The sequence below is a fragment of the Natronolimnobius sp. AArcel1 genome (assembly GCF_011043775.1).
Taxonomy (GTDB): Archaea; Halobacteriota; Halobacteria; order Halobacteriales; family Natrialbaceae; genus Natronolimnobius.
The window spans coordinates 672,956-729,106 of the sequence record NZ_JAAKXY010000002.1 but is presented as its reverse complement, the minus strand read 5'-3'; the positions used below and the strand labels follow the sequence as shown (position 1 = coordinate 729,106).

The window sequence follows — 56,151 nt, the reverse complement described above, 5'->3', positions numbered from 1 at the left end:
GAAACAGGACCGATGGCCCGTGTGGCAGGCGCCGGCCTCCTGCTCGACGACGTACAGCAGCGTGTCGGCGTCACAGTCGACTCGAATCTCCTCGACGGCCTGTGTATGGCCGCTGGTTGCGCCTTTCTCCCAGAGTTCGTCACGGCTTCGGGAGTAGTAGTGAGCGCGCCCGGTGTCGCGGGTCCGTTCTAAGGCCTCCGGTGAGACGTACGCGAGCATAAGGATGTCACCCGTCTGGGCGTCCTGTGCAACGGCGGGAACGAGTCCGTCCTCGCCGAAATCGACTGCAACGGCGTCGTCCATACCTGTGTGGTTGTCCGTCGGAGCGATAGGTCTTTTGCCGCAGTGTTGACGCAGCAATCGTCGACAACTCAACGTGGCCACATAATTGGATATCTGAGAAGAAATTGCACGAATGACAATCAACTTTTATTTAATTGTCGACGGAAAGTCGGAACTTCTATACAGAAACGGTGTCTGTCTTCGTTTGTGTCAGATGACGAGCCGGGGCGACCGTCGGAGTCGGGAGACGGCGACGGAGACACTGCCGACGAACTCGCTGGCGACGAGGTCGCCTCCCCGCTCGAGCCCCACGACAACGACGGGTTCTTTCGACGGCTTGTCGCAAACACCTCCGAGGGCGTGCTGACGATCGACGAAAACAGCACAATTGTCTTTGCGAACCCGGCGATCGAAGAACTGCTTGGCTACGCACCCGAAGAGTTGATTGGCAGTTCGAAACTCAGCCTGATCCCAAAGCGGCTCCGGCCAGCCCACGCTGCCGGCCTCGAGAAGTACCTTCGAACGGGAAACAAACACATCAACTGGGATGGGATCGAACTCCCCGCACTACACAAAGACGGCCACGAGGTTCCCGTGCTGGTCAGTCTCAGAGAACACCCAGATACAGCGGACAAACGACTGTTTACCGGGCTCTTTCGAGACATTTCTGAACAGAAACTCCGTGAACGGCGCTTCGAGGCCGTTTTCAACAACACCTACCAGTTCACCAGCCTCCTCGAGCCAGATGGCACGCTGATCGAGGCCAACGAAACGGCGCTGTCGTTTGCCGGCCTCGAGCGCGACGAAATTGTCGGCACGCCACTGTGGGAGGCGGTGTGGTTCCAGTCGAACGAGCGAGCGCAACAAATCGTTCAGGAGGGCGTCAAACGAGCCGCAAACGGTGGCTCGATTCGCGATGAAATCCGCGTGCAGGGCAACGATCGGACCGCAATTATCGACTTTTCGATTCGGCCAGTGACGGACCACCACGGCGACATCCGCTGGCTGCTCCCGGAGGGACGCGACATTACCGGGCTCAAGAACCGCGAGCAACACCTGCAGGTTCTCCACCGTATCCTTCGGCACAATCTCCGCAATGATCTCACTGTAATCGGCGGCTTCGCCGAAACCCTCGAGCGCGAACTCGAGGGCGAACACCTCGAGTACGCAGCCCATATCGTCGCGACCGTCGAGGAGTTAGCCGAACTCAACGAACGCGCGAAGGAGCTTGCTGATGCGACACTGCAAAACGAAGCCACCACGCGGCCGGTCGCGCTCTGGCCCGCCCTCGCTGCCGTTGCCGAGGACCTCCAAGCTGCGCACCCACAGAGCCAGCTCATCCTTCCCGACGCCGTCGACACGCAGGTTGCTGCTGATGACCGCCTCGAGACGGTCTTTCGCGAGGTTCTCGAGAACGCACTCGAGCACACAGATGCCCCCGAACCGATCGTCAAACTCGAAGTCGATGACTCGGGACCTGTCACCGTCCACGTCGTCGACAACGGCCCGGGAATTCCCGAGACGGAACAGACAGGCGTGTTCAACGAGCGGCCAGTCACGCAGGTCGACCACGGCAGTGGACTTGGCCTCTGGCTCGTCGAACTCATCCTCGAGGATTACGGTGGGAGCCTCGAGTATACTGCCTGTGCCGACCACGGCGGGCGCGTGACGATTTCATTGCCTCGAGCGAGTGAATGAGGAGAAACTGAATCAAGCGCGAGCCGCGAGCATGAGCGCTACCGAATCACTAATCGAAATTGTAACTCGGATTCGTCTCAATTACTCCAAACGTGTGTAGTTTTTGCCAGGCAGGGACACAACGGAAGGGTTTACCTACTCGACCTGATTGACTCGCGCATGAAGGTGCTGGTCACAGACCCAATCGCGGATGCGGGTCTTGACGTACTCAGAGACGCCGGCCACGAAGTCGAAACGGGCTATGAACTCGAGGGCGACGCACTCCTCGAGGCGGTTTCGGACGCGCACGGACTGATCGTCCGTTCGGGAACCGAAGTCACCGAAGAGGTGCTCGCAGCGGCCGAGGAACTGGTGATCGTCGGCCGAGCGGGTATCGGCGTCGACAACATCGATATCGACGCGGCGACCGACGAGGGCGTGATCGTCGCGAACGCACCCGAGGGTAACGTTCGCGCGGCCGCCGAACACACGGTTGCGATGACGTTCGCGACCGCCCGATCGATCCCGCAGGCACACATCCGCCTGAAAGACGGCGAGTGGGCCAAAAGCGAGTATCTCGGCGCAGAACTCAACGGCAAGACGCTTGGCGTCGTCGGCCTCGGCCGGGTCGGCCAGGAGGTCGCCAAGAAACTCGACGCGCTGGGCATGGATATCGTCGCCTACGATCCCTACATCAGCGAGGAGCGCGCCGACCGCCTCGGCGCGGAACTCGTCGAGTTCGAGGACTGTCTCGACGCCGCTGACTTCCTGACGATTCACACGCCACTGACTCCCGAAACCGAGGGCCTGATCGGCGCAGACGAACTCGACCTGCTCGAGGGCGGCTACATCGTCAACGTCGGCCGCGGTGGCATCATCCAAGAAGACGCGCTCGCGGCGAAAGTCGAGGACGGCACCGTCGCCGGCGCTGCACTGGACGTTTTCGCGGAGGAACCACTCGCTGAGGACTCCCCGCTGATCGGCCAAGACGACGTAATCGTCACACCTCACCTCGGCGCATCGACCGAAGCCGCCCAGGAGAACGTCGCGACCTCGACGGCCGAACAGGTCAACGCCGCACTCCTCGAGGAACCCGTCGCGAACGCACTCAACGCGCCGTCGATTGACGAGAGCGCGTTCCCACGTGTCGAACCCTACATCGAAATCGCAGATACCGCTGGCAAGGTCGCTGCCCAACTACTCGAGGGCCGCATCGAAGACGTCGAAGTCACCTATGAAGGTGACATCGTCGACGAGGACATCGAATTCGTCACCGCCTCGGCGCTCAAGGGCGTCTTCGAACCGCTCGAGTGGCAGGTCAACGCCGTCAACGCCCCGCAGATTGCAGAAGACCGCGGCGTCGACGTGACCGAATCGAAGACCCGTCAGGCAGAGGACTTCCAGAGCCTCATCTCGGTCACGGTGAGCAACGACGACGACGCCGTCACTGTCGAAGGAACACTCTTTGCGGGCGACGACCCACGAATCGTCCGCGTCGATGGCTACCGCGTCGATGCGATCCCGCACGGGAAGATGGTCGTCACGCGCAACACGGACGAGCCGGGCGTTATCGGTCTCATCGGGAGCGTCATGGGCAAACACGACGTCAACATCGCAGGGATGTTCAACGCCCGCGAGACCATCGGTGGAGAGGCACTGACCGTCTACAACGTCGACGGATTGGTCCCAGACGGCGCAAAAGCAGAACTCAACGACGACGACCGCATCATCGGCGTCGACTACATCACGCTGAACGGCCAGGACTGAGTCGGGACCGCGAACTGAGCCCGATTACGGAGTCTTTTTTGCCGAACTCGTCACGAGCGGAGATAGTTTCTACGAGCACCCCAGTGCGACCAACTGCAACTCACTCCGAGAGATCCGGCGGTGCGCCCGTCACGCGAACGACCTGCCCGTCGAGTTCGGACTCGGACACGTCACTCGAGATGTCTTCAAACGCCGAAACCATGTCATCGGTGACCTCAACGTCGTCCTCGAAAATGGCGACCCAAGTCATCGAGTCGGCCATCGGCTCTGGACTCGAGACGCCCCAGAGGATGATCTCTTCGGCGGCGATGTCGATGCCCGTTGGACTGCCGTACTGGCCGCTAATCGTATTCTCGTGGGGCAGTTCCGCAAAGAGTTGGGCGACCGTTTCGTCGGCCTCCTCGAGCCGTGCTTCCTCGCCGTAGCGAGCGTCGACGCGCTGTTCGTAGTCGGTGCCGATGACGATGGCGTTCGACCCGACTGCAGCCGATGGGCCGTCGCTCGTTGGCTCGAGGATGCCGTAGCCGCGGTACTCGTCGGTGACAGTGAAGCCATCGGCGGCCGCCGCGTCCTCGATCATCGCATCGACGTCGAACGCGCCGAAGAAGACCTGCGTTGACGATTGGGAGAGGTGGCTGTCGACGGTCGCTGCGGAGACGTCGAAAAACGACGGGAGGTCGTCACCGAATCCATCCGGAATCGTCTCAGTGTAATCGAAGCGCCGGCTGCCGGTTCCAGAATCGTCATCAAGCAGCCACGCGCGGAACTCGGCGTGATCCCACTCCGGCGGCGTCTCGGGGCCGGAAATCTCCGGTATGTCGTCTTCGCTCTGCACGCCTGACTCGCTGTCGTCCGAGTCGTTGGTGTCCGTTTCGCTACTGTTCGTCTCGGTCGATGGGCTCTCCTGGTCGTCACTGCTGCTCGCACAGCCAGCGAGGCCCGCAAGACCGGCCGCCGTCGCCGCCACGGCACCGCGACGTGTCAGGGTCGTCCTCGAGTCTGTCATACACTGGCCCACCACGAACGGATGCATAACTGCTCGTGACTGTCCGCTGTGTGAGAACGTCCGAAAGCAGTGTCGACGCCCGATGCTTCGATGGGCATTGTCCAGTCCGCGCAGGGGCAACACTGCCACACAAAACCTGAACTGGTTTATTGGGGGCCGCACAATCACCGGTCGATGACAGTCGTCGCCTTCGACTTCGATGGAACGCTTTCTGACTCCGAGATGACCGTCCTGCTCGGCGAACGCTGTGGCGTCGCCGACGACATGGCCGAAATTACCGAGGCCTCGATGAACGACGAAATCGACTACGCCGAGAGCCTGCGCAAGCGCGCCGCCCTGCTCGAGGGCCTCCCAGCCGAGGACGCCCAGGCCGCCTTCGAGAAGGTCGAACTCCGCGAGGGTGCAGCGGACCTGATCGCCGAACTGAACGAGGCCGGCGTCACGACCGCGATTCTGACCGGCGGCTTCGAACGCGGCGTCGCAACCGCACTCGAGCGCGAGGGCGTCTCGGTCGATCACATCGTCTCGAACCGACTGCCGATGAACGAGGCAGAGGACGAACTGACCGGCGACGTAACGGGCTCGCTCATCGAGGGCACCAAAGACACCGCCCTCGAGAACCTCGCAAGCGACGTCGACGCGTCCCTCGAGGACTGCGTCGCCATCGGTGACGGCGCGAACGATCTCCCGATGCTCGAGGTTGCCGGTCTCGCAATCGGCTTCGAGCCGAAACCGGCCGTCGAACCCCACTGTGACGTCGTTGTCACCTCGATGAGCGAGGCGCGCGAGGAACTGATCGCAGACGACGTGCTCGCGGCAAACTAACGCGAGCGCGACAACGCAGGAGCGCAGCGAGGCTGGCAGTTGGTATATGCCAACGTGACGTTGATACCGCCGTACCGCGTTGGGGTTTGTATGCGCGAATTCGCCTTTACCATCACCTACGAGCGGGGCGCGGACCACCTGATGGACACCTTCATCGACCATCCGGGGCTCTACGCGCGAACCGTCTCCTGTCACGCCACGTCGGAGACGATGTGGCGACTCGACGAGGTCACGGGGCCACGCGAGGCGCTTGCTGTCTACGACGACCGACTGGCGAATCTCACTCGCTGCTCGAGCGTGCGCGGGATGGGTGGCTGTCCAATCGACTGGACGTACGAAACCCTCGCCGAACGCCCGACGCGCCGACTCATTTACTCTCGCCAATCCGAAGGCGATGGCTGCCGATCAGTACCGTATCTCGCTGCCACGCATCTCGAGGATGGCGTTCTCTGTCGCGCCGAACAGCACGGCCACGAGTACAAGTGGCGGATTCTCGCCGAAGACGACGCGGCCGTGCGACCGATCTATGACGAACTCAAGGGGAACCTCCGCGAGGGACTCAGCCTCGAGTTCGAGCGCGTCAACGGCGCGAGCGAGTGGCCCGACGAGCACGCAACGCAGGCGGAGTTGCCCTACAAACAGCGCGACGCCCTCGAGTTGGCCGTCGAGTACGGCTACTACGACTCGCCGCGGCGTCACTCGATTCAGGAAATCGCCGAAGCAGAGGCAATTCCGACCTCGACGTTGCAGTACCGCCTGACGCAGGCCGAATCCTGGCTCGCGACGACGTTCGTCTCGAGCGAGACGGGCGATCCAGTTGTGCAGGCGCTGCAACTGACGGCTGGCGACTGATCGATGCGAGTGGCCACTGATCCAGCCCACGTACCGTTTTCTCGTCGGGTTCGCTTGTGGTTCGAGACGCCTCCGGCGTCTCGTCATCACGCGAAACCAAACGGTTTCGCGGACATCGCGAATCAGAGATTCGCTCAGTCACGAAAGACGTAAAACGTCTTTCGAACGACGTTGCTCGCTTACTGCTCGTTGGAAATTGATGACTCGATCTGAGATAACACCTTGAGTATCCACGCTAAGAGAATCACAATAACAGCAAGAAGCAGGCTCCCAGAGAGGACTCCATAAGCTAACACAGCCAATGCAAACGTAGGCATCAATACCACCATCCAGTCAGTCCCTTGTTCTCTCATACGATCCTATTACATTCAATCCATCATATATTTCTCTGAAAACCGTTACTGAGTACTGGTTTGACAGAATCAGTACTCAATACTCGAGCAGACAAACGCCGTCCAGGCCAGCGCCAGCACGCCGTAGACCAGATCAGCGCCGTACGCGGACGGGACGAATGTGATCCACAGCGCGCCGCCGGCAAGGATGGCGAGCAGTCCTGCCACGAGGGTGCGTCCGGACAGCCGAGGGTGGACGAATCCCTGGTCGCTGTCGGTCGAAGACCACCAGAACAGTACTCCCAAGCCACAGCCCGCGAGTATGAGGACTGGCGTTACCCACGTCATCGTCGGCACGACGAGTCCGGACTGCGTGCCGCCGACCAGCAATACGGCGGTGAGGATAGCGAGGGCAGCCGCCTCGAGTGCGAATCGAACGGGGGACGAAAGGGCAGCGTAAGCGGTCATCGTCAGTATATGTAACTTTATTGTGTTTTCCAATAATCGTTTTGGTCGGCAGACCACGCAGAATCCGGCCACTCGAGGCATCTGTCACGCGCCAGCGACGAGTTGGAATATACCGAACGAAATTCCAACTCCACTCAGGCGGTACAATTGGATGATGAACGAACCTGACACCGAAACCGACTCGAGCGTCTCGCGGCGGAACTACCTCGGACTCAGCGGCGGCGCACTGGCGGCGCTTTCCTTTGCCGGCATTGGCAGCGCCAACGAGGGCAATCCCGGGCGCGGACGCGGTCGTGGACAGGGATCGGGCCACGGAAACGGACTCGAGCACGGACGCCAGCTGATCGAAAACGGCACAATCGTCACCGTCGACGAGGAGTACGGCATTCTCGAGAACGCGAGCCTGTTGGTCGACAATGGCCGAATCGAGGAGATCGGTCACGATATCGACGCACCAGGCGCGGAGACCATCGACGCGAGCGACTCCATCGTCTTCCCCGGCTTCGTCAACTCCCACCACCACACCTGGCAGGCTGGCGTCCGCGGCGTCGCCGGCGACTGGTCGTTCATGGAGTACCTCGAGACGATGCTCGGCGAGATCAGCAGCCACTACACGCCCAACGACGTCTACCTGGGCAATCTCTTTGGCGCACTCGAGCAGTTGAACGCGGGGACAACGACCGTGATGGACTGGTTCCACGTCGCCAACTCGCCCGGCCACACGAACCGGGCAATCGACGCGCTTGAGGACGCGGGCATCCGTGCCGTCTTCGCCCACGGGACGCCAGGCGACGACAACGAGACGTGGTGGGACGAGAGCACGGAACCGCACCCAGACGATATCCGCCGCGTGCACGACGAGCGATTCGCCGACGCCGATGACGACGACCTGCTCACGCTCGCGATGGGGATTCGTGGCCCCGACTACTCGAGCGACGAGGTCGTCACTCACGATATCGAACTCGCGCGCGAACTCGATATCCCCGCCTCGATGCACATCGGCTCGCTCGGTCCCGGCGGCGTCGAGACGCTCGCGGAACTCGATCTCTTGGGCGACGATCTGAACTACGTCCACGGCAACCGCCTCACTGACGAGGAGTTCGAACTGATCGGCGACTCCGGTGGCTCCGTCTCGATCACGCCCGAAGTCGAGATGCAGATGGGGATGGGCATGCCCCCGCTCCGAGAGACGCTCGAGGGCGGCGCAATCCCGTCGATTGGCGTCGACATCGTCTCGAACGTCAGCGGCGACATGTTCACCCAGACCCGCACGGCGCTCCAGACCCAGCGCGCACTCGACAACCAGCCGACCGTCGAAGCCGGCGAACAGGTCATGGAACTCTCGCTGACCGCTCACGACGCCCTCGAGTTCGCGACGATTGAGGGTGCCCGCGCGCTCGGCCTCGCGGACGAGGTCGGCTCGCTAACGCCCGGAAAGCGTGCGGATATCGCCATGATTCGAACGGACGACATCAACACGGTGCCGTCTCACAACCCAGTCGAGACGATTGTCTTCCAGTCCGGCGTCGAGAACATCGACACCGTGCTGGTCGACGGAGAGATCGTCAAACGCGATGGCGACCTCCACAACCAGACCGGCCGACGACACCAGCACCAACTCATCCAGTCCGGCCGCCGCGTCCTCGAGCAAAGCGGCCTCCTCGAGAACGAATAAGCGACTGAGCGGGACGACCGTGGGCACGACGGCCCGTTCAGTGCGAGTTCGACCGAGCAGTAGTGGTCTTTTTCTGACTATTATCCTGTTGCATCGTCTGCAACGCGTCGGATTTGAAAGTGGTCGTAATCAGTGAGTATACGGCCTCCAAACCGATTTCAACACCGAGAGAGTTATTAACTCGTGATCGAGTAAGTGGTTTTGATGATGTGGCAAGACCTCGTCTTCATGTTCGGAAGTGGCCTCTCGATTGTCTTTCTCGCCCCGACGCTTCGCAACGCGAGTGCGAACGTGCCGTTAGGAACGAGTCTGCCGTCAATGGGGATTGGATTCGTCTATGGGTTTACGTTCTTCACGCTTGGGATGACCCTCTCTGCGGCCGGAGCCATCGCCTCGGGCACGATGTGGTCACTGATCGCACTCTTTCGCTCGCCGGCCTCCCAGCGCGTTCGAACCACCACAACGCTGTTCGCGAACGACCTCTCGCGCTGGTACGACCGTCACCGATCTGAACGCGTCGTTGCTGACCAGTACGTTCTCGAATAACGCCGTCCGCCGCTCCTTTTACCGTCCTTCGCCGTCTTCACCCTCGAGCCACGTCTCAATTTCGTCAGCGAGCGCGCCGCGACGGTGAATCGTCTCGCTCGAGAGGTCGACAACCGTACTCTCAGTACCCGGCGTTTCACCGCCGTCGAGGACGACCGCCTCGTCCCGGACTCGCTCGTCGATTTCGTCGACCGTCCGTGCACTTGGCTGGCCGCTGACGTTGGCGCTCGTCGACGTGATCGGACAGTCTGCGGCCTCGAGCAGAGCAAGTGCTGGCTCGCAGTCCGGCACGCGAATCCCGACTCGCTCTCGGCCGGCGGTCAGCACATCGGGGACGACAGTTGTCCGTTCACAGAGGAGCGTGACTGGACCCGGAAGAAACCGGTCGGCGAAGGCCCGCTCGCGCTCAGTTGCCTCGATATAGCCCGCCTCGAGCGCCGTCTCGAACGTCGGGACGGCGAGCGAGACCGGTTTGTCCCAGTCCCGACCTTTCACCTCGAAGACCCGTTCGACGGCCGCCGACTCGAGTGCGTTCGCGGCGAGGCCGTAGACGGTTTCGGTCGGGTAGACAACGAGGTCGCCATCGTCGAGTGCATCCGCTGCGCGCGCAATCGCGCGGTCGTCACTGGCGTCGTTCGCGTTCATACCTGTCACTCGCGGCGGAATCGGCAAAAGAATACCGTCCTCGAGTCAGTGCGTTAGCTGCGGTCTCGAACCGACTGACGGTTCTCCCTACTCGAGATCGAGATTCAGTTCAGACTCGAGTGCGTCGTAGTCGGGAAACTCCGGCCACTCCTCTGCGGCCCAGGCGTGCTCGACGGTGCCGTCCGAATCGAGCGCGATGATCGCGGGTCGCGGCTCGCTAATTCCCGCCATGCCGTCGACATCGTGTTCGACGCCGTAGGCGCGTGCCACGTCGTTCGCCGGGTCCGCGAAGAGCCGCACCTCGAGGTCATTGTCCTCGAGAAATCGTGTGACGGTGTAGGGGTTCGCAGCCGAGACGCCGACGAGTTGAGTTCCGTCAGCGCCGCTCCAGCCCCGCTCGCGCAGTTCATCCCAAATGTAGGTCGCGAGAAACGAGCCGATCATCGGCGTGAAGACGAGAATTGTCCGCTCAGACTCGGTGACTACCGACGACAGCGAGCGGTCCTCCCAGAACTCGTCGGTCACGAGCGGTCGGGTGAACGCAGGTGCGTCCTCGCCGGGTTCGGGGTGAGACGCCGGCTCGAGGTCGACGACGTCGAATTCCGGCATTAGTCGTCACCTCCGGCGGCTGCCGCCTCGGAGTCGGCGTCCGAATCGCCGCCGTAGGTCGCCTCGAGATAGTCGACGATGTTTCCGCTTTCGGCCATCGTGACGCCGGTGTTCTCGTCGACGATTACCGGCACCGTTCGTACGCCAGCGACGCGCTTGACGGCGTTGCGTTTCGAGTGCAACGGCTCGACGAAACGCGACTGAGAGGCGAGGTCCAACTCGCCGAGCAGGCGGGCAACTCGCTCACAGTACGGACACCCTTGCAGCCGATAGAACGTGATCGAAGTCTCGGCATCTCCCATAGACGTTCGTTCGATAACGACCCGGGTAAACGTGTCGTCAGCGGTGATTTACCCTGAAATGGAAAACGGTTAACCGATACGGGCCCAATCGTCTCCATCAATGGCGTTATCTCTGCTGTTCGAGGCCGTGCTTGCTGCTCCCGAGCTATCAGTAGTCGGGCTCGAACTCGAGGATTCGACGATCACGATCCTCGGCGTAGTCGCAGTTACCGTTCTCATCTTGCTGTCTGGCTTCTTCTCCTCGTCAGAAATTGCGATGTTCAACCTCCCGAAACACCGACTCGAGGGGATGGTCGAGGAGGGACTCAAAGATGCCACCCTCGTCAAGGAACTCAAAGACGACCCACACCGACTGCTTGTGACGATTTTGGTTGGGAATAACATCGTCAATATTGCGATGTCCTCGATTGCAACCGCCCTGCTTGGCCTCTACTTCGGCGGGCTGACGGCCGTCGTGCTGGCAACCTTTGGTATCACTGCCGTTGTCCTCCTGTTCGGTGAAAGCGTCCCAAAATCCTACGCGGTCGAAAACACCGATTCGTGGTCCCGTCGGATTGCAAAGCCGCTGAAAGCGACAGAGTACCTGCTCTACCCGCTGATCGTGCTCTTTGATTATCTTACCAGGCAGGTAAATCGGCTCATCGGGTCCTCGGGGGCGATTGAGTCACCCTACGTCACCCGCGACGAAATTCAGGAGATGATCGAATCCGGGGAGCGAGAGGGCGTCCTCGAGGAAGAAGAACACGAGATGCTGACCCGCATCTTTCGGTTCAACAACACCATCGTCAAGGAGGTCATGACGCCGCGACTCGACATGACCGCGGTGCCAAAAGACGCGAGTATCGACGAGGCCATCGAGACCTGTATCCAGAGCGGCCACGCCCGCATTCCGGTCTACGAGGGCAGCCTCGACAACGTGCAGGGCGTCGTCCATATCCGCGATCTCGTCCGTGATCTCAACTACGGCGAAACCGAAGCCGAAGACCTCGACCTCGCAGATCTCATCCAGCCGACGCTGCACGTCCCCGAATCGAAAAACGTCGACGAACTCCTGACGGAGATGCGCGAAAACCGGATGCACATGGCCATCGTTATCGACGAATTCGGCACCACGGAGGGACTCGTGACGATGGAGGACATGGTCGAAGAGATCATCGGCGAGATCCTCGAGGGCGGCGAGGAACAGCCCATCGAGGAAATCGACGACCGCACCGTCCTCGTCCGCGGCGAGGTCAACATCGAAGACGTCAACGAGGCCATGGAGATCGACCTTCCAGAAGGCGAGGAGTTCGAAACGCTCGCCGGCTTCATCTTCAATCGTGCTGGCCGCCTCGTCGAAGAGGGTGAAGAGATCACCTACGACGGCGTCCGGATCAGCGTCGAAGATGTCGAAAACACGCGAATCATGATGGCCAGATTGCGAAAACTCGAGGACGATCTCACGGCTGAGGCGGACGACACTGATTCGGAAAGTGACGATACTGCGGATCAGACGCGTCGGTAGTCACGAACGGCCGACTACAACGAGCGGAATCGAGACGGGAGTCGGTTACGAATGCGCTGGTCAATTTTCTCCGTCAATCACTGTCGGCGCACGCCGACTGTCGAGTGAACGTCGTCGGCAACCTCGGGCGGGACGACAATCCGCCGGGGGCCGGCAATGTACTGGCCGTCGGGTTGGGCGTACTCGAGCGTGAGTATAGTGGCGTCACCGATCGTCCGAGCCGAGACAGCGTTGATGTTGGAAAGATCGATCGCCTGATCGGGATCGTAGAGATAGATCGTCTTGTCTTTGCGATCGAAAGCACCAACAGAGTGTAAAAATGACGCCAGCGCAAGCCCGACTACTGCGAGCGGAATCGTCGCCGCAGCGATGCCGGTAAAGGGACTCTCACCGCCCTCGCCGAGCAGTTCCGGCTGGGCGGCGATGCGCCCCAGAACCATTAGTGTCGTAATGAATACGCTCATAACCACAGTCCCGAGTGCGGCATCCATCACCCGACCAAGCCCGGTGCGAGACGGCATTGGGATCGGGAGTGGCGCAAGCAATCGCTCGAGTTGACGAGCCGAGTTGCTGCTGAGGGCGACCGCAAGAATAGTAACGATCGTCGCGGCGACGGCTGCAAGGATCACTGTCTGTATGAACTGGCTAGCCTGGCCGGCGATGTCGTACACTCGCCAGACGGCGATGATCAACACCGCAGCGAAGAGGGTACCGACGCCGAGTGACCACAACAATCGAATCGTTCTCGAGGTCGTGGCATCACGTCGCCACTGGACCGTTCCGGGGTCGTCCGGGTCGACGGGCGAATCCGCGTCCATAGGAGAACCTGACTGCCCAGTCGGTAAAGCCCGTTCGGTCTGGGACCATGTTCATGCCCACGTTCACGCCCACACACGTGTACGTTCAATCATCGCTCGAGTGAGGCGTTGAGTGTAAATCCTGCTACAACAAGAGCATATCGAGTCCGTAGAACCCGACGAACGAGATGATGATCGAGCCGGCGAGCGAGCCGATCCACGCGAGGACGGTGTAGCCCATTTTGCGGGCGCTGACGCCGCCACCGGCACCGGCCGCCGCATAGCCGCTGCCGATGATCGAACTGACGATAATCTCGTTAAAGGAGACGGGAATGCCGTAAAGAACGGCCGTCTGGGCGATGAGAAACGACGGAATGAGCGCGGCGATAGAGCGGCGCGGTCCGAGCGAGGAGTAGTCCTGCGAGATTGCCTTGATCATCCGTGGCGCGCCGGTCCACGAACCAAGGAGGAGTCCGAATCCGCCACCAAACAACAGTGCGAGCAGTGGAATCTCGAGGTCACCGGAGAGCGGGATCAGCGGCCCAATCGCCAGTCCGACCTGGCTCCCGCCGGCGGAGAACGCGACCAGTGCGCCGAGAATCAACAGAAAATGTCGCTCGCCGCGTTCAGTACCGACGCGAAGGTCGAGGCCAATCGCCCCGGCCCAGGCAGCGGCCATCACTGCGGTGACGGCGACGATGCCGGCGAGTTCGGGAATCGGGAGGGGCTCGCTGATTGCCTGGGCAATCGACGCGCCCCCGGCATCGGCGGAGCCCAGGATGGCAAACTCGATGTTTGCGATGAGCACACCGACGAAGGCAGCGAGAATCATGATCAGCGCCTCTTCGGAAATTGGTTCCGTTCGTAACAGTCGGGCAATTGCGTAGGCGAGTCCGCCGCCGACAAACGGCGTCAGAATCCATAACGTGGCGATTTCGATGTACTTCGGCCACGCTGGATCACCACCCATTGCGAGGCCAACGCCGATCACTGCACCGGTGACTGTAAACGCCGTTGCGATCGGGTAGCCCGCGAACACCCCAATCGCAACCAGTGCCGCCGCGATGACGAGTGCAATCGTCGCCGCCGGTGCCGACAGCACGACGCCACCGATCAGGTCGTTTCCGACCGCCTCGGAGACGTTCGCACCCTGTAACACTGCCCCCGCAAACCCGAGGAGTCCGACAAGAAAACCGGCTCGCATCACCGAAATCGCATTCGCCCCGACAGCCGGTGCAAACGGAGTCGAGCCACTCGAGCCAGCGCCGATTGCCCAGGCCATAAAGAGGCTGGCGAGCGCGGCTACGAGAAACGTTGCAATCGTCGCGGGATCGACCATCTACACGGCAGTTACTACTGGACCCTACAAGTGTGTGCCGACCTGTGGTTGTCAGAACAGCGCTCGAGGGCGTCGATGTTGGCAACTGACGGCGACTCGAGTCGAATCGCCTCCTCGACGGTCGAGTATCTGCCGATAGACACGCGTCTCGCACTGGTGGATAGTGGGTTCGTCCTCTCGGCAACCTCGCTGATGGACCGCATTGAACAACGCGTCGCCGTGCCTGGTATCGGCGCCGCAGCGGGTCAACAGCAGGGAACAGCGGAATAATCCATCTTAGTTCGTCGTCGACTGCGACTCTTCGTCGGGCTCTGGCGGCGGCTCCGCGCCTTCGATTGCTTCGGCTGCGTCAGTGTCCTTCTCGACGGCAACGTGCCAGCGATCGATCTCGTCGTCGTACTCGCTGAGTCGATCGGAGACGTGGTCTTTCAGTTCGTCGTCGTTGACGTTGACCTCGAAGACAAACTGCTCGCCGTTGTCGAACCCGCGAGCCGATTGCTGGATATTCGCACTGACCAACTCGTTATCGAAATAGTAGGGTGCGAGTTGGGTCATCACGTTCTGATACACCGTGTCCTCGACGCGCCGGAGCGCCTTGCGACTGGCCGAGTCGGCCGCGCGCGCGACGTAATCGATTGACTCTTTCCAGTTATCCATAGCCGCATTCGGGTCGTCCCCCTCGAGTTGTTCGTACGACTCTGAAAGCTTCTCACCAGCTGTCTTGATGTCCTCGTCCGGGTTCTTGCCAGCTTTTTCGCCTTTTCCTTCCTCGACGCTGGCTTGCTCTGACGTCTTCTCGCTGACATCGCTCTCGAGGGTTTCGTGTGCCTTCGGTCGCCATTCGTCCCACTCCTCGTAGGCGTCAACGAGGGACGCATCCTCGAGAGCGGCCTCATCGTGGGTCCCAGCGTCCCGAAGGGCATGTGTGATACGTTCGCCGTGTTCGACGACGTCACCCCAGTCACCGCGGACCTTGAATCCCGAGATACTCTCTTCCATTCGACGTGGCTGTGGTATGGTTCGGACTGTTATAAACCTCTTCGCCGGAGTGCGACTGCCGTGTCCATCACGCCTGAAATTCACACACAAAGCCAGCCAACGCACTGCAATAGCACCAAATCGTGTGGAACGAACCCATCACACATCACCCAGTGGTGATCGATACCGTAAAAGTCCCGGCGCGTGCGAATAGATGTATGACCATCGAAGACCGGGATGACGCGTATCTGGTCACGCACGCGCTCGCAAAACACACGCTCTCGCAGCTTCGCGATGTCGAGACCGAGCAGGTGAGCTTCCGCAAGGGCCTCGTCAAACTCGGGCGCATCTGTGGCTACGAAATCATCGACGGCCGCATGGAAACCGAATACGTCGAGATCGACACCCCACTCGAGCCCACGATGGGCGAGCAGGTCCGCGGACTCGACGACGTCGTAATCATCAATGTCTTGCGCGCGGCGACGCCGTTCGTCGAAGGACTGTTGAAGGCGTTCCCACGCGCCCGCCAGGGTGTCATCAGCGCGAGCCGCAACGAAGAAGCCGGCCGCGAAGAGGATGGCTCGTTCCCGATCACTGTCGACTACGTGAAACTGCCCGAGATCACCGAAGACGACACCGTCATCATCGCCGATCCGATGCTCGCGACCGGCTCAACGATGTGTACCGTCCTCGAGCACGTCATCGAGAACTCGCCCGATCCGGAGAACATGATCGTCCTCTCGGCGGTCTCGGCACCCGAGGGCCTGCTTCGCGTCGACAGCGAGTTCAGCGACGTCGACCTGCTGACGGTCTCGATTGACGACCGACTCGACGACGACGGCTTCATCGTGCCGGGGCTGGGCGACGCTGGCGACCGAGCGTTCCGGACGACCTGAATTCTTTCTCGTTCCCCTCAACCTTCGTCCGATCTGCACACTCTCGTCTGAGACGTGACTGTTGTCTGTTCGTACGCGTTTCAGTCGGACCAGACTGTCTCGAGGCGCTGTTCGATTGCAGTAAGGACTGTCGAGTACACCTCGAGTGGGTGGAGTGACGGAAGGTCGAGATCAGTGACCTGGGTTGCAGTTGGTGGCTGATGGAAATGCAATCGGGAATTGTGCGTGTTGGGGTGGCGATCCCAGCGGCATTCCCACTGGCTTCCATCGTCGTGGGCCTCGATATAGTGGACTGTAAAATCAGCCGTCGTGAACCACCGGATGTCGACTCGAGCCGCTGGTATCGACTCCGGATACCGGTCCCGTTCGAGTGACGCACTGAGGAGCCGTGGTTCGTACGAATCTGGGTCGAAGGCAGTCGTCGAAACAAGTGGGTCTGACGCAAGCTGACGCTCGAGCAATTGCAACGTTTGGCGATCCGGCGGCCCTGTCGAGTCAGGTGGAGACTCCGAGTCGGACGGCGTCATTCAGGCTGGAAGCAAATGCCCGTCGTTCTCTGCGAGCTGTCGAGCGAGTTCGTACAGCCGGATCTCACGAATAATTCCCTGCCACTCGGAGATCGCCGTCATTCGCTCGTGGACGGCGTGGTGATCGTGGTCGTCGTGGTCGTGGTCGTCGTCGTCGAACACGGAGACCGTCGTCGGGTCGGTCGTTCCAAACTGGTCCTCGTACGCCGCACGTTCCGCTTCCAGCGTCGCCACGCGATCAATGATCTCGTCTGTCGTGAGTTCGTCGGCAATCCGGCTGGCATCTTGCCACTCGAGATAGCCGTCATTGCGTTCGTACTGGGCAGGGCGACTGTCGCTATCTGCGCGAACGATCCCCATCTCGGCCAACCGCTCGAGATGCTTCTTGGCAGCGTTTGGAGAGCAGTCTGCGAGAGTGGCGACCTCGGTGTACGCGGTAGGTGAGGTAACGCCGAGCGCGACATTGTAGACCCGACCGAACGTATCCGTGCCCGTTTGCCACCGCTGTGTGGCAGCGTCGGATTCTGGAGCGGGATCGAACCCAGTCATAACTGACTGTACGCAACCGCGCTCAATATATCTTCGCACCTTGCAAATATGTGCAAGTTTGGAGTCGCCACAGCAAAAAGGCGATTAGAGTATTTTCGACACGTGACAGGGTCGAACTGCGCTACTCGAGCAGGCCCTTAATGTACCCAATTGAGAACAGGCGGCCCATGTCGGTGTAGCCGGACATGGCGTCCTCGCGGTCGTCCTCGCCGACCATCCGTGGGACGTGGTCGGGTCGAATCGGGCCGTCGAAGCCAGCGTCCTGATAGGCGTCCATCGCGGCGCGCATGTCCGTTGGGCCGTCGTCGTGCCACGTTTCAACGAACGAGTCGGCGTCGCCTTCGACATCGCGGAAGTGGATGAAGTGGATGCGGTCGCCGAACTCGCGGATCGTCTCGGGGATGTCCGCACCCATCGCGGCGAAGTTACCCTGACAGAAGGTCACGCCGTGGCGTGGGCTGTCGTGGAGGTCGAGAATCCGGCGGTAGTCCTCAACAGATTTGACGATACGCGGGACGCCACGAACCGGCGAGCGTGGCGGGTCGTCAGGGTGCAGCGCGAGGTTAACGCCGTACTCTTCTGCGACGGGCATCACTTCGTTGAGGAAGTACTCGAGGTTGTTCCAGAGTTCTTCTTCGGTGATGTCGGCTGCGGGATGGTCGGGTGCGCGGTCCATCCACTCGTTGTCGTAGCCGATACGCTGGGAGCCGCCGCGGCCGGGCATCGAATCGGAGGTGCGGATGACGCCGACTGGGTTCTCGGTCCAGACCCAGCAGTAGGTGTCGATGCCGAGTCGGCCCATGTTCTCGATGAGCGTTTTGACGGTCTCGATCTCCTCGTCGCGACCCTCCTCACCGAGTACTGTCTTGTTCATCGGCGGGCGATCCTCGACGACATCGAGTGAGAAGCCGTGGTCGGCAAATCGCGTCGTCGTCTGCATGAGTGTCTCGTAGTCCCACCACTCGCCGTCGTGCCCCCAAAAGCGGACGACGGCCGTCTCGAGGCCGAGTTGCTTGGCAATCGTCCAGCGCTCGTCCGGCTTTGGCGGCAGCATTACGGTTGGATCCATAGCCGACTGGTCTTGCGCGGGAGGTATCGGTGTTTCGAAACGGCACTCGAGGCGGTTTCTCGTCTGAACAGGAGGGATACGGGTTCGGTGTTCACCAGAGGGTCTGACACTCGAGGTCAAGAGAGGAAACAACAATCGACACCAGAACAACTATGATTGAGTTCTGATACCATGTGATTGATGAGAATTCAGACAGAACCAGTATTTATTGTACTGCCAATTTTGGCCATGGTGTTTGTTGGTGTGGTTTCTGGCGGGCTTGTCGGTTCAATAGTTGGGATGACGTTCGGACTATTCAGTAGTTTATGTATTATAATATATGAGTTAGGGGAGCGCTTAGAAGCTGTAGAAAGTCAGTTAGATGTACAAAATTCAGACTGACGGACAATCAGCTCCGTTCCGTGTACTGCTTGCCGTAGTTTCAAGTGCACTCTGGAACACAGAAGTCGCGCTACTCTCTACTGCTACTCCTCGCCGCAGGTGTCGATCCCGAACAGCGCGTTCAACGGACACCGCTGGATGATCGCAGTCGCGAAAATGTCGCTCCCGGCGACGAACGCGAGCGTCCCAATCGTCCGATCTCGGTTCTGATAGCCGTACGTAAGCAACGCCGCGCCGAGGAGAAATCGCAGCGGCCGGTCGTAGCCGCCGACGTTTTTGTCCATACCAACAATAGCTGCCTCGAGACCGTAGTTGTTACCCCGTTGTGGATGACTCGGGACGTGGAGAGACGTGGAACTGGACAGCTACTCGCTCGAGTCGCTATCGTCACCCGCATCGCCGCCATCGCTGTCCGCTGCTGAAAGCCCCTCGTCTCGACCACGCTCGAGGGCTGGCGGCGTGTCGCTGTACTCGGAGTAGCCGTCGAACCAGCGGACGATGCGCTCGAGGCGGTCGACGACGTGAGCGGGTTCGCCCGAGCGAGAGAGTTCGTGGCCTTCTCGAGGATACCGGACCATACGGGTGTCGACGCCGTGTTTCTTGAGGCCGAGATAGAACAGTTCGGCCGTGTTGGCGGGCGTGCGGAAATCCTGATCGGAGTGCATCACAAGCGTCGGCGTGTCGACCTCGGGTACATGGGAAACGGGCGAGCGCTCCCAGAGGAAGTCGGGTTCCTCCCAGGGCGTGGTTCCGAAGTCGCCCTCGACCAGTTTGAACGCATCCGTCGAGCCGTAAAAACTGGTCAGATCGTAGACGCCGCGCTGGGAGACAGCAGCGGTAAAGCGGTCGGTGTTGCCAACCGCCCAGGCCGTCATGAACCCGCCGAAGCTACCGCCGGTGACGAACACCTCCTCGTCGTCGACGTACTCTCGTTCGCAGACGACATCAACGCCGGCGAGCACATCCTCGAGCGTGACGTCGCCCCAGTCACGCTCGATTGCCATCGCGTGGTCCTCGCCGTAGCCCGTCGACCCCCGTGGGTTACACCAGAAGACGACGTAGCCCGCTGCTGCGAGGGCTTGGAACTCGTGCCACATCGTCCCCGAGGTTGTCCAGTGAGCGTGAGGACCGCCGTGGATTTCGACCACCAGCGGGTAGGTCTCACCGGGCGAGGCGTCGGCATCGAACGCGGGTGGCGTGAGCACCCAGCCCTGAATTTCGGTGCCATCATCGCTCTCGAACCAGATCTCCTCTGGCTGGCGAACTGCCCGATCTGCAAGATACTCGTCGTTGACCCGGGTCAGCCGGTGGGTTTCTGCACCGGCGCGGGTCGTCACGAACACGTCGCCGGGATGGTCCCACTCGCTCTGGACGAACGCGACCGCGTCGGTTCCGACCGAGAAATCCGTGATAGTGGCGTCGGCGTGGACTTTCGTTGGGTCGTCGCCACCGTCGCCCGCGACCGACCAGAGGGTGAACGTCCCCTCATCAGGCGTCGTAAAATAGAGGCGGTCGCCGTCCGGGGCCCACTCGAAGCCACACCCGTACCCAACGTCCCGATCGAGTGAGTCCGTCAGCGTCGTCTCCGTCCCGTCCACGCGCTTGTGGACTCGAATCTCCGTCTGACGCATCGACGCTTGCTCCTCGGGCGTGAACGCGAACGCGACGCGGCCGTCCTCCGTCGCATCGATCGCTCCGGACCCGAGCCAGCCTGTCGTCTCCGTAAACACCTGTTCGTCCCCGTCCTCGAGGTCGTACTCGAGCAGTGCATAGCGAAGCGAATCATCTGGATCGACAGCGTCGTCTTCGGTGACTTTGCGCGCGTAGTAGACGGTTTTGCCGTCGCCCCACGTCGGCGTGATGTGATCGCGGTCGCCGTGGGTGAGCCGGGTAACGGCGTCGTCGTCGGCGCTCCCCTCGAGTGCGGTCTCGAGGTCCAGTACGTAGACGTGGCTGCGCCGTCCGTCGAAATACTCGGTGCCGGCGCGGTAGATGGGGCGGTCGATCACCCGTGGATCGGATTCCTCGGGCTCGTAGTCGGGATCGACCACTCGGTCGCGGTCGGCCTCGCGATCTGCAGCGGTGACTTGCTGACTGAAGAGCAGTTGAGAGCCGTCCGGACTCCACTCGAGGTCGCCGATACCACCGACGACGCTCGTCACGCGCCGGGCTTCACCGCCGTCTGTGGGCAAGACCCAGAGCTGCTGGCGGTCCCCATCACCGCGGGTGCTGGCAAACGCCAGGTACGAGCCGTCGGGGCTCCAGCGGGGAGAGCTATCGACGCCGTCACTGGCGGTGAACTGGCTCGGATTGTCGCCGCCAATGGGGACCGCAAAAATCGTTGCAGTGTCTGATTCGTCATCGTCAGCTGTTCGACGGACGTAGGCGACACGCTCGCCATCCGGCGACAGTTGCGGTTCTTCGGCGTGGACGAGATCGTGATAATCGGCTGCAGCAATGGCGTTCATACGTGCTGTGAATAGATACCATGAGAAAGACGTTCGGGTCAGCGAACCCCACGCTGGAGACGTCATCCACCGATATTTCAGCTCCATCACAGTTTTGATGCAGGCCAGTGAAACAGGGCCTATGCCTCGTGCTCGGTCTGGTCCCTCCCTCGAGAACGCCACTAACCTGTCGGACGAGACAGTTCGACGCGCCGTCGCCGGCTACGTGGGCGTGGTTGTCGCAGCACTCGCGCTGACAGCAGCCTTCACAGCGGATGCGTCCGGACTCGTTCTTATTGGCGTGACACTCACCGGGTTCGCACTCGGTGCCGCCGCAGGTAGCGTCGCCTCGAGTCGATTTCCCACACTCCCAATTCAGATCGGCCGCACGCGATACCGTCGGGCATCGGTTATCGGCCTCGCAGCACCGTTTATGGCCGTCACGCTCGCTGCGATTTTCGGCACTATCGGCAGTCACCTCGGGCTTGCCGCGCTCGCATCAGCCACCGTCATCATCATCGCTGGCCACTGGCTCTCGAGTGTGTCCCAGACTCGTGTTGTCGCGGCGACCGTGAGCGGTGAGCCGATCTCGACCGCCCGGTGGCAGCCGCCACGTTCGCCAGTAATCGACCGGGTACTGCTCGTTCTGTGGCCACTGATCGCCTTGCTATACGCCTCCGCTGGGGACTGGCTCAGTGCGGTTCTCTGGGGTTCGCTCGCAGCACTGTGGGTCACAAGCGGCCTCATCGAGGGACGATTTCGTCTCAGCGACACCGGCGTCGACCCCGAAATTCGAATTTACGAGGCGGGACTCGTCAAACAGCGACCCTACAGCGCCACCCTCATCTCGTGGGACGAGGTCGATCACGTCCGCCTGCGCGAGGGCGAACTCGTCCTCGAGCGTGGCTTTTTCGACGTGCGATTCGATGAGAATTCCCTCGAGAACCCGAAAAACGTGCTCTCGGTGATCGACGGACAACTCTCTCGAGACGTGCGCGTGGTGTAACACAGTAACTCATCACTCGAGGTCAACGCGCCCGCTCGTGGCGCTTCGGAGCCGATCACGGAGCGTTTCAGCATCGGCAATCGGCACGCGGACGTCGAAGGAAACGTCGGCCTCGTAGGCAGCGTCAAACTCGTAGCCCTCGCTCTCGAGAATCCCGCGAACGGTCCCTGAATCGTCGTACTCGACAGTTGCCTGGATTCGCTCGTGGGGACGTTCCTCGACGACGCCGGCCGCGTCGACCGCATCTTTGACTGCCTGCGAGTACGCCCGGACGAGACCGCCAACGCCGAGGTTCGTACCGCCATAATAGCGCGTGACGACGACGGCACAGTTCTCAATACTCTGTTGCTCAAGGACGTTCAGTGCCGGCTTCCCTGCCGATCCGGAGGGTTCGCCGTCGTCGCTCGAGTACTCGCGCAGAAACTCGCCGTCGGGATCGGCCCGAACCCGGTAGGCGGGAACGTTGTGGGTCGCATCGGCGTACTCCTCGCTGACGTGGTCGACGAACGCTTCGGCAGCCTCGACGGACTCAACGGGGCGTGCGTGACCGATAAACTCCGAGCCTTGGACAACGAACTCTGCGGTAGCAGGTTCGGCAATCGTCTCGAACGTCTGACTCACGGTCGCACACCTCTCGCGTCGACCCACGCGATGACCATATCAACCCTACGGAGGGTCGCGAAAAGAGACCGTCGGTCCCGGCGGTGTGATAGACCCACACATTATTATCACACGATACGATAACATACATCATGGACGGCGACGCAATTGACTCCGAACTCGCTGACGAACTGCAGTCGGTCTGTCGGACCACAGTCGGCGACGAACTGCGCAGTATGACGTATTTTACCGAAGACGACGTCGAACAGCTCTATCTTCGGTCTGACCTCGATCAAACAGCAGATCTTGTCGGATTCGCAGAACACGAGCGCCGTGGATTTCACTCACAATCAGCCTATAGAAAGACCCAACTCGGTGACTACGAGGCGACGGTTCGGATGTTCGAAAACGGCTATCTCTCTCGCGTGATCCGGGGCGATCACGGCGTCTGGGTGACGACAGACAGTATGTCGATGGACTGATTCGAGGAACTCACAAGCGCGCTTATGGCCGTACTCGAGGAGGCCTAACTATTGAATTTCGATTTTACGGACGAACTCAATGTCTCGAAGCGCGGTGATAACGTCACCCGAGAGATCCTGGTCAGTCACCAAATAGAGTCGTGGTTCGTCGGTAAACTCCGGGTCCTCGCTGATCGTCTGGCGGATCGAGACGCCGTTGTCCGCGAGCGTACCGGTCACCTTCGAGACGATGCCCTCGCGCTCTGCATCGTCGACCGCAATCGACAGCACTGTCAGATCCAACACCGGTGCCAGATCCATCAGACTCGGCACCTGCGAGATGTTCTGGAAGATCCGGCGTAGTTCTGGATCCTCGAGAATCGCGTCGGTCGTCGAATCGACGACCCGCCGGTCGACGTCGATCTCGCGTGCGATGCCGGTGTTCGGAATCTCGATTCCGCCCGATACGACCCGTCCGTCGTCGTTGACGGAGAAGCCCCGCTCTAAGAGCAGGCGAATGACTGCCTGCTGGCTCGGCGAGCCCTCAAACTTCTCCATAATTTCGTCGAACATTCGCGATTCGCTGGCGGATATACGACTGCGGGGGTATAATTATCGGTGGTTGTCAGTCCGTCACCGTCTCCCCTGTCTGACGTGCGTTTTTACTGTCCGACGTGATATCACCAGCCATGCGCGCACTCCGGACCTGTGAATTCTGTGAGACAACCGCAGTCGGCACGTTCGAACTCCTCCCACCCGAACTCAAGCCCACCGAGGCCGAACAGCGCCGCGTCGTCCTCTGTTCGGATTGTAAAGACCACCTCGAGCACCTCCTCGAGCCGTTGCTCGCCCGTGCTGGAAGCGAGAGACCCGCCGAAACGCACGAGGCGGACTTGGAACCGGAACCCGAACAGCGTCGTGACAACGCCAGCGAGGAGTCCGACTCCGACTCAAGTACGACGGACACAGCGACGACGCCAGCGCAGACGGACTCGAGTAACGAATTAGACGATGGCATCACGTTCACTGCTGCTGGCGATGCCGCGACCGAAAACGCGGCTGTGGACGCTGCAACCGCTGATTCGGCCACCTCCACGGCGAACGACTCGGTGTCGTCGGTCGACACCGGTGCAACCGACGCCGATCAAACCAGCGACTCCGACGAGCCAACCGAGTCGGACTCACGTACCAACGAGGACGACAAATCCAAGCCGAACACGACCGAACCCCGCCCGCCACAGGCCTACAGCAAGGTCATTCGACTCCTTCGCAACCGTGACCTGCCGATGGAGCGGACAGCCGTCGAGGCACTTGCTAGTGGTGCCTACGACCTCGAGTCGGACGACGTCGCCGAAATCCTCGATCACGCTGTCGAAAATGGGGAGTTCCACGAGGAAAACGGGGAGTTACGACGCCCCTGAAACAGCCGGAAAACCAGGTGTTAGCCGTTAAGCGTCCCCTTCGTACTCGGCGTCCCCTCACGCCGGTCGTCGAGTCGTGTTGCGTCGTCGAGCGTCCGCGCGAGTGTCTTGAACAGCGCCTCGACCTCGTGGTGGGCGTTTTCACCGTCGACGTCAACATGGAGCGTAATTCCGGCGTTCATCGCCAGCGACTCACAGAAGTGGCGCGCCATATCGCTCGTAAAGCCGCCAATGGACTCCTGAGAGAACTCTCCGTCGAAATAAAATCGTGGGCGACCGCTGAGATCGACGACCGCACCGGCAACAGCCTCGTCTAAGGGCACCTGTCGGTCCGCATAGCGGACGATTCCCGACCGGTCACCGAGTGCCTCATCGAGTGCCGTCCCGAGAACGATCGCGACATCCTCGACCGTGTGATGATCGTCAATCTCGAGATCGCCGTCACACTCAATCTCGAGGTCGAACAGGCCGTGTTTGGCGAGTGCCTCAAGCATGTGATCGAAGAAGCCGATGCCGGTATCAATGGCGGCAGATCCGGTGCCGTCGACGCCGATCGTACACTCGATCGTCGTTTCGGCGGTTTCACGGGTTGCCGTCGCCGTTCGCTCGCTCATGTGCCATCGATTGCAGCGACAGTACAAGGGGATTGCGCTCGCCGCTGCGGGACCCAAACGGGTCAATAGCACCGTGATTCGGCCGACCTGTTGTCATCTATGCGGGTAACTGGTGCGTACGCAGTCACTGAACGGCGGTATGGTCTCCAAACCGTCGCTCGAGCGCTGAGTACCAGCAGAATCGATCAGCGGAGGTGAGGCGAGCATGAGAATAATTGGCCGGCCCTGACGACGGTCACCTGAATTCGAAGAGACGCCCTTAGAGGCTGTTTTAAAATTTTAAACGCGATCTCAGACTGTTTCAAAACAGACAGAGATCCTGACTAACAGGGTGAAATGACCCGAAACAAGGCCAATGTTCTGCCCCTTATATGATGTCCACAGTGAATGTCGTGAATACGCAAAGGTGAACCGTCCACGATGTCGAACCACTCCCCGCTCTCGAACGAATCGATCGGTCCGTCCAGCGCTGAAGCGGACCGCAACCAGGGACGCCCTCTCGTCCGCACGCTCAAAGGTCCAGCACAGTTCCTCTCGTTCTGGATCGCGATCGCCTTGCCGTTTATCCACCTGCCACTCCTCATGCAGGGCCTTGGCGATCCGAGTGTCACACTCACGTTCCTCTCACTGCTCGCGATCAACGTCTTCGCGCTGTACGCTGGCCACGGCCACAACCAGCAGTAAGCAGACGCCGCCTCGAGGCCGAGCCACGGTTCATCTCGCGTGTTCCTCCACTGCGCGGGTGGCTGTGACTGGGCACTCACTCGAGTGCCGTATGTACAGTCCCCAGCGCTGTTTTTGACGACAAAGCTCTCACAGCCCGAAACAGATGGGCAGGCTTCGAATCCATTATAATCCCGCCTCTCGCAGATGGGGACCAGATGAGGATTCGTGTCGAGTGGCGAGCAAGCTGTAGCCTCACCGGAACGGTACTCAAGTGGCTCGCCGTCCCGTTGACTGCGCCGCTGTTGCTCGCGCTGTTCGACGGCGACGACCCACTGCCGTTTCTCGTCGCGATTGCCGTTACCATCAGCGTCGGGTTGGCACTCGAGCAGATCACCGACGAGCGCGAACTCGGCCAGCGAGAGTCGTTCCTGGTCGTTGCGCTCATCTGGTTTAGTATCGGCCTCGTCGGTGCGATTCCGTTCGTCGTTGCCGGTGTTGGGTCGGTCGCACACCCGATCAACGCGCTCTTCGAGAGCGTCAGCGGACTCACGACGACGGGTGCGACCGTCATGGAGGACTTTTCGGCACACTCGAGAGCGATCATGCTGTGGCGACAGCTCATCCAGTGGCTCGGCGGGCTGGGGATTCTGATCGTCGCCATCGGCTTGCTCTCGCATCTGATGGTCGGTGGTGCCCAACTGATGGAGACCGAAAGTCAGACGCGAAACGTCACGAAACTCCGGCCGCATATCTCCGAGACGGCACGGCTAATCTGGGGGCTGTACGTCGGACTCACCGTGCTCGCAATCTGTGTCTTCTACGGGCTGCATCTGCTGGGGTTCGCGGACAACATGGACCTGTTTAACGCCGTCTCGCATGCCTTCACGAGCGTTGCGACCGCCGGTTTCTCGCCCGAACCCGACAGTATTGGGGCGTTTTCGCCGATCATCCAGTGGTCAGTGATGCCGTTCATGATCCTCGGCTCGACCAACTTCGTGCTACTGTACTACATCACGCAGGGTGACTTTGAACGGCCGCTACAATCCGAGGAACTGCGATTCTATCTCGGCTCGATGGTATTCTTCGGGTCTATCGTCGTTGCTATCCTTCTTCTCGAGTCAAACCCGGGACTCGACGGCGATCTCGAGGCGACGGTTCGCCACGGGCTATTCAACGTCGTCTCGCTGATTACGACGACGGGCTATGCCTCAACCGACTTCGACACCTGGACTGTCGGTGCAAAGCACATGCTGTTTCTGTGTATGTTTCTGGGCGGGATGGCCGGGAGTACGACCTGTTCGATCAAATCGCTGCGCTGGCTGCTCGTGCTCAAGGCGTTCCGTCGGAACCTGTTTACATCGGTCCATCCCGAAGCGATTCGCCCGCTCCGACTCGGCAACAGCGTCGTCGACGAGGATACAGTCAATGACGTCTTCTCCTACGTGCTGTTGGCCATTGTCATCTTTTTCCTCCTGACGGTCTTTCTCGTCGTCGACGCAACCCGTGCTGGGACGGGTGATTTCAACGAGTTCGCCGCACTTGGTGCAGCAGCATCGATCTTCCTGAATATCGGCCCCGCGTTCGAACTCGCCGGGCCGATGGACAACTACGCCGGCTTCCCGACGTCCTCGAGAGCGGTCATGATCGTCATGATGTGGATCGGCCGCATTGAGATCATCCCCGTGCTCGTGTTGCTGACGCCGGCGTACTGGCGATCGTAAGTTCGTCACAACCGACCCTTGAGTTTACACCGCCTGCGGTCGTCGGGTAAACTATGACGCGGCAGGTGCTCGTTCCGATGGACGACTCCGAACCCGCTCGAGCGGCCCTCGAGCACGCGCTCACCGTGTTCGGATCGGAAACAGCGGTGTCGGTGATTCACGTCGTAGATGACCTCGAGAGTGGCTACGGCGGCGAGCCGACGGCCGATGATCACGAGCCGGCGTTCTTTGAGGACGTTGAGACGCGCGCTGCGGACCGCCACCTCGAGACGCAGGTCGTCGAAGGAACACCGGCGGACGCGATTCTCGAGTACGCCGATGAGCATGGTATCGATCAGATCGTGATGGGCAGCGAAGGCCGTGCTGGTGTCTCGCGGATGCTTCTTGGAAGCGTCGCCGAGAACGTAACACGGCGCGCGTCAGTGCCGGTGACAATCGTTCCGGCCGAGCGCTAATGCTGACGACGGAAACCTCGAGCACACGACCGATCGGCAACCGAACCAGCGCGGTTTTCCCGCCCGAGCGGAACCATCTTGTATGGACGACCGAACGGGAACAACGCTGCACACCGGCGTTCTCATCTCGACAACTGCCACACTGGCCTGGCTGTCGGGACTGCCAATGTTGTTTCCGAGTCTCGGTCCCTCAGCGTTCGTTCTTGCCCTCTTTCAGGACAGCAACGCGACCGCACCGCGGCGGGTGATTGGTGGCCACACGATTGGCGTCGTCGCCGGACTCGCCGCCTACCTGCTGTTTGCGACTGGTATCAGTATGACAGGGACGACCGACCCTGGCTCACTCGAGGGCCTGCGCCTCGCTGCAAGCGGTGTTGTCGCGACGACGCTTACGGCGGGTGGGATGCTCGCGACCGATACGCGTCATCCACCAGCGTGTGCAACAACGCTAATCGTCTCGCTCGGCCTGCTCTCGACGCTGCTCGAGGGCGCAATAATCATCCTCGCAGTCGTACTTCTCGTCGTGACACACCGACTCTTGCTTGCGACGGAACGGCTTGGCGTTCGCTACACGAAAGAGTGGCAGTCCAAACGATAGAAACAGTAGTTCAGGTATCCGCGCGTGCGTTCTCGAGGGTTTCGCCGAGTTCTTCGACCAGTTCCTGTGCGCGGGCTTCGTCGCGGGCTTCGGCGTAGACCCGAACGAGTGGCTCGGTTCCCGAGGGCCGTGCGAGCACCCAGGCGTCGCCGTAATCCAGCCGGTAGCCGTCTCGCGTGTTGAGTTCGGCATCAGCGGCCTGGGCGTGGTTGGCCGCTGCGTCAAGCATCGCGTCGCGTTCTGCGGTCGACTCGTACTCGAGATTGCGCCGAACGTTCGCGTACCCGTCGTAGGGGCCGACGATCTCGCTGACGGGATGATCGGCAACTAACTCGAGGAATTTAGCGGCGGTGAATGCGCCATCTCGCGAGAGTCGATATTCGGGGAAGAAGATGCCGCCGTTGCCCTCACCAGCGACTGGGACGCGGTTGTCGTTTGCCTCGAGTTCCTCGATGCGAGTGATGATGTTCGTCGAACCAATGGGCGTCAACTCGAGCGTCGCGCCGACGTCCGTGACGACGTCAACGAGACGTTGTGAGACGTTGACCGCCGAGACGCTCGTGTCGCCGGCCTCGAGTTTTGCTGCGGCGAGTGCAGCGAGAGCCGCATCGCCCTGAACGTACGTGCCGTCTTCGTCGTAGAAAATGGCGCGGTCGCCGTCACCGTCGTGAGCGATGCCAACATCGGCGTCGGTTGCGCGGACGAGGCGACCGAGATCGGTGAGATTGTCGGGGACCGGTTCCGGGTCACGCCCGGGGAAGCGACCGTCAGGCTGGGCGTTGACCGTGACGACACGACAGCCGAGTTTGCGGAAGAAATCCGGGCTTGTCACTGCACCCGCGCCGTGGCCGGGGTCCAGTGCCACGGTCAGTTCGGCGTCAGCGATACGCTCGTGGTCGACGTTTGCGAGCAAATCGTCGACGTAGTCGTCGGTGGCGTCGTCGATCTCCCGAACGCGGCCGGTTTCGTCCCAGGAGGCGACGGTGAATCGCTCCGTGAGAAGCGTTTCCTCGATCTCCTCGAGGTCGGCAACAGCGAGTTCGACGCCGTCGCTGCCGACGAGTTTCACGCCGTTGTACTGCGGTGGATTGTGCGAGGCAGTGATGACCATGACGGGCACCCCCTCGCGTTCGGCGTACGCCTGCGCGCCCGGCGTCGGAATAACACCCAGTCGATCAACATCCGTTCCCGTACTCGTGAGTCCGCTGACCGCCGCATCGGCGAGCATTCGGCCGGTATAGCGGGTATCTCGAGCGATGGCGACCCGGCCGACCCCCCAAGCCGTCGCTGCCGCCTTCGCGACGCGCAACACGAACGCGGGCGTCAGTTCCTCGTTTGCAACCCCGCGTGTCCCACTCGATCCGAACACTTCCATTGCGCGTTAGTCACACCGGATACCTCAAAGGGATTCCGGAGCCGTTCGAAACCTGATGGGCCAGCCCAATCGAATCCACCAGCCCGTAGTGATCTGGAGAGACAGAACGCTTTCAACCGACGACACCGACTACTCCGTATGGATTCGATCGAAGAGAAACGTGTCTACGGCGACCGCGAGGGCGCACTCGAGGCCTACGTCGCAAGCGCGTTGGGTGTCGTTCGCGTCCGCGTCGCTGGCGACACGGTCGGTGAATTCGACCTCTGTGCGCGCTGTACCACACGCGACCTCGCAGCGACGACAGACGGTGTCGTCGTCGCGACCGACGAAGACGTCATCATCCTCGAGCGCGAGGCAGACACCGACCACACGACGACGGAGACCGGCTTCGGCCCGGCCGTCGCTGTTGGCGTTGCGGGTGACACGCTGCTTGCGGCCGCCCCCGACGGAACGGTCGCACACCGACCCGCTGTCGGCGGTGACTGGGCGCCACTCGCAGACCAGTCAATTGCAACAGTTCGCGCAATCGATGGCGAGTTGATCGGCACCGACAGCGGCGTTTACCGCGTGCACGACGGCGGGCTGGATCACGTTGGCCTGACGGACGTCCAGGACGTTTCCGCGGCCGGCGTTCCACTCGCAGCCACCGACGACGGCCTGTTCAAACTCGGCAACGGCTGGATGGACTGTGTCGAGGCGCCGATGGCAGTCGTCGGCGCTGATCCGGCGACCGAGTCGGGAACGCTGACTCGAGCACACGCAGTCACAGCCGACGGCAGGCTATTGGCACTCGGCACCGACGACAAGTGGGGTGAGATGATCTCGCCGGCAGATGGACCGGTCGTCGCGCTCGAGTACGGCGAGACAGTCTATGCAGTCACCGAGCAGGGGACGTTCTGTGTGCTGGCTGTGGACGATGACCCAAACGGTGACAGGCCCGACCAGAACGGCCTCGAGTGGCGGTCTCGCTCACTTGGCGTCCCAGATGTGACCGGTTTTGCCGTCGTTCCGTTTTCGTCTGCGACCGACGAGTGACCAGCCGCGGTGTCTGCCGAGCGTCTGACGGGAAGTTATCTGGTCGGCATCCCTGCATCGGAATAGATGACTGGGATATCACGACGCCGGCTCCTTGCCGGTGGTGGGGCAACGCTGGCGGTGACAGTCGCAGGCTGTGCCGGCGGTGCAGACGACGACTCCGAACCAGCCGATGAATCCGATGGCAGCGACGACGCTGAGGATGACCCAGCCGAGTCAGAAACGAACGCATCGACTGAAACTGCCGACGACGACGCTGAGAGTGATGACACGGCGGACGACGCCGGTGACTCGGAAACTGTCTTGGGTGGAATCAGTATCGAAAACGTTCACAGTGAGGCCCATACGGTCGACATCATCGTCGAATTCGACGACGAAATCGAACACTGGACGACCCACGAACTCGAGGCCGGCGACGGGACGACCCTCGAGCAGGAGTGGCCGAGCGATCCCGGCTCATTCCGCGTGCTGGCACGTCTCGACGACGACGAACTCACGCAGGTTGAACCAGCCCAGTGGAACGGGCAGGACTGTCTCAGCCTCTTTGCACTGGTCGACCGAGACGGTGGGCTGACCATGCTCGGTGACACCGACGGCGGCCACTGTGGCGACGGTGACGCCGCGTTCGACGAGCCAGACGAGTGAGTGACTGGCACAAGCGGGTACGCGATTGACACACTATGGCTGCGAGACATGGACTCGAGCGGAACGGAGAACGAAAACGGGTTTACCCCACAGGCTGTCCCCTCGAGTATGATCGTTAGCGGATCCACCTCACAGACGCTTGCTGCGGCGCTCTCGGCCGAACTCGAGGAGCCACTCGCCGCCGTCGAGTACGACCGGTTTCCCGACGGCGAACTGCTCGCTGCCGTTCCTGACTTTCCAGCCGATGCCGAGCGGGCCGTCATCGTTGCCTCGACCATCTCGAGCGACGCCCATCTCGAGGTGTTGCAGCTACAAGACGCCGCTCGAGAGGCGGGTGCCGAGGAAGTGATTACGGTACTGCCGTACATGGGCTATGGCCGGCAGGACGCAGCTTTCGAGTCGGGCCACCCAATTTCTGCCCGCGCGGTCGCGAAGGCGATTTCGACTGGTACGGACCGCGTGCTGACGGTAAACCCACACGAAGCAGCTGTTTGTGACTTCTTCGAGCCGACGGCGACGGCTGTCGATGCGGCAGGTCGCCTTGCCGAACCCCTACCCGACAAACTCACAGATCCCGTCTTCCTCTCGCCGGATGCCGGCGCAATCGACCTTGCAGAGACCGTTCGCGACCACTACGGCACGGGCGATACCGACTACTTCGAGAAGGTTCGTCACTCGGGCACCGAGGTCGAAATCACCCCGAGCGATGTCGACGTCGCTGGGCGCGACGTCGTTGTCACGGACGACATCATCGCAACCGGCTCGACGATGAGCGAGGCAATCGGCGTCCTCGGCGATCGGGACGTGGGTCGGGTCTTCGTCACCTGCGTCCACCCGCTGCTCGCACGCAACGCATCGACGAAACTCGCTCGAGCGGGCGTCGAAGCGGTCTACGGGACGGATACGATCGAGCGTGAGGCGAGTGCGGTCTCGGTCGCACCGGTGTTGGCCGACGCGCTCTAAGCACATCCGAAACAGTATAGAAGTCAATGCACTAACACCGACATGACAGTCACTGTGGCCGAGAGGCCGACAGAACGAAGCGGACTGACGCGAAACGACTAGAATCGGCGGCGACCACTGACCACCAGCCAAGTACCGGCCTCGGTGTGCCGGTGGCGGCGTGAGGAGAACATCATGCACGGCATCCTCCACAAAACCCTCGAGGAATACATCGTCGACCGCACCGACGAGGAAACGTGGGAAACGATCCGCGAACGAGCAGGCGTCGAGCCCACGCTATATCTGCAGGTCTCACACTACGACGACGACGAATTCGAAGCCATCCTCGAGACACTGGCGTCGATGGCGACACAGGACCGGGCCGCGATCGAACGGGATTTCGGACGCACGCTCGCGCCGGCGATTCGCTCGACGTTCGGCGCGTACAGTAAAGCCGACTGGGGCATCCTCGAGTTGCTCGCGAATCTCGAGGCCATCTACGGGGAAATCGCAGCTGGCAACGACAACCTAACGCTGCCGGAGGTGTCGACCGAACGCGATGGCGAGACGGTACAGCTGACCTATCGGACGCCGCGGGACAGACACTACTGTCACCTCGCACATGGCATCCTCGAGGGGCTCGTCACTGACTTCGACGCCGACGCTGCCGTCGAAAAACAGGCGTGTTACCACGACGGCAACGACTGCTGTGAGTTTACAGTGACGCTCGAGTAACAAGGCGCAAACGTGGGCAGCACTGTTTTAGTGGCGATCTGGCTGGCGGAGATACAGCACCAGCGCAGCCAGTGCGCCCGCGACGATGGCAATAGGCGCGCTAAAGCCGGGCACGCTCTCGAGTTCTGCGGGTGGGTTGTGACCGACGGTCACCGTCGCGGATTCCTCGCCCGCAGCGACCTCGTACTGGCCGTCCTCGGCAAACGTGTGTTCGTGGGACACAGTAGTCGTGTCGCCAGCAGGGACGACAGCGGGGACGTACTCCGTTCCGGATGTTGTTCGGAACGGCAAGAGCGCCGCGCCGGGCCGGTCGTCTGTCGCGTCGACGGTCGCCGTCGCCGTTACCGGTTCGTCCGCCTCGAGCGTCTCAGGCTCGAGTGAGAGGTCGGTCACGGCCACGCTCGAGGGTGCGCGAACAACGACGGTGAGCGTCTCGTCGCCGACGCGAACGGTGTACTCGCCTGGTGTTTTCGGTGTCCACGTCAGCCGCTCAGTGATCGTCTCACCGGCAGGAACGGAGCCACGTTCGTGAGCCACAGTGTCGCCGTTGGCCTGCAGCGCCACATCAGCGGCGCGTTCGGCGTCGCCCTCGTTGGAGACGGTGACCGGAACTGTCACCTGCTCCTCGGCTGGGACAGCCAGTACTGAGTCAGCAGTGTCGTCAGTCACATCGCCATCCGCTGCATCGACGAGCGGCCACTCGCGGTCATCGACTGTAATCGACGACGCCTCGAGTTCGAAACTCATCGGCTGACTCGAGTGCTCGTACGCGGCCTCATGTGCATCCTGGTCCCACACCTCCGGCGTAGCTGCCGTCTGCGTGTAGCGTTCAGCCGCCGCTCGGACATCCTGGCCGCCGGCTGCCTCGAGCGAGTCGAGGAAGGCAGATTCCCCGAGCGGTGGCTCCGTCGACGCATGTTTGGAAAAGAGGCCCTCGAGCGAGTGCTTGCCGTCAGTTTCCGTCCGAAACTGACGGTCGAGTTCGCCGTAGACGAGTCGGCCCTTGACGTAGTCCGTACGATCATCCGCCCACGTCGTCTGGTCAACAAGAACGCCTTCAGCATACGGCGCGCGCTCGCCACCGGCCAGGAAGCGACTGAACGCTGCATACTCGATCAGCCCCTTCTCGAGGCCGAGTCGAGCGGCTTCGTACTCGGCCTGTGCTTCGACGAGCCAGGCCGTTTCGGCCGTCGTGCCGTCCGCCGACTGGGCAAACTCCTGTCGGGTATGAACGTACTCGTGAAGCCAGACCGAGCCGGGGTCAGACAGCGACGCGTCGGCGCTGACCCAGGCGTCGGACGCTCCATACTGCACGCCTTCAGGCCCCAGGCCGGCGTCAGCCGGCACCGCGACAACGAACGTCTCGTCGTTTCGGGCCCCAATCTCGAGGCGCTCGCTGGCTCCTGCGAGCGTTTCGAGTATGTCGTCTGGGTCCTCGCGTAAGGCTACGTCGTCGGGAACAGCAAGTCGGATTGTTTCGCCGCTGACGCTGCGTTCATGTTCAGTGACTGGCCCAAAGTACGCGATATCGCCGCCGGTTGCGCCGGGGCCATCGACAGTGACAGTCTCTTCGACGCCAACCGGTTCAGTGCGCTGGAACGAGAACCCGAGCCCCGGCACCTGCACGATACCCCACTCGCCCGTCTCGAGGAAGGCGTCGCCGTCCCCCCGCTCGTGTGCGTGGTGCCCACCGCTTTGGTTCGCTGGCATCGTGGTCCGAATCGTCGCAACGTCGCTTGACTCGGTCCAGCGGTAGTGGCCCTCGTCAGTTTCTTCGAACCCGTCTGTTTCCTCAACAGTTGCCGCCGACTCGAGGTCAATCTCGAGTGAGTCCACGCTGTCAGGGACTGCAATTCGGTACTCGGCTTCGAACTCGCCGGGCGAATCGGGACGCTGTCTGAGCGTCGTTTCGTACTCGAGGGTGTCGCTGACGGCTGTCGTCGGCCACGCTTCGTCTGACTCAATCTCGGGTGGCTGGTCCCCATCGGCGTCGAATTCGGCTGTGGCGACCGACGGTACCGTGGCTGTCGCGACCGCAACACCGGCGACGAGCGCGGCGGCGAGCACAGCAATCCCGAACACGAGGCCGACGAATCGAGCATCCACAAACTGGCGCTCGAAACAAACAGTCAAGTCTTTTGTGGTATCCTATAGTAACAACTGCAACGAGTTACACACTGATCGCCAGACAGCGCGGCGATCAGGTGTGGACTGACTTGCAGTGGCTACTATAACTCGAGTCTGGCTACGATTTGAACCCGGGGTGGAACACGCGATAGACCTCGTCGTAGCTGAGACAGTCATCGAGTCGGTCGAACACGCCGTCGGTGTACTCCTCGATGCGCTCGAGGACGGCCGGGTCGGGTTCGTGCTCGAGGCCCTCATAAAACGGCGACTCGACACCCAACCCGTGCAAGACGAGATAGTACAGGTAGTAGTTGTTCAGGTCTGTTCGCGTCCGCGTGAGACCGGCCCGTGTTTCGGGTGCGCAAAAGCCCGAGGCACGGTAGGTCTCGACGTGTTGGATCGGCTCGGGATGGACCTCTCGAGCGTCCTCCCAGAACGGTGTCGTCCCTGAGTTGTACTTGTAGTAGAGGCTGACGAAGTCATAGACCTCCTCCCAGGTTGCATGCGTCGTCTCGTTGTACAGGTCGCGTACGCCTTGATGGTTGACGCGGCCGTGCATCCCAAGGAACATCGCGAGTCGATCCGCCAGTCTCGCTGAGGTCGTCAGCGCAGTCGACTGCAGCGGTTCGACGAACCCGACTGCGTTCCCGATTGCAACGCAGTTGCCAGTCCAGGGCGTCTCGAGGACGCCCGAATCGAAGCGATACTGTTGCACCTCATCGGGGTCAATCGGCTCGTCGCGTGTCTCGATGAACTCCGCGAGCGCATCCTCGTCGGAGATGTGCTCCGAGGAGTAGACGTAGCCCAGATCCCGGAGTTCAATCGTATCGATCTGCCAGAACCAGCCCGCATCGCCCGAGGTGACGACCGTTGCAGAGGTGACGTCCGACATGTCGATATCAGTCGTCGCGACAAGTGCCGAATCGACCGGCAGATCGAACGCCTGCAGTGGATTATCGAGTTCGCTCATTAACAGCCGGCGAAAGCCCGAGGCGTCGACGTAGAGGTCAGCCTCGTAGCTCGCATCGTCGCTCTCGAGGCGTTCGATCTGCCCATCCGACGTCGGAATCTCGGTGAGGCGGTCGTCGATCAGGTCGATGCCGCGCTCCTCACAGATAGTGCGCAGGAACTGGTTCAATCCTGTAGCGTCAAAGTGATACGCGGCATCAGGCAACCCCTTCTGGATGTTCGAAATATTCTGTGGGTCGATCACCATCGGGGACTTTCCGGGTGTCTCAGCGAGTTCGTTATACAGCGTTGTGAACTCATCTTCGTGATACCGGTAATAGAACTCGTCAAACACCGCCTCGTTCGTCTTGGTCAGCGTCTCCTGGTGAACTGTTGGTTCGATTGCCGGCGAGAGGTCGGCCTGTTGGACCGTCGGAATCGGCTTCCCGAGTGGGCTATGAAACTCCTGGCCACACCAATCCTTCAAATACACCGTCGTCTTGAAGGCCAGTTTCACCTCCTCTAACAGCCGCGGCTGACTAATCTCGAGTCGATCGTGTAAAAACGTGAGTACGTATCGAAGCGTACTCTTCCCCACCTGCGGCACTGGTTGACTAAAATCGTCGACGATGAATACGTCTACGTCCTCGAGACCTTTCTCGAGGGCGAGCGCAGCGAACAACCCAGCATCGCCTGCACCGACGATACCGATTGAATCGATTTGTGCTGTATCTTGATAATTATTCATGCAATCCCGTGTGATGGGATGTAGTAGCATGGCATAAGCACATCGAATGTGAGATTTGACTGACTAGTCAGTATTCAAATGGTAGAACAGAAAGAACACCCACTCGGAAAGACAAACACAGATACAGAATCGACAGTCCCGTCTGATCGAAAATGGCCGTGCAGCGTTAGTCGGACGCTTCAGTCGCCGCCAGCGGCTCGAGTGCAATCGTCATCGCCACACCCTCGACGTCCCACTCCTTGCGACTCCCATCGGCGACCTCGAGGTCGCCGAGTTCGTCGGCCCGAACTTCCTCGCGGATCAGGTCCTCGCGTTGGGTGACGAGGTCAGCGACGCGGTCGTCGTCGATGGCGAGTTCGAGAGCAATTCGCTCTTCCACCTCGAGGTCGAGATCCTTACGCATCTCCTGGACGCGGCGGATGACCTCGCGGGCGTAGCCCTCGCTTTCGATATCCTCGGTGAGCGACGCATCGACGTAGGCAACACCGTGGTCGTCGCCGTCGACACCGAACGCGGTGCCAGCGATGTCATCAGGCGTCTCCGTGACGAAACTCACCATCGACTCTGCGATTGACTCGTCGTCTTCGAGTACGTCCGACACGGCATCCTCGAGTGCCTCGAGGGACGGTTCGTCGATTCGGGCCTCGTTGAGCGCGTTCATGACTTGGCCAGCGCGGCCGCCGAAGGCTGGTCCGAGTTCGCTCATGTCGGCTTCGGCGCTGTAAGCAAGTTCCTCCCAGCGGTTTTCGGCGGAGACGAGTTCGATTTCGCGGGCGTTGAGCCGGTCTGCAAGCAGCTCCGTATGGCGTTCGACCGCTGCGGCGACGCGGTCATCGTCCGCGGCGACGACAACACGTGGGACCGGCCAGCGCAGTTTGCGACCAGCCTGCTGGCGGGCGTGCGCGCCGGCTTCCTCGATGGCGCGAAGGAAGGCAACGTCGGCCTCGAGTTGGTCGTCCTGCCAGTACTCGTCGACGTCCGGCCAGTCTTCCATGTGGACGGTGCGGAAGCCGTCCTCGTCGGTGAGCGTGTCGTAGATCGTCTCCGAGATGAACGGCGCGTAGGGCGCAAGCAGCGTGACCGTCTCGCGCAGGACGCGATAGATGGTCGCGTAGGCAGCCGTTTTCGAGGCGCTGTCGTCTTCGTCCCACATGCGCTCGCGGACTGCCTGGACGTAGAATCTCGAGACGTCCTCGACGACGAACTCGATGAGCGCATCGATGGCCTTGTCCTGCCGGCGGTCCTCGAAGTGCTCGGTCATCTCCGCTTTGGTCGATTGGAGGCGAGCGAGCACCCACTCGTCGATCAGCTCGAGGTCCTCGTCGACATCGTCTACGGTTGTCTCCTGCGGATCGAACCCGTCTAAGCGCATGTACGGCAGCGGGAACCGGAAGACGTTCCACAGCGTCCGGAGGTGGTTTTCCATCGTTTGCATGCCGTCCCACGAGAAGCGCATGTCGTCGCCCTGCGGGTTGTTCGACAGGAGGAACAGGCGCATGGTGTCCCGGCCGTGGCGCTCGATGGCCTCGTGTGGGTCGACCAGAATGTCCTTCGACTTGGACATTGCACGTCCGTCGGGCATGAGCGCGTGGCCGTGCATCAGGACCTCTGTGTAGGGACTCTCGCCGAGTGCGGCCGTTCCCATCCCAAGTTGGGACCAGAACCAGCCACGGGTCTGATCGTGGGCCTCGAGGATGAAGTCGGCGGGCCAGAGTTCGTCGAAGCGGCTGTCATCTTCGGGGAAGTTGAGCGTCCCCCACGACGCCACGGAGGAGTCGAGCCAGACGTCGAACACGTCGGGAACGCGCGTGTAGGTCGTCCCATCCTCGGTGATGGTGAGGTCGTCGACGGTGTCTTTATGCAGGTCCACATCCTCGGGGTCGATCTCCTGATCGACGCGCTCGGCGAGTTCCTCGCGGTCGCTGATGACGAGACGATCCTGGTCGTCCTCACGGTCTTGGGCCGTCCAGACAGGCAGCGGGATACCCCAGTAGCGCTGGCGGGAGACGTTCCAGTCCGGTGCCTCCTCGACGAAGTCACGGAAGCGATTGTCGCGCGCCCAATCGGGGTTCCACTGGCTGTCCTCGATATTGTCCAGCAACTCGTCTTTGACGTCCGTGATCGTGATGAACCACTGGTCGGTGACGATCTGGATGATGCCGCGATCACAACGCCAACAGTGGCCGTAGCTGTGATTGACGGTTCCAGAGGCGAGCAGCGCGCCATTGTCCTCGAGATCTGCGGTAATGTCCTCGTCGGCTTCCTTGACGAACTGGCCTTCGTACTTCCCTGCTTCTTCGGTGTAGACGCCGTCGCCGCCGACCGGACAGAAGATCGGGAACTCGAGTTCGCGCCCGCGCTCGAAGTCCTCCTCACCGTGGCCGGGTGCGGAGTGGACGAGGCCGGTGCCGTCGCCGTGGGTGTCGACGTAGTCGGCAGCGTAGACCTCGTGCGTGCCGTCGGCGTCGACGTGGTCTGGAACTTCCTCGCTGAGTGGATGCTCATAGGCCCAGCCGATCAGATCCTCGCCGGTCAACTCTTCGACGACCTCGTACTCGTCGTAGCGACCCTCCCGAAGGACCGCCTCGTGTTTGGCCTCGGCGAGATAGAGCAGTTCCTCCTGCCCGTCTTTTTCGGCGCGAACACCGACGTAGTCGCCCTCCTCGTCGACGGCGACGAACGTGTTTGCGGGAATCGTCCACGGCGTTGTCGTCCAGATGACGATTGCGCCCTCTCGATCCTCGAGGTCAAATTTGACGTAGACCGACGGATCGTCGACGTCCTCGTACTCGACTTCGTTGTTCGCAATCGCAGTTTCACACCGCGGACACTGTGAAATCGAGCGATGACCTTTTTCAACGAGGCCGCGTTCGGCAGCCTTCGAAAAGCCCCACCAAGCGGCCTCCATGTACTCCGGTGTCAACGTCCGGTAGGGATCGTCCCAGTCCATCCAGACGCCGAAATCCTGAAAGTCTGATTGGAGCCCCTCGAGTTGTTCGTTGGCGTAGTCTTTGCACTCCTGGATGAAGTTCTCCTCGCCGAACTCCTCGATGTCTTTCTTGTTCTCGAAGCCGAGACGTTCCTCGACGCGCGTTTCGATCGGCAGGCCGTGCATGTCGTAGCCCGGGCGATCCGTCACGTCGTAGCCCTGCATCCGCCAGAAGCGCAGGTAGACGTCTTTCAGCGTCTTGTTCCAGGTCGTTCCCATGTGGGCCGACCCCGACGTGTACGGTGGGCCATCGACAAAGAAGAACGACTCACCGTCGGATCGATGCTCCACCGTCCGCTCGTAGGCGTCGACGTCATCCCAGTACTCGAACACCCGCTGCTCGAGCTCGTGGGGATCGTACTGATCGTCGACCTCACCAAACCGGCTCATACCTGCAGTGATTCGCTCCGAGAGTAAAGGAGAATCGGTCCTGTGTGGCGGTGTTTCATCCACCACGAGACAGCCGAAACGGACGAATTCGTTACTGGGAGTCGCTCGAGGCTGCTGTACGCGCGAGGAGTTTCTTGTAGGCGATGCCGTACGCGCCCGCATAGAGCATTACAGCGCCAATCGCGGCGAGCCAGAGTGCGGCCGTTAGTTCGCCAGCGCCGAAGTGCTGGAGACTGGCATACTCAACAGCGAGCCCCCCAACGGTCAACACGGCCGCGACGAGCAGATAAAAGAGAAACAACACTGATTCAGCGAGCAACTCCGGTGTGAGCGATGTCATTACCAGCGAGAAGACAGCCAATGAAGGTAAACTTGTCCCTGCTCGCGGGACAGATCGCAAATAGCCGGGCAGCATATATCGCTCGACCGCCGACCCTCGAGCGTGTCCCCACCCACGTCAACTGACACCGATTCCGAGCCAGAACCTGTGTTCCCTGACTCGCGACACGTCTTCGAGTCCGACTGCACGCGCTGTCCCGCCCTCGCCGAAACCCGCGAGTGTATCTCGTGGAGGACTGGCTCACTCGAGGCCAGCGTCTTCGTCGTCGGCGAGGCACCCGGCGCTGGCAACACCGATGCCGAACGCTGGCAGGGCGGCAACTGGACTGGGAAGGCCTACACCTCGAGACATTCGGGCCGGCGCATCCGCCGGATGGTCGCCGACGTCGGCTATGGCGACGACGCCTACTATACAAATGCGGTCAAGTGCTTTCCAGCAGACCTCGAGGACCCCTCGAGCAATCGTGAGCCAACCCCCGAGGAGCGCGCGAACTGCCGGACGCATCTGCTCGCCGAACTCGAGGCGGTCAATCCGGATGTCATCCTCGCGACCGGCAAGCACGCGACGAAAACGGTGCTCGCCGCCGAAGGCGAATCGCTCGAGGGATTCATCGACACCGTTCTCGAACCGATTCGCTGTCGCGGGCTGGAAACGTGGCTGCTACCGATACTTCATCCTTCGTATCAAGACGTCTGGATCGGCCGACTCGGCTACGAACCCGCCGAGTACCTCGCGGCGCTCGAGGAGACACTCGAAGACCTATGCGATGGAACTGGGAGTCGAGAGTAAGACTCGAGGTCGTTGACGGTCGTGAAAATGATGGGGCGATGGCGGGAGCGGTAAGCGATGTGATGGTGGTGGTGTGGGTGTGGTGTGTCGCTTGCGTGAGAGTATCTCCGCCACCGCGACACGGTCAGCCCATGTGGGCAATTGACTCGAGTGGAGGGAGCATAATCAACGCAGCGACGGTGCACCCAAATTGCGGATAGTTTACCAGAATTATCCGGAAAAAGTGGACGAAAACGATTACAACTGGGCACAAAATCGCGATACACAGCCACGCAGGCACCCACCGGTGCGAGTAAGCTTCTTACGTCGAGCCGACACACACTCGCGTATGAGCACGATCTTCACCCAGATCGTCGAGGGAGAGATTCCAGCCCGCATCGTGTACGAAGACGAGACGACGGTTGCATTTCTCGATGCGAACCCGCTCGCGCCGGGACACACACTCGTCATCCCGAAAGACGAGTACGAGCGACTGAACGACGTTCCCGATGACGTCTCGAGTGATCTCTACGAGACGATTCACCGGCTTGTCCCCGCCGTCGAGGAAAGCGTCGACGCCGACGCGACGACAGTCGCCTTTAATAACGGCGAGGAAGCCGGCCAGGAAGTGCCACACGTCCACTGCCATATCGTCCCGCGCTTCGAGGGCGACGGCGGTGGCCCCATCCACGCCGTTGCGGGCGAGCCACCGGAACTCTCAGACGACGAACTCGACGACATTGCCGCCGATATCGACTCACAGGTCTGATCGCCATTCCAGCGCCGTGACCGTTTTGACGGTTCAGTGTGAGTCTCGAGTATGCCTCCCGCCAGCATCGTCGCCCAGTTTCGCGCCCATCCAATCGCGACCACACTCGAGGTCGGCAGCGTACTCGTCTGCATATTTCTGTTCATCGCGACGTTCGCGCTCCTCGCGAGTGGCCCGCCGGTCGGCGCGGGAACACCGTGGCTGGTAGTCATCGGAATCGGGGCCGTGTTCGTCGTCTTCTGGACGGCGCTGGTGCCGTTGTACGAGCGATTCGTCGGGTTTGACTAATTATAGCAACGCGCCGATCAGAACGTCTCCGTACACGAGCGCGATCACCAGTCCAACGAATACAGGGACGAGAAACGGCGTGCCCGGCGAAATCCAGACAGTGTCTTTTTCCACGGCGGCGTCGAGTCCCTCGCGTAGCTCCGTCGGCGTCGTTCCGTAGGCCGAGCCCTCGATATCCTCGAGAAACGCCGCTGCGCCCCACGGGTCGTCGGACGGTGCGTCAGTGTCTCCCTCACCCTCGAGCGTCTCGGCGTCGACAGTGCCACCGTCTTCGACCGGAACGTCAGCCGTTACAGCGCCATCTGTCGGCGGATTGGGCTCGTCGGGAAGTGTCTCAGGATTGCGGTAGTAGTCGGGGTTGTCCCGAACAGCAGTCAGCGTGAGGCCACGCCAGCGCAGGTACATTCGCAAGGCATCGAGGTCGAGGCCGCCTCGAGCGCCGCCGGATGGTGTGCCGAGCAGGCGGCCGTGGTGGTCCTCGAGTTGGTCCCAACTGATCGGCCAGCCGATGAACATCACCGGTGCGATGCGCCCGGCGAGGGCGTTGCGGACCGCGAGTGCGACCGGAATCGTGATCGCGACCAGAACCGCGTTGGTCAGAATCGTAAACGAGAGCGCGCCAACTGGCGTCTCCGTGAGCGGGAACGTCCACGAGCCGACCGTGTAGGCTGGAAACGTCGGAAACAACAGCGCGAGGACGAGCAACGCCTTCGCGTCTGCGCCGCCGAACCCGCCGATCCACCAGAACAGATACGCAATCGGGACGACGAATCCAAGACTCACCGCCGCTGGGATGAGAAACTCATGCGCCCAGACGAGCGAGTCGGCGTTCCAGGCGAGCCACCCCTCCCAGGCGAGCAACAGCGCGCCCAACAGTGCGAGTGGAATCCAGACCTGACTCGAGATGCGTCTGGTCTTGATATCTCGAATGGCAGCCCAGGTGAACACGGGGACGGCAACGAGTCGCAGGAGGTCCGGTCCCGTCGCCGAGACGACAGCGAGTGTCACAGTGGTCACTCTCGAGCGAGGGGGTGTTATCCTTTCGGCTCGTGTGGACGGTCGAGCCAGCGGCTATGCGATGGTGACGCCGCGAAAAATCCCCGAATGGGGTGATTGAACCGCTGGTACTGCAGTGCGTTTAAATGACGCGGTTCTGCAGGTAGTCGAGATGCTTTGCGTTGTAGACGATTTTGACCTCGTCGGTCTCAGCGGAGCCGATGCAGGTCAGGCGGACGTTTTTCTCCTCGACTTCCTCGTCGGAGAGGATTTGCTGCATGTCCATGTCGATTTCGCCTTCGACAACGATTGCAGCACAGTTTGCACACGCACCAGCACGGCACGAGAAGGGCCAGTCGTAGCCCTGTGCCTCAGCGGCCTCGAGGATGTACTCGCCCTCGTTGACATCGAGAGACCCGTAGTCTTCCTCGTCGAGGCCGGCGTCGGCGGCCTCCGAGAAGATGTCGTCGTCGTAAATGTCCCAGCCGTTGTCGTCCACTACTTCGTAGTTGAGGTATTCTACCGTGGGCATCACTTGGTGATTCACGTCCCGCACTGGTATAGCTTGCTGTTCAGTCCTAAATTGTCTTTACCGCTTAATTGAGCCGTTTGAAGAGAAGAATGTCGACAAATGTCGGAAAAATCGTTCAGAACGAGGTTCGTAAGCGACAAGTGTCCAGCAATTGTCGAAATAGATAGCGGCGGTTCACTAGTGGCGAATGTCACAGTCTAACGACCCGCAGACTGCCGAACACGGCAAAGAACTGGTTCCGACGAAAGGGCAAGTTTTTGTTTGGTGGTTGAAAATTTCCCGCTCGAGGAACAGGCCCCCAATTACAGTCCGAAGATGGGGATGAATCGGAAGGTGATGAACGCGCCGACGGTCGAGATGAGCGGGACGACGTTCTGCATGAGGATGACACGAGCGGTCGTCGACGGATCGAACAGATCCGAGGCTTTAGGGATGTCTTCGGGCTCTTCTTCGCCGATTTCTGGCGAGGGTTCGCCTTCCTCATCGGCGGTCAACGCACCGACAGACACCCGCGTCTCCTCGCCCTGCCGGGCGTCCGAAATCGTCGTTGTCCGGGTTGCGCGACCCCAGCCAAGTCCAATGATGCTCATCGTCGCGATGACGACGAAACTCGCCGGAATGCCGATCCAGGAGAGTCCGATAACGATCCCCGACGCGATGACGGCGACAACGATTGCGGCCGTCAGCGGCAGGTTCGTGATGTCGTTGCCGAGCGTATCGAGCGTTCGCCGCGCAATCGTGAAACAGCCGATTGCAACGGCAATAGAGCCAACGACGATCAGCAACAGCATGTCGGCCTCAACGCCCGCAATCGTCCCGGGGTCGCCGAGCCCGAAGACCTCGAGGATGTCGACGTCAGCGCCGTAGATCGGTGCGATGGCGTTTGCGATGTTGCTTGTTCCCGACGAGAAGGCCATCAGACAGCCGATACCGACGACGACGAACGCGCCTGTGATTTCACGGCGGGTTGCGTCGTCGCCGAACTGGAGTCGCGGCGCAACACCCGAACGGTCGACCGTGATCATCTGTCTGCCCCCGCTCGTGCCTTCGATGGCGACCCACTCGTTGATCCGGGTGTAGAAGTATCGGCCAATAATCCCACCGACCCAGAAGCCGATAATTGGTGCAACAATCCACCAGACGGCGATCTCGCCGAGTACGTCCCATGCGAGTTCGCCTGTTGCAAACCCGAGTGCGGCGATCGCACCGACGGCAGTCATCGATGTCGATGCGGGGACACCGGCGTAGTTTCCAATAAACAGCGCGGTGCCGATGAAAAAGAGAACCGCGACGTTGGCCTGCAGCGTGAATATCTCGGTCGTATGAACGAGCTCTTCGCCAAGTGTCGTGACGACGTTCGGGCCAATCGTCACCGCGCCCAGAAAGAAGAAAATAGACATCAGCGCAGCCGCCATCAGCTTGGTGATGACGTTTGCACCGACGGCTGGCCCGAATGCCGGCCCCGTCGTTGCGCCGCCGATGTTGTACCCGACGAACACAGCAACCAGTAACCCGACAAAAAGCAATACTTCAGTCACACTGTGAACTCAAGTGCGCTGATCCTAAAAAGGACCCTATTTGAATCATTAGTTGACGGTGGGCCAACGAGACACGACGTTGTCACAAGTACAGAGGCGACGGAAAACGTTTCAATTACGACTACCGTACGGTCGAACACGATGTATGTTGCGTGGGCGGATGTCCTTCGATGGCGAGGCGAGCGAACCGAACAGCACCGACAGACTCGAGCGGAATCCACCCTCGAAGGTGTGCGAGCACAACTGGCGGGTGACAGCGACCGATGCTGAATCCGGTCCGTGTCGATGCGGCAGTTGATATCGCGTATGGGGCGTTGATTGCGCTCTCAATCGTTTTAATCGTCGTGCTCGACACCACAAACGCTGGACTCGCGTTCGGGATTGGGGTCTTTATTTCGTACGTGATCCACGTCGTCTGGAAGATGGCACGGTTCGATCCGAACTGGATGACACAGGCAGTCGAGGAGACAGTCGGTGAAACCGTCGAAAAGCAAGTCGACGACGTCCAGGCGAAAGTCGAGGAAACAGTTGAGACTGCCGTTGGCGAAACCGTCGAGAAACAGGTTGGTGAAGTCCAGACACAGGTCGAAGATGTTGTCGAGGAATCCGTCGGCGAGGCAGTCGACAAGTCCGTCGAAGAGACAGTAAACGAAACTGTCGAGGAAACCGTGAGCGAAACCGTCGAAGAATCTGTCGGCGAAGCAGTCGATAAATCCGTCGAGGAAACAGTCAGCGAAACCGTCGAAGAGACAGTGAACGAAACTGTTGAGGAAACGGTCAGTGAAACTGTCGAAGAAACCGTCAGCGAAACCGTCGAGGAAACAGTCAGCGAAACGGTTGAAGAAACGGTGAACGAAACCGTCGAGGAAACAGTCAGTGAAACTGTTGAAGAAACCGTTGGAAAACAGGTCGGCGAAGTGCAGGCGCAACTCGACGCTGGCGACGACCACCAACAGCCACGCGAAGAAGATGCTGAAGAGGTTGACGAATCCGTTGAGGAGGAGTCAGAGTCCTAACGGCTGCCCTATCTAACTATCGTCACCGGAACTGGAGCCCGTTTTGAGACCGTCTCTGCGACGTTCCCAACGAGAAAGCGATGTGTCGCACGGCTCCAGTCTTCGCCGTGACTCCCAAGAATAATCGCATCGTAATCATCAGCACGGTCGATAATGTTCCGTGCCGGATGCCCGATACCGACAACCGTCTCGAGGTCTCGGTTCCGTTCCTCGGTGCATTCACGCGCGCGATCGAACACCGCTTGTGCACGGTCTGTTGCAGCCGCATCGAGATCGTCCTCGAGTGTCAATCCGACTGCTTCACCCATCATCATCGAGGGGACGCCAACGACGTGCAAGACGGTGATTTCGGCGTCTGGGTGATTCTCGAGGGCGTACTCGAGGGCGTGTTCGGCGTGGTCGGAGTCGTCCATCGGGACGAGAACGCGTGAGGTCATAAGGAGTGCTACGACAGCCAGCCCCAAAGTTCCACCTTAGGCGAACCCGGGGAATGCGGTGAAGAAGCCGTAGGCGAGAATCGTCGACATCGAGGGACCAATGACCCACATCGAGACGTACTTGATGATCGCGCGCGGGTTGAACAGATCCTCGCCGCGGAGGACGTCTTCGGCTTCGGGTTCACCAATCTGTGGGGCGGTCTCGCCGACTTTCTCCTCAGCGACGATTGCACCGAGTTCTATCTCCGATGGCTCGGGATCGCGAGAAACTGCTTCGCGAACGGTGATGGGGCGGGTTGCTCGGCCCCAACCGATGCCGACGATGGTCATCACGGTCGCCATCACGAGGCTGATCGGAATGCCCGCCCACGAAAGCAGTGTGGTGATCGTCGAGGCGGTCACCATGACGAACAGCGCCGCGAGCAGCGGAATGTCGCTCAGTTCCCCGCCGACGGAGTCCATCGTTCGTCGGGCAATGGTAAAGCCACCGAGACTGATCGCGAGTGTCGCAATGATAATCGCCGTATCGTCTGGCAGGCCGTCAGCGGTCCCCACAAGCGGGGCCGCAGCGTTCGGGACGTTGCTCGCACCAGCACTGAACGCCATGTAACAACCAATCGCGAGGACGGCAACCGTCGTCGCGAGTTCCGTTTGGGTCGTGTTCGGACCGAGAGTCGGTCGTGGAACGGTAGCATCACGCTCGAGTGCCAGTAACGGCCCCTCGGATTTTGTGATCGTCACTCGGTTGTTGACCCACGGGTAGATGTACCGCCCGATCAACACGCCAATCCAGAGGCCGATGATTGGTGTGACGATCCACCAGGTAATGATGCCGGCAATGGTCTCGTAGTTCAGCGTGTCAGTCGCCAGCCCGAGACCAGCGATTGCGCCGACTGTGGTCATCGACGTCGGGACGGGAACACCGAAGATGTTGGCGATGAGCATCCCCAGGCCGATGAAAAAGAGGACGGCGACGCCTGCCGCCAGCGTGAGTTCGACATCGATGAGTCCCTCGCTGAGCGTATCCATCACGTTCCGGCCGACGGTCATCCCACCGAGGAAGACGAACACCGTCATCACGGCCGCAGCTGTCGTCTTCGAAACGATTCCAGCCCCGACCGACGGTCCCCACGTAATCCCCGTCGAGGAGCCACCGATGTTGAACCCGACGAAAATCGAGGCGACAACACCAACCAACAGCACGGTTTCGACCATCGATCACACATACACGAATACCGATAAAATAAGTACTGGACGCACTCTCCGAGTGCTGTCCGTTGATTTCACCGACCTGACTCGAGTCGGCGAGTTGTCGATCAGTTGAGGGCGCAGTGTCTCGAGTCAACTCAAATCCCCCAGAAGTAAGCGATGCCGAGGACGGTGACAACCGAGAGAATCAGTTGCAACGGCGCGCCAATCCGGAAGTAGTCGCTAAAGCGGTAGCCACCGGGACCGTAGACGAACAGGTTCGTCTGGTAGCCAATCGGCCCCAGAAATGCCGTGCTGGCGGCGAACGTGACGGCCATCACGAACGCGAACGGATTCGACCCAATCGCTGCCGCTGACGCCGCTGCGACGGGAACGAGCAAGACGACGCTCGCATTGTTGCTGATCATCTCCGTGATGAGCCCCGTGACGATATAAAACAGCCACAGTACGACCAACGTTGGGAGAAAGCCGGCCGTCGAGACGACCAACCAAGCGAGATAGGCCGCCCCGCCGGATTGCTCGAGTGCAATCCCAAGCGGAATCACACCCGCGAGCAAGAAGATGATGTCCCACTCGACCGCGTCGTACAGCTCGTTCGGCTTGAGCACGCCTGTGACGACCATTGCAACGACGCCCGCCAGCGCCGAAATCAGGATCGGGTAGAGTTCGAGCGCAGCGACTGCGACGACACCGAGCATGATCGCGAGCGCAATCGGTGCCTTATCCGCGCGATACTCCGGCTGAGGCGGTTCGCGAGCGACGATCACGTCATCGCGTCTCGAGAGGCGATCCAGGGTTTCGGGTGGCGCTTGAACGAGCAGCGTATCGCCGACCTCGAGACGCTTGCCGACGAGGCGGTCGGCGACGAGTTCGCCGCGCTGACGCAGGCCAAGAACAGCCGCGTTGAACTCCTCGCGGAACCGTTCCGGATTCAGTCGCTCGCCGACGAGTCGGGAATCGAGCGAGACGACCAGTTCGGTGATGATCCCCTCGTTGCCCGACTCGAGGTCGGCATCCGAACGCGGGTCGCCGACGAGTTCGACGCCGGTCACGTCCTCGAGCATAGTGATCGCGTCGCGATCAGTGCGAACAACCAGCGTATCGCCCTCCTGAAGCGGCGTCTCACGGCGCGGTGCGATAGAGCGGTCGCCAGCCCGAACGATCTGGACGATGTCGATGTCGGTCCCAAACGCTGCCGTTGCCTCGCTGACTGAACCGCCAGCGAGCGGTGAGCCTGGCACGACCGCGACTTCGACAATGTAGTCGCCAACGTCGTACGTCTCGAGGTAGTCCGCACGCGGGGGCACGCGCTCGGGGAGGAGGTAGTGGCCGACGAAGATCAGGTACAGCGCGCCGACGATGACGACGATCGCACCCAGTTGGGTGAACTCGAACATCGAGAAACGATGGAGTTCGGCGTACTCCTCGCCGAGGCGGGCGCTAATGTCGCTCGCAAGGATGTTCGTCGAGGTGCCGATAAGCGTGAGCATACCGCCGACCTGTGAGGCATACGACAGCGGAATCAGCAGTTTCGATGGCGACGTATTCCCTCGATTCGCGACGTCGGTGACGACCGGCACGAGCAGGGCGACGACCGGCGTATTGTTGAGAAACCCAGAGACAGGGCTCGTCGCGACGATCGTCGCAAGCAGTTGCTTTTGAATGTTGTCACCCGCGAAAGCCGCCATTCGCCGGCCAAGCTCCTGTACGACGCCTGTCCGCGCAACGCCGCCGCTCAGGATCAACATTGCGAGCACAGTAATCGTCGCATCGTTTGCAAACCCCGAAATGCCGGTCGACGGGTCGATACCCGTCCATGGCTCTAAGAGAACCAGTACAACGATCAACAAAATCGCAGTCACGTCGATTGGCAGCCGCTCAGTGAGAAAAAGCACGAGCGCGAGGGCGACGACACCGAAGACGACGAGGATGTCCGTCGTCAGATCGGGCTGGGCTGCTGTCTGTGCAATCGACGCGAGAATCGCCATACGACGAGCCACATCGACCAAACATGTAACAATTCTGTACGGAAAGTAAACTGTCTTGAGGCGATGGTAGTGCGATACGAGGGCCGAGAAACAAACACGAAATCGTCGCCTTTACTCGAGTTGGTCGCGCCCACACGCGTATGAACCAAACTGAAGAGGCCAGCGAGTTCGCCGAGTTCGAGGTTATTCCAGCGGTCGACATTCAAGATGGCGAGGTCGTCCAGCTCGTTCAGGGCGAACGCGGCACAGAGACAACCTACGGCGAGCCAGTCGAGGCCGCCGAACGATGGATCGACGCCGGTGCGGAGTCACTTCACCTGGTCGACTTAGACGGCGCGTTCGACGGCGAGCGCGCAAACAGCGACGCACTCGAGAGCGTCCTCGAGGCCGTCGACGTGCCAACCCAGCTTGGCGGTGGCATCCGAACCGTCGATGACGCGGCGGCGCTGCTCGAGCGCGGACTCGACCGTGTCATTCTCGGCACGGCAGCAGTCGAAGAGCCCGACATCGTCGGCGAGATCAGCGCGGAGTACCCTGACAGCGTCGTCGTCAGTCTCGACGCGAAAGACGGCGAGGTCGTCGTCGAGGGCTGGACCGAAGGTGCAGGTATCTCGCCAGTCGAAGCCGCAGAACGGTACGAGGACCTCGGAGCCGCAGCGATTCTCTTTACGAACGTCGACGTCGAAGGCCAACTCGAGGGTGTCGCCACCGAGCCAGTTCGCGAACTCGTCGAGGCGACTGATATTCCGGTGATCGCAAGCGGCGGCGTCGCCACGCTCGAGGACGTCCGGGCGCTCGAGTCAACGGGTGCGGCCGCAGTCGTCGTCGGCAGCGCACTGTATGAAGGGAACTTCACGCTCGCAGAAGCACAGGCCGCTGTCTCGGAGTAAGGCGGCCGAGAGACGCCCACTGGTGAGTCGAAGTCGGGCGCTTGATAGGACTCCGACCCGTAGTGGCCGACGTGCACTCGAGTGACCGCGATCGACTGGTCCTCGCAGCGGTCGTCTTCGCCGTCCTGTTCTCGCAGTTGTTGCTCTATCCCGGCATCGCGACGTTAGTCGAAACGCTCGGTGCCGATGCGACCGCCTCGCCGTTCGCCCAGACAGCCCTCGATGCGAGCATGTGGTTTCTCGTGAGCGAATTCGCCGCCTATGTCGCGTTCGTCGGCGTCTGGGGGATGCTAAGCGATGTGACCGGACGCCGAACGCCGTTCATTGTCGTCAGCGCACTCGCCGGTGCGGCCAGCTACGCGGCACTTGCACTCATCCCGACCATCGGTTCGATTTCGTTCGAAGGCGTCCTCCTGTTGCGCGTTCTGCAGGGCGCGATGACCATCGGCGCGCTCTCGCTGACGATGACGATGCTGATGGATCTCGAGGGTGGCCACGGCCGTAACATGGGCGCGGCCGGCATTGCAATCGGACTCGGCGCTGCGATGGGTGCGCCAATTGGCGGCCAACTCACCGAAGTCGACCCGCTCGCGCCGCTTGCCGTCGCCAGCGGTTTGCTCGTCGTCGTCGGCGTGCTGGTGTCGTTCGTTCCGGATCGCACGCCGACACAAACCCGGACTGCACGCGCGCTCCTCGAGGGGATTAGCCGTCGACCCACGCTGTCGATTCCGTACGCCTTCGGCTTCGTTGACCGGATGACGGCGGGCTTTTTTGCGCTCGTCGGCACACTGTACTTTCAGGAAACGTTCGCCATTGGTGCCGGAACGACCGGACTCCTACTGGCGTGCTTTTTCGCACCCTTTGCCTTGCTGCAGTATCCGATGGGGACGCTCTCAGATCGCATCGGCCGCACGGCACCGATTGTTATCGGCTCGATCTGTTACGGTGTCGGCATCTTACTCGTCGGCGCTGCACCCACCGTTTCAACCGCCGCTGTCGCGATGATTACCATCGGCATCCTCGGCGCACTCGTCTCACCGACGACGATGGCACTCGTGACCGACCTCGCCGACGAGAGCGAACGCGGCCTGGCGATGGCTGGCTTCAACCTCGCCGGGAACCTCGGCTTCCTCGGTGGCTTTCTCATCGGCGGCACCGTCGCCAGCAGCTACGGGTACGACCTCGCCTTCCTCACCGTAGGCGGCCTCGAGATTGCAATCGCGCTCGTCGCCGTCCCGACTTTCCTGCGACTCTCGCTCGAGGAAGACGGGCTATTCGGACGAGACAGACGCGAATCTGCTGACTAACGGGAGAAGACCGGCCATTGAGCACGAATTGCGTAGTACACTCTCCAGTGAGTGTGCGATGGCGTCTCGTTCACGACAAAATATACGGATTCCCAAAAACCGCGAGCATAATTGTGGCATGTGAACGCATGTCTGTGAAGGAATGGAGGGTGTTAATTTTTATGTACTCAGCCCTAACTCACAGCTGATGACACGAGACAAATCGGTCTCTCGCCGAACCGCTATGAAGCTCACCGGTGCGGCTGCTGCGACGGCACTTGTCGCTGGCTGTAGCGATGACGACGACGGCAACGGAAACGGAAACGGCAATGGAAACGGGAACGGCGAGGATGACGGTGACGAGGCCGAAGCAATCGAGCCTGGCACCGAAATCGAATTCGACGGCCAGACGCCTGGATGGGTCGGCATCGCCCCCGACTCCATTGACGGCGACGAAAACCCAACGCTCGTCCTCGAAGAGGGCGAAACCTACGAAATCGGCTGGACCGAAGGCGACGGTGCCGACCACAACATCGAGATTCGAGACGACGGCGGCGACGTTGTCGACGACCTCCAGACTGACGAAGTCAGTGACCCAGACGACGACCAATGGCTCGAGTTCGAAGCCAGCTCCGACATGGCCGAGTACGTCTGTGACCCACACGAGACGACGATGGTCGGTTCGATCGACGTTCAGTAAATTCGACGAAACCTTCGCAGTTCTTTTTGCAGCACCAGCGTGTGAGAGAGCAATCCTAGTCCGAACTGGACAGGGCCAGAGTCACAAACAGTAACACATCGATATCTCGATTTCGGAAGGGCATCAAAAGTACCATACTGGTTGGCGCTCCAGTACACCGTATCAGGTGATTTCGTGACGCAAAAACGCGAGTATACCGGCGACTATCCCGACAAGACGCTGTACATTCCGGGGCCAACCGAAGTGCGCGAAGACGTCATCGAGGCCATGTGCGAGCCGATGTTCGGCCACCGAATGGACCGCATGACCGACCTCTATACGACTATCGTCGAGGACACCAAGGAGTTCCTCGGCACTGACAACGACGTCATCATCCTCACAGGGTCGGGAACCGAGTTCTGGGAGGCCTCGACGCTCAACCTCGTCGACGAGAACATCCTCGTGCCGACCTGTGGCAGCTTCAGCGAGCGCCACGCCAACGTCGCCGAGCGACTCGGGAAAAACGTTGATCGCCTCGAGTACGACTGGGGCCAGGCAATCAAACCCGAAGACATCCGCGACACGCTCGAGGAGAGCGACACGCACTACGACGTAGTTGCGACCGTCATGAACGAGTCCTCGACTGGCGTTCGCAACCCAATCGAGGAAATCGGTGACGTCATCGCCGAGTATCCGGACACGTACTTCGTCGTGGACGCCGTCTCCGCGCTGGGCGGTGACGCCGTCGATATCGACGAGCACAACATCGACGTGCTGTTCGCCTCGAGCCAGAAGGCGTTCGCGATGCCGCCAGGGCTTGCCATCTGTACGGTCAGTGAGGACGCCTACGAGCGCGAACTCGAGAAAGACTCGGCATCGTGGTACGGCGGCTTCCAGCGCACCATCGACTACTACGACCGGAAGGGCCAGACTCACTCGACGCCCGCCATCCCGATCATGCTCGCCTACCGCACGCAGATGAAACACATGCTTGAGGAGGGCCACGCTTCCCGCGACGAGCGCCACCGCGAGATGGCCGAGTACACCCAGGAATGGGCTCACAAGCACTTCGATATGTTCCCCGAGGAAGGCTACGAGTCCCAGACCGTCTCCTGTATCGAGAACACGCAAGGCATCGACGTCGCCGACACAATCGAAACCGTCAGCGAGGAGTACGACTTCGTCTTCTCGAACGGCTACGGCTCCCAACTCGGCGAGACAACGTTCCGCATCGGCCATATGGGCGAACACGACCTCGAGTCGATCAAGGCCCTGACCGATGCCATCGAAGACGTCGCGGGACTGTAGGCTGCGTTCGAGACAAACTCGTTTTCAGGTCGATTCTGTCGGTGGATTTCTCACGTGAACAGCCCGCGAATCCACTCGAGAAGGCCCGTAATCGCGTCCGAAACCCACTCGAGTGCCGAGCCAAGCCGACCGCTCTCAGTGAGGTCGCTTCCCTCTCTCCCATCCTCGAGCGAGTTGTCGCCGTCCGTCTCGCCCTCGAGTGCTGCGCGGGCGTCGACAAGGCCGTGACCTTCCTCGCAGGTCTCGAGGACTGGCTCCGCCGTTTCGGTAAGCCGTTCTCTCACGGCCTCGTTCGGCCCGGGACCGTCCGCATCCTGTTGTCCCCAGACCAGTGCCGCGACGCCGGTGACGAACGGACAGGCCATGCTCGTCCCGCTGGCTTCGGCGTACTCGTTGTCGACGACGCTCGAGACGATGTCCGTGCCGGGGGCCAGCAGGTCGATGGCCTCACCGACGCTGCTGTAGGATGCCAGCGTCTCATCTTCGTCCATCGCCGCGACTGCGAGAACCTTCTCGTGGGTTGCCGGATAGGACATCGTCTCCTCGCTGCAGGCACCGTTTTCGGCGTTCCCGGCGTTTCCGGCCGCGGTGAGCAGCAGATGGCCTGCGTCGTGTGCAGCTTCGACTGCGTCGTCGACTGCTCGGCTCTCTTCCTCACCGCCGAGGCTCATCGAGATAATCTCGACGTCGTTCGACATGCACCAGTCGATGCCCGCGATCAACTCGCTGTATCGGCCCCGGCCCTCGTCGTCGAGCACCTTCACGGCGTGGAGGGCCGCGTTCGGTGCCGTTCCGACCACGCCGAGGTCGTTCTCGAGCGCGCCCGCAATCCCGGCGACATGGGTGCCGTGGCCGTGGCGATCCTCGTAGTCGCCAGCCAGTCCGTCAGCCGTGAAATTCTGCCCGTCAGCGACCTCGAGACTACAGTGATCGGTTTGAATTCCCGTATCGAGAACGCCGATATCGACGTCCGCACCGTCCGCGTCGACCTCATCGGCTCCGATTCGCTCGAGGCCCCACGACGCCTGTTGGTCGGGATGGGTTGAACAGTCCGACCGATCCGGCGGCAACAGGAACTCGAGCAGGTTGGGCGACCAGTCGTCGGGAATGCCCGTTTCCTCGTCGTCTTCGACGTGGGCGATGCCCGAGGCACCAATA

57 protein-coding genes (2 of these 57 only partly in view) are annotated in these 56,151 nt (G+C 61.0%); 28 read left to right on the top strand and 29 right to left on the bottom strand.

The genetic code is table 11. The annotated features are described in order from the left end of the window. Positions 1–303, bottom strand: the 5' portion of a protein-coding gene (hisI, locus tag G6M89_RS07730; RefSeq protein ID WP_165161209.1) for a phosphoribosyl-AMP cyclohydrolase. The gene continues 72 nt to the left of window position 1, outside the view; only the first 303 of its 375 coding nucleotides appear in the window; the start codon lies at positions 301–303; its stop codon lies beyond the left edge, outside the window. Between the two features lie 186 nt (positions 304–489). Between hisI and G6M89_RS07725 the strand changes: the two genes are divergently transcribed. Both G6M89_RS07725 and serA read left to right on the top strand, forming a co-directional pair. After that, positions 490–1,980 carry a PAS domain S-box protein gene (locus G6M89_RS07725; RefSeq protein ID WP_165161208.1) on the top strand — a complete coding sequence of 497 codons (1,491 nt, stop codon included), beginning with the start codon at positions 490–492 and terminating at the stop codon, positions 1,978–1,980. Positions 1,981–2,139: 159 nt separating this feature from the next. Beyond that, positions 2,140–3,726: a phosphoglycerate dehydrogenase gene (serA, locus tag G6M89_RS07720; RefSeq protein ID WP_165161207.1), complete on the top strand. Its 1,587-nt coding sequence runs from the start codon at positions 2,140–2,142 to the stop codon at positions 3,724–3,726. A gap of 100 nt (positions 3,727–3,826) precedes the next feature. Here serA and G6M89_RS07715 read toward each other — a convergent pair whose 3' ends face one another. After that, positions 3,827–4,732, bottom strand: coding sequence for a hypothetical protein (locus G6M89_RS07715; RefSeq protein ID WP_165161206.1), 906 nt, complete (start codon positions 4,730–4,732; stop codon positions 3,827–3,829). Positions 4,733–4,906: 174 nt separating this feature from the next. Between G6M89_RS07715 and serB the strand changes: the two genes are divergently transcribed. Together serB and G6M89_RS07705 are read left to right on the top strand one after the other, a co-directional pair. After that, positions 4,907–5,557: a phosphoserine phosphatase SerB gene (gene serB, locus G6M89_RS07710; protein ID WP_165161205.1), complete on the top strand. Its 651-nt coding sequence runs from the start codon at positions 4,907–4,909 to the stop codon at positions 5,555–5,557. Between the two features lie 90 nt (positions 5,558–5,647). Continuing rightward, on the top strand, positions 5,648–6,409 hold the full coding sequence (locus tag G6M89_RS07705; protein WP_165161204.1) for a helix-turn-helix domain-containing protein: 762 nt from the start codon (positions 5,648–5,650) through the stop codon (positions 6,407–6,409). Positions 6,410–6,831: 422 nt separating this feature from the next. Here the strand turns inward: G6M89_RS07705 and G6M89_RS07700 are convergent, their stop codons facing one another. Beyond that, positions 6,832–7,209 carry a hypothetical protein gene (locus tag G6M89_RS07700; RefSeq protein ID WP_165161203.1) on the bottom strand — a complete coding sequence of 126 codons (378 nt, stop codon included), beginning with the start codon at positions 7,207–7,209 and terminating at the stop codon, positions 6,832–6,834. 154 nt (positions 7,210–7,363) lie between these two features. Between G6M89_RS07700 and G6M89_RS07695 the strand changes: the two genes are divergently transcribed. Next, positions 7,364–8,884 (top strand): amidohydrolase family protein, encoded by a 1,521-nt coding sequence (locus tag G6M89_RS07695; protein WP_165161202.1) that lies wholly within the window; start codon positions 7,364–7,366, stop codon positions 8,882–8,884. Positions 8,885–9,088: 204 nt separating this feature from the next. Next, a complete protein-coding gene (locus G6M89_RS07690) occupies positions 9,089–9,430 on the top strand; it encodes a hypothetical protein (RefSeq protein ID WP_165161201.1) in 342 nt (113 codons plus the stop codon). Between the two features lie 18 nt (positions 9,431–9,448). Here the strand turns inward: G6M89_RS07690 and G6M89_RS07685 are convergent, their stop codons facing one another. The 3 genes from G6M89_RS07685 to G6M89_RS07675 all read right to left on the bottom strand — a co-directional run bounded on the left by G6M89_RS07685 (position 9,449) and on the right by G6M89_RS07675 (position 10,986). Then, on the bottom strand, positions 9,449–10,075 hold the full coding sequence (locus G6M89_RS07685; protein WP_165161200.1) for an L-threonylcarbamoyladenylate synthase: 627 nt from the start codon (positions 10,073–10,075) through the stop codon (positions 9,449–9,451). Positions 10,076–10,162: 87 nt separating this feature from the next. Then, complete coding sequence (locus G6M89_RS07680; RefSeq protein WP_165161199.1) at positions 10,163–10,684, bottom strand: redoxin domain-containing protein; 522 nt, start codon at positions 10,682–10,684, stop codon at positions 10,163–10,165. Then, positions 10,684–10,986 carry a glutathione S-transferase N-terminal domain-containing protein gene (locus G6M89_RS07675; protein ID WP_165161198.1) on the bottom strand — a complete coding sequence of 101 codons (303 nt, stop codon included), beginning with the start codon at positions 10,984–10,986 and terminating at the stop codon, positions 10,684–10,686. The genes G6M89_RS07680 and G6M89_RS07675 overlap by 1 nt, the downstream gene beginning before the upstream one ends. A 100-nt stretch (positions 10,987–11,086) precedes the next feature. Between G6M89_RS07675 and G6M89_RS07670 the strand changes: the two genes are divergently transcribed. Further along, positions 11,087–12,490 carry a hemolysin family protein gene (locus tag G6M89_RS07670; RefSeq protein WP_165161197.1) on the top strand — a complete coding sequence of 468 codons (1,404 nt, stop codon included), beginning with the start codon at positions 11,087–11,089 and terminating at the stop codon, positions 12,488–12,490. 77 nt (positions 12,491–12,567) lie between these two features. Here the strand turns inward: G6M89_RS07670 and G6M89_RS07665 are convergent, their stop codons facing one another. After that, a complete protein-coding gene (locus tag G6M89_RS07665; protein WP_165161196.1) occupies positions 12,568–13,308 on the bottom strand; it encodes a hypothetical protein in 741 nt (246 codons plus the stop codon). A gap of 124 nt (positions 13,309–13,432) precedes the next feature. Beyond that, on the bottom strand, positions 13,433–14,626 hold the full coding sequence (locus tag G6M89_RS07660) for an inorganic phosphate transporter (protein WP_165161195.1): 1,194 nt from the start codon (positions 14,624–14,626) through the stop codon (positions 13,433–13,435). Between the two features lie 75 nt (positions 14,627–14,701). Here G6M89_RS07660 and G6M89_RS07655 point away from each other — a divergent pair, with 75 nt between their 5' ends. After that, positions 14,702–14,896 carry a hypothetical protein gene (locus tag G6M89_RS07655; protein ID WP_241175236.1) on the top strand — a complete coding sequence of 65 codons (195 nt, stop codon included), beginning with the start codon at positions 14,702–14,704 and terminating at the stop codon, positions 14,894–14,896. A gap of 6 nt (positions 14,897–14,902) precedes the next feature. Here the strand turns inward: G6M89_RS07655 and G6M89_RS07650 are convergent, their stop codons facing one another. Continuing rightward, the gene (locus G6M89_RS07650) at positions 14,903–15,625 is read right to left on the bottom strand and encodes a DUF5828 family protein (protein WP_165161194.1); all 723 of its coding nucleotides are present in this window, start codon (positions 15,623–15,625) and stop codon (positions 14,903–14,905) included. A gap of 197 nt (positions 15,626–15,822) precedes the next feature. Here G6M89_RS07650 and upp point away from each other — a divergent pair, with 197 nt between their 5' ends. After that, entirely contained in the window at positions 15,823–16,500 is a 678-nt protein-coding gene (upp, locus tag G6M89_RS07645) for a uracil phosphoribosyltransferase (protein ID WP_165161193.1), read from the top strand. 80 nt (positions 16,501–16,580) lie between these two features. Here upp and G6M89_RS07640 read toward each other — a convergent pair whose 3' ends face one another. From G6M89_RS07640 to G6M89_RS07620, 5 genes are all read right to left on the bottom strand, one after another. Then, positions 16,581–17,027, bottom strand: a complete 447-nt coding sequence (locus G6M89_RS07640) for a hypothetical protein (protein WP_165161192.1) — start codon at positions 17,025–17,027, stop codon at positions 16,581–16,583. Next, entirely contained in the window at positions 17,028–17,576 is a 549-nt protein-coding gene (locus G6M89_RS07635; protein WP_165161191.1) for a helix-turn-helix transcriptional regulator, read from the bottom strand. Between the two features lie 121 nt (positions 17,577–17,697). Continuing rightward, complete coding sequence (locus tag G6M89_RS07630; RefSeq protein WP_206335461.1) at positions 17,698–18,645, bottom strand: mannonate dehydratase; 948 nt, start codon at positions 18,643–18,645, stop codon at positions 17,698–17,700. Positions 18,646–19,109: 464 nt separating this feature from the next. Then, on the bottom strand, positions 19,110–19,310 hold the full coding sequence (locus tag G6M89_RS07625; protein ID WP_165161190.1) for a DUF2892 domain-containing protein: 201 nt from the start codon (positions 19,308–19,310) through the stop codon (positions 19,110–19,112). 81 nt (positions 19,311–19,391) lie between these two features. Further along, the gene (locus tag G6M89_RS07620; protein ID WP_165161189.1) at positions 19,392–21,494 is read right to left on the bottom strand and encodes a S9 family peptidase; all 2,103 of its coding nucleotides are present in this window, start codon (positions 21,492–21,494) and stop codon (positions 19,392–19,394) included. A 121-nt stretch (positions 21,495–21,615) separates the two neighbouring features. Here G6M89_RS07620 and G6M89_RS07615 point away from each other — a divergent pair, with 121 nt between their 5' ends. Next, complete coding sequence (locus tag G6M89_RS07615; RefSeq protein WP_165161188.1) at positions 21,616–22,479, top strand: hypothetical protein; 864 nt, start codon at positions 21,616–21,618, stop codon at positions 22,477–22,479. A gap of 12 nt (positions 22,480–22,491) precedes the next feature. Here the strand turns inward: G6M89_RS07615 and G6M89_RS07610 are convergent, their stop codons facing one another. Then, complete coding sequence (locus tag G6M89_RS07610; protein ID WP_165161187.1) at positions 22,492–23,100, bottom strand: YigZ family protein; 609 nt, start codon at positions 23,098–23,100, stop codon at positions 22,492–22,494. 131 nt (positions 23,101–23,231) lie between these two features. Here G6M89_RS07610 and G6M89_RS07605 point away from each other — a divergent pair, with 131 nt between their 5' ends. After that, positions 23,232–23,561 (top strand): hypothetical protein, encoded by a 330-nt coding sequence (locus G6M89_RS07605; RefSeq protein WP_165161186.1) that lies wholly within the window; start codon positions 23,232–23,234, stop codon positions 23,559–23,561. A 48-nt stretch (positions 23,562–23,609) separates the two neighbouring features. Here G6M89_RS07605 and G6M89_RS07600 read toward each other — a convergent pair whose 3' ends face one another. Beyond that, positions 23,610–24,113, bottom strand: a complete 504-nt coding sequence (locus G6M89_RS07600; protein WP_165161185.1) for an amino acid-binding protein — start codon at positions 24,111–24,113, stop codon at positions 23,610–23,612. Between the two features lie 116 nt (positions 24,114–24,229). Here G6M89_RS07600 and G6M89_RS07595 point away from each other — a divergent pair, with 116 nt between their 5' ends. Continuing rightward, positions 24,230–24,961: a hypothetical protein gene (locus tag G6M89_RS07595; RefSeq protein WP_165161184.1), complete on the top strand. Its 732-nt coding sequence runs from the start codon at positions 24,230–24,232 to the stop codon at positions 24,959–24,961. A gap of 20 nt (positions 24,962–24,981) precedes the next feature. Here G6M89_RS07595 and hisB read toward each other — a convergent pair whose 3' ends face one another. Further along, a complete protein-coding gene (gene hisB / locus G6M89_RS07590; RefSeq protein WP_165161183.1) occupies positions 24,982–25,575 on the bottom strand; it encodes an imidazoleglycerol-phosphate dehydratase HisB in 594 nt (197 codons plus the stop codon). 420 nt (positions 25,576–25,995) lie between these two features. On the opposite strand from hisB, the gene G6M89_RS07585 reads away from it, so the two are divergent. From G6M89_RS07585 to G6M89_RS07570, 4 genes are all read left to right on the top strand, one after another. Beyond that, positions 25,996–26,259, top strand: coding sequence for a hypothetical protein (locus G6M89_RS07585; protein WP_165161182.1), 264 nt, complete (start codon positions 25,996–25,998; stop codon positions 26,257–26,259). Between the two features lie 197 nt (positions 26,260–26,456). Continuing rightward, a complete protein-coding gene (locus G6M89_RS07580) occupies positions 26,457–27,962 on the top strand; it encodes a TrkH family potassium uptake protein (protein ID WP_165161181.1) in 1,506 nt (501 codons plus the stop codon). A 53-nt stretch (positions 27,963–28,015) separates the two neighbouring features. Next, positions 28,016–28,417, top strand: coding sequence for a universal stress protein (locus G6M89_RS07575; RefSeq protein WP_165161180.1), 402 nt, complete (start codon positions 28,016–28,018; stop codon positions 28,415–28,417). Between the two features lie 82 nt (positions 28,418–28,499). Then, on the top strand, positions 28,500–29,015 hold the full coding sequence (locus G6M89_RS07570; protein WP_165161179.1) for an HPP family protein: 516 nt from the start codon (positions 28,500–28,502) through the stop codon (positions 29,013–29,015). 10 nt (positions 29,016–29,025) lie between these two features. Here the strand turns inward: G6M89_RS07570 and glmM are convergent, their stop codons facing one another. Beyond that, positions 29,026–30,390 (bottom strand): phosphoglucosamine mutase, encoded by a 1,365-nt coding sequence (gene glmM / locus G6M89_RS07565; protein WP_165161178.1) that lies wholly within the window; start codon positions 30,388–30,390, stop codon positions 29,026–29,028. A 138-nt stretch (positions 30,391–30,528) separates the two neighbouring features. On the opposite strand from glmM, the gene G6M89_RS07560 reads away from it, so the two are divergent. From G6M89_RS07560 to G6M89_RS07545, 4 genes are all read left to right on the top strand, one after another. Then, on the top strand, positions 30,529–31,425 hold the full coding sequence (locus tag G6M89_RS07560; RefSeq protein ID WP_165161177.1) for a hypothetical protein: 897 nt from the start codon (positions 30,529–30,531) through the stop codon (positions 31,423–31,425). A 66-nt stretch (positions 31,426–31,491) separates the two neighbouring features. Beyond that, entirely contained in the window at positions 31,492–32,070 is a 579-nt protein-coding gene (locus G6M89_RS07555; protein WP_165161176.1) for a hypothetical protein, read from the top strand. 108 nt (positions 32,071–32,178) lie between these two features. Further along, positions 32,179–33,033: a ribose-phosphate diphosphokinase gene (locus tag G6M89_RS07550; RefSeq protein ID WP_165161317.1), complete on the top strand. Its 855-nt coding sequence runs from the start codon at positions 32,179–32,181 to the stop codon at positions 33,031–33,033. Between the two features lie 174 nt (positions 33,034–33,207). Next, positions 33,208–33,747, top strand: a complete 540-nt coding sequence (locus G6M89_RS07545) for a heme NO-binding domain-containing protein (protein ID WP_165161175.1) — start codon at positions 33,208–33,210, stop codon at positions 33,745–33,747. A gap of 27 nt (positions 33,748–33,774) precedes the next feature. On the opposite strand, the gene G6M89_RS22745 is transcribed toward G6M89_RS07545, so the two are convergent. The 4 genes from G6M89_RS22745 to G6M89_RS07525 form a co-directional block, all read right to left on the bottom strand. Next, complete coding sequence (locus G6M89_RS22745) at positions 33,775–35,853, bottom strand: CARDB domain-containing protein (protein ID WP_165161174.1); 2,079 nt, start codon at positions 35,851–35,853, stop codon at positions 33,775–33,777. A gap of 139 nt (positions 35,854–35,992) precedes the next feature. After that, a complete protein-coding gene (locus G6M89_RS07535; protein WP_165161173.1) occupies positions 35,993–37,570 on the bottom strand; it encodes a tryptophan 7-halogenase in 1,578 nt (525 codons plus the stop codon). A 166-nt stretch (positions 37,571–37,736) separates the two neighbouring features. Beyond that, positions 37,737–40,949 (bottom strand): isoleucine--tRNA ligase, encoded by a 3,213-nt coding sequence (gene ileS / locus G6M89_RS07530; protein ID WP_165161172.1) that lies wholly within the window; start codon positions 40,947–40,949, stop codon positions 37,737–37,739. Between the two features lie 91 nt (positions 40,950–41,040). Then, a complete protein-coding gene (locus G6M89_RS07525) occupies positions 41,041–41,289 on the bottom strand; it encodes a hypothetical protein (protein WP_165161171.1) in 249 nt (82 codons plus the stop codon). A 147-nt stretch (positions 41,290–41,436) separates the two neighbouring features. On the opposite strand from G6M89_RS07525, the gene G6M89_RS07520 reads away from it, so the two are divergent. From G6M89_RS07520 to G6M89_RS07510, 3 genes are all read left to right on the top strand, one after another. After that, on the top strand, positions 41,437–42,078 hold the full coding sequence (locus G6M89_RS07520) for a uracil-DNA glycosylase (protein ID WP_343162629.1): 642 nt from the start codon (positions 41,437–41,439) through the stop codon (positions 42,076–42,078). A gap of 328 nt (positions 42,079–42,406) precedes the next feature. Further along, complete coding sequence (locus tag G6M89_RS07515) at positions 42,407–42,826, top strand: HIT family protein (protein ID WP_165161169.1); 420 nt, start codon at positions 42,407–42,409, stop codon at positions 42,824–42,826. Between the two features lie 51 nt (positions 42,827–42,877). Then, positions 42,878–43,114: a hypothetical protein gene (locus tag G6M89_RS07510; protein WP_165161168.1), complete on the top strand. Its 237-nt coding sequence runs from the start codon at positions 42,878–42,880 to the stop codon at positions 43,112–43,114. Here G6M89_RS07510 and G6M89_RS07505 read toward each other — a convergent pair whose 3' ends face one another. From G6M89_RS07505 to G6M89_RS07495, 3 genes are all read right to left on the bottom strand, one after another. After that, complete coding sequence (locus tag G6M89_RS07505; RefSeq protein WP_165161167.1) at positions 43,115–44,122, bottom strand: A24 family peptidase C-terminal domain-containing protein; 1,008 nt, start codon at positions 44,120–44,122, stop codon at positions 43,115–43,117. It lies immediately after the preceding gene. 130 nt (positions 44,123–44,252) lie between these two features. Beyond that, a complete protein-coding gene (gene fer, locus G6M89_RS07500; protein ID WP_165161166.1) occupies positions 44,253–44,642 on the bottom strand; it encodes a ferredoxin Fer in 390 nt (129 codons plus the stop codon). 302 nt (positions 44,643–44,944) lie between these two features. Continuing rightward, positions 44,945–46,180 carry an inorganic phosphate transporter gene (locus tag G6M89_RS07495; RefSeq protein WP_165161165.1) on the bottom strand — a complete coding sequence of 412 codons (1,236 nt, stop codon included), beginning with the start codon at positions 46,178–46,180 and terminating at the stop codon, positions 44,945–44,947. A 263-nt stretch (positions 46,181–46,443) separates the two neighbouring features. Here G6M89_RS07495 and G6M89_RS07490 point away from each other — a divergent pair, with 263 nt between their 5' ends. Continuing rightward, positions 46,444–47,196: a hypothetical protein gene (locus G6M89_RS07490; protein WP_165161164.1), complete on the top strand. Its 753-nt coding sequence runs from the start codon at positions 46,444–46,446 to the stop codon at positions 47,194–47,196. A gap of 8 nt (positions 47,197–47,204) precedes the next feature. Here G6M89_RS07490 and G6M89_RS07485 read toward each other — a convergent pair whose 3' ends face one another. The 3 genes from G6M89_RS07485 to G6M89_RS07475 form a co-directional block, all read right to left on the bottom strand. Beyond that, positions 47,205–47,633, bottom strand: a complete 429-nt coding sequence (locus G6M89_RS07485) for a universal stress protein (RefSeq protein ID WP_165161163.1) — start codon at positions 47,631–47,633, stop codon at positions 47,205–47,207. Positions 47,634–47,669: 36 nt separating this feature from the next. After that, on the bottom strand, positions 47,670–48,848 hold the full coding sequence (locus tag G6M89_RS07480; RefSeq protein WP_165161162.1) for an inorganic phosphate transporter: 1,179 nt from the start codon (positions 48,846–48,848) through the stop codon (positions 47,670–47,672). Between the two features lie 131 nt (positions 48,849–48,979). Then, a complete protein-coding gene (locus G6M89_RS07475) occupies positions 48,980–50,830 on the bottom strand; it encodes an SLC13 family permease (RefSeq protein WP_165161161.1) in 1,851 nt (616 codons plus the stop codon). Between the two features lie 140 nt (positions 50,831–50,970). Here G6M89_RS07475 and hisA point away from each other — a divergent pair, with 140 nt between their 5' ends. From hisA to G6M89_RS07455, 4 genes are all read left to right on the top strand, one after another. Further along, on the top strand, positions 50,971–51,720 hold the full coding sequence (hisA, locus tag G6M89_RS07470) for a 1-(5-phosphoribosyl)-5-[(5-phosphoribosylamino)methylideneamino]imidazole-4-carboxamide isomerase (protein WP_165161160.1): 750 nt from the start codon (positions 50,971–50,973) through the stop codon (positions 51,718–51,720). A gap of 71 nt (positions 51,721–51,791) precedes the next feature. Continuing rightward, positions 51,792–53,027, top strand: a complete 1,236-nt coding sequence (locus tag G6M89_RS07465) for an MFS transporter (protein WP_165161316.1) — start codon at positions 51,792–51,794, stop codon at positions 53,025–53,027. A 187-nt stretch (positions 53,028–53,214) separates the two neighbouring features. Then, positions 53,215–53,706, top strand: coding sequence for a plastocyanin/azurin family copper-binding protein (locus G6M89_RS07460; protein WP_165161159.1), 492 nt, complete (start codon positions 53,215–53,217; stop codon positions 53,704–53,706). A 174-nt stretch (positions 53,707–53,880) separates the two neighbouring features. Next, positions 53,881–54,993 (top strand): alanine--glyoxylate aminotransferase family protein, encoded by a 1,113-nt coding sequence (locus G6M89_RS07455; RefSeq protein ID WP_165161158.1) that lies wholly within the window; start codon positions 53,881–53,883, stop codon positions 54,991–54,993. Between the two features lie 50 nt (positions 54,994–55,043). Here the strand turns inward: G6M89_RS07455 and G6M89_RS07450 are convergent, their stop codons facing one another. Next, a protein-coding gene (locus G6M89_RS07450) for a S8 family peptidase (RefSeq protein ID WP_165161157.1) crosses the window boundary here: on the bottom strand, positions 55,044–56,151 show its 3' portion. It continues 263 nt past the right edge of the window; only the last 1,108 of its 1,371 coding nucleotides appear in the window; the start codon falls outside the window, past its right edge; it ends in the stop codon at positions 55,044–55,046.

Excerpts from the sequence above, each read along its gene's own strand:
- serA (WP_165161207.1), top strand. The coding sequence starts at position 2,140 with ATGAAGGTGCTGGTCACAGACCCAATCGCGGATGCGGGTCTTGACGTA.
- G6M89_RS07715 (WP_165161206.1), bottom strand. The coding sequence starts at position 4,732 with ATGACAGACTCGAGGACGACCCTGACACGTCGCGGTGCCGTGGCGGCG.
- serB (WP_165161205.1), top strand. The coding sequence starts at position 4,907 with ATGACAGTCGTCGCCTTCGACTTCGATGGAACGCTTTCTGACTCCGAG.
- G6M89_RS07705 (WP_165161204.1), top strand. The coding sequence starts at position 5,648 with ATGCGCGAATTCGCCTTTACCATCACCTACGAGCGGGGCGCGGACCAC.
- G6M89_RS07700 (WP_165161203.1), bottom strand. The coding sequence starts at position 7,209 with ATGACCGCTTACGCTGCCCTTTCGTCCCCCGTTCGATTCGCACTCGAG.
- G6M89_RS07695 (WP_165161202.1), top strand. The coding sequence starts at position 7,364 with ATGAACGAACCTGACACCGAAACCGACTCGAGCGTCTCGCGGCGGAAC.
- G6M89_RS07690 (WP_165161201.1), top strand. The coding sequence starts at position 9,089 with ATGATGTGGCAAGACCTCGTCTTCATGTTCGGAAGTGGCCTCTCGATT.
- G6M89_RS07685 (WP_165161200.1), bottom strand. The coding sequence starts at position 10,075 with ATGAACGCGAACGACGCCAGTGACGACCGCGCGATTGCGCGCGCAGCG.
- G6M89_RS07680 (WP_165161199.1), bottom strand. The coding sequence starts at position 10,684 with ATGCCGGAATTCGACGTCGTCGACCTCGAGCCGGCGTCTCACCCCGAA.
- G6M89_RS07675 (WP_165161198.1), bottom strand. The coding sequence starts at position 10,986 with ATGGGAGATGCCGAGACTTCGATCACGTTCTATCGGCTGCAAGGGTGT.
- G6M89_RS07670 (WP_165161197.1), top strand. The coding sequence starts at position 11,087 with ATGGCGTTATCTCTGCTGTTCGAGGCCGTGCTTGCTGCTCCCGAGCTA.
- G6M89_RS07665 (WP_165161196.1), bottom strand. The coding sequence starts at position 13,308 with ATGGACGCGGATTCGCCCGTCGACCCGGACGACCCCGGAACGGTCCAG.
- G6M89_RS07660 (WP_165161195.1), bottom strand. The coding sequence starts at position 14,626 with ATGGTCGATCCCGCGACGATTGCAACGTTTCTCGTAGCCGCGCTCGCC.
- G6M89_RS07655 (WP_241175236.1), top strand. The coding sequence starts at position 14,702 with ATGTTGGCAACTGACGGCGACTCGAGTCGAATCGCCTCCTCGACGGTC.
- G6M89_RS07650 (WP_165161194.1), bottom strand. The coding sequence starts at position 15,625 with ATGGAAGAGAGTATCTCGGGATTCAAGGTCCGCGGTGACTGGGGTGAC.
- upp (WP_165161193.1), top strand. The coding sequence starts at position 15,823 with ATGACCATCGAAGACCGGGATGACGCGTATCTGGTCACGCACGCGCTC.
- G6M89_RS07640 (WP_165161192.1), bottom strand. The coding sequence starts at position 17,027 with ATGACGCCGTCCGACTCGGAGTCTCCACCTGACTCGACAGGGCCGCCG.
- G6M89_RS07635 (WP_165161191.1), bottom strand. The coding sequence starts at position 17,576 with ATGACTGGGTTCGATCCCGCTCCAGAATCCGACGCTGCCACACAGCGG.
- G6M89_RS07630 (WP_206335461.1), bottom strand. The coding sequence starts at position 18,645 with ATGGATCCAACCGTAATGCTGCCGCCAAAGCCGGACGAGCGCTGGACG.
- G6M89_RS07625 (WP_165161190.1), bottom strand. The coding sequence starts at position 19,310 with ATGGACAAAAACGTCGGCGGCTACGACCGGCCGCTGCGATTTCTCCTC.
- G6M89_RS07620 (WP_165161189.1), bottom strand. The coding sequence starts at position 21,494 with ATGAACGCCATTGCTGCAGCCGATTATCACGATCTCGTCCACGCCGAA.
- G6M89_RS07615 (WP_165161188.1), top strand. The coding sequence starts at position 21,616 with ATGCCTCGTGCTCGGTCTGGTCCCTCCCTCGAGAACGCCACTAACCTG.
- G6M89_RS07605 (WP_165161186.1), top strand. The coding sequence starts at position 23,232 with ATGGACGGCGACGCAATTGACTCCGAACTCGCTGACGAACTGCAGTCG.
- G6M89_RS07600 (WP_165161185.1), bottom strand. The coding sequence starts at position 24,113 with ATGTTCGACGAAATTATGGAGAAGTTTGAGGGCTCGCCGAGCCAGCAG.
- G6M89_RS07595 (WP_165161184.1), top strand. The coding sequence starts at position 24,230 with ATGCGCGCACTCCGGACCTGTGAATTCTGTGAGACAACCGCAGTCGGC.
- hisB (WP_165161183.1), bottom strand. The coding sequence starts at position 25,575 with ATGAGCGAGCGAACGGCGACGGCAACCCGTGAAACCGCCGAAACGACG.
- G6M89_RS07585 (WP_165161182.1), top strand. The coding sequence starts at position 25,996 with ATGTCGAACCACTCCCCGCTCTCGAACGAATCGATCGGTCCGTCCAGC.
- G6M89_RS07580 (WP_165161181.1), top strand. The coding sequence starts at position 26,457 with ATGAGGATTCGTGTCGAGTGGCGAGCAAGCTGTAGCCTCACCGGAACG.
- G6M89_RS07575 (WP_165161180.1), top strand. The coding sequence starts at position 28,016 with ATGACGCGGCAGGTGCTCGTTCCGATGGACGACTCCGAACCCGCTCGA.
- G6M89_RS07570 (WP_165161179.1), top strand. The coding sequence starts at position 28,500 with ATGGACGACCGAACGGGAACAACGCTGCACACCGGCGTTCTCATCTCG.
- glmM (WP_165161178.1), bottom strand. The coding sequence starts at position 30,390 with ATGGAAGTGTTCGGATCGAGTGGGACACGCGGGGTTGCAAACGAGGAA.
- G6M89_RS07560 (WP_165161177.1), top strand. The coding sequence starts at position 30,529 with ATGGATTCGATCGAAGAGAAACGTGTCTACGGCGACCGCGAGGGCGCA.
- G6M89_RS07555 (WP_165161176.1), top strand. The coding sequence starts at position 31,492 with ATGACTGGGATATCACGACGCCGGCTCCTTGCCGGTGGTGGGGCAACG.
- G6M89_RS07550 (WP_165161317.1), top strand. The coding sequence starts at position 32,179 with ATGATCGTTAGCGGATCCACCTCACAGACGCTTGCTGCGGCGCTCTCG.
- G6M89_RS07545 (WP_165161175.1), top strand. The coding sequence starts at position 33,208 with ATGCACGGCATCCTCCACAAAACCCTCGAGGAATACATCGTCGACCGC.
- G6M89_RS07535 (WP_165161173.1), bottom strand. The coding sequence starts at position 37,570 with ATGAATAATTATCAAGATACAGCACAAATCGATTCAATCGGTATCGTC.
- ileS (WP_165161172.1), bottom strand. The coding sequence starts at position 40,949 with ATGAGCCGGTTTGGTGAGGTCGACGATCAGTACGATCCCCACGAGCTC.
- G6M89_RS07525 (WP_165161171.1), bottom strand. The coding sequence starts at position 41,289 with ATGACATCGCTCACACCGGAGTTGCTCGCTGAATCAGTGTTGTTTCTC.
- G6M89_RS07515 (WP_165161169.1), top strand. The coding sequence starts at position 42,407 with ATGAGCACGATCTTCACCCAGATCGTCGAGGGAGAGATTCCAGCCCGC.
- G6M89_RS07510 (WP_165161168.1), top strand. The coding sequence starts at position 42,878 with ATGCCTCCCGCCAGCATCGTCGCCCAGTTTCGCGCCCATCCAATCGCG.
- fer (WP_165161166.1), bottom strand. The coding sequence starts at position 44,642 with ATGCCCACGGTAGAATACCTCAACTACGAAGTAGTGGACGACAACGGC.
- G6M89_RS07490 (WP_165161164.1), top strand. The coding sequence starts at position 46,444 with ATGCTGAATCCGGTCCGTGTCGATGCGGCAGTTGATATCGCGTATGGG.
- G6M89_RS07485 (WP_165161163.1), bottom strand. The coding sequence starts at position 47,633 with ATGACCTCACGCGTTCTCGTCCCGATGGACGACTCCGACCACGCCGAA.
- G6M89_RS07480 (WP_165161162.1), bottom strand. The coding sequence starts at position 48,848 with ATGGTCGAAACCGTGCTGTTGGTTGGTGTTGTCGCCTCGATTTTCGTC.
- G6M89_RS07475 (WP_165161161.1), bottom strand. The coding sequence starts at position 50,830 with ATGGCGATTCTCGCGTCGATTGCACAGACAGCAGCCCAGCCCGATCTG.
- hisA (WP_165161160.1), top strand. The coding sequence starts at position 50,971 with ATGAACCAAACTGAAGAGGCCAGCGAGTTCGCCGAGTTCGAGGTTATT.
- G6M89_RS07460 (WP_165161159.1), top strand. The coding sequence starts at position 53,215 with ATGACACGAGACAAATCGGTCTCTCGCCGAACCGCTATGAAGCTCACC.